Below are 55,114 nucleotides of genomic sequence, written 5' to 3' on the forward strand. Positions count from 1 at the left end.
CTGAGCAGGGTTAGCCGGCCCCTAAGGCGAGGCAGAAATGCGTAGTCGATGGGAACCACGTTAATATTCGTGGGCCTGGTGGTAGTGACGGATTGCTCAACTTGTTCAGACTTATTGGATTGTCTGGGCAGGGACGCGGTTCCAGGAAATAGCTCCACCGTATAGACCGTACCCGAAACCGACACAGGTGGTCAGGTAGAGTATACCAAGGCGCTTGAGAGAACTATGTTGAAGGAACTCGGCAAATTGCACGCGTAACTTCGGAAGAAGCGTGACCCCATGCTACGCAAGTATTGTGGGGTGGCACAGACCAGGGGGTAGCGACTGTTTATCAAAAACACAGGGCTCTGCGAAGTCGCAAGACGACGTATAGGGTCTGACGCCTGCCCGGTGCTGGAAGGTTAAGAGGAGAGGTGCAAGCTTTGAATCGAAGCCCCAGTAAACGGCGGCCGTAACTATAACGGTCCTAAGGTAGCGAAATTCCTTGTCGGGTAAGTTCCGACCTGCACGAATGGCGTAACGACTTCCCCGCTGTCTCCAACATAGACTCAGTGAAATTGAATTCCCCGTGAAGATGCGGGGTTCCTGCGGTCAGACGGAAAGACCCCGTGCACCTTTACTATAGCTTTACACTGGCATTCGTGTCGGCATGTGTAGGATAGGTGGTAGGCTTTGAAGCGGGGACGCCAGTTTCCGTGGAGCCATCCTTGAAATACCACCCTTATCGTCATGGATGTCTAACCGCGGTCCGTTATCCGGATCCGGGACAGTGTATGGTGGGTAGTTTGACTGGGGCGGTCGCCTCCGAAAGAGTAACGGAGGCGCGCGATGGTGGGCTCAGACCGGTCGGAAATCGGTCGTCGAGTGCAATGGCATAAGCCCGCCTGACTGCGAGACTGACAAGTCGAGCAGAGACGAAAGTCGGTCATAGTGATCCGGTGGTCCCGCGTGGAAGGGCCATCGCTCAACGGATAAAAGGTACGCCGGGGATAACAGGCTGATGACCCCCAAGAGTCCATATCGACGGGGTTGTTTGGCACCTCGATGTCGGCTCATCGCATCCTGGGGCTGGAGCAGGTCCCAAGGGTTTGGCTGTTCGCCAATTAAAGCGGTACGTGAGCTGGGTTCAGAACGTCGTGAGACAGTTCGGTCCCTATCTGCCGTGGGTGTAGGAATATTGACAGGATCTGTCCCTAGTACGAGAGGACCGGGATGGACATATCTCTGGTGGACCTGTTGTCCTGCCAAGGGCATAGCAGGGTAGCTACATATGGAATGGATAACCGCTGAAGGCATCTAAGCGGGAAACCAACCTGAAAACGAGTATTCCCTATCAGAGCCGTGGAAGACGACCACGTTGATAGGCCGGGTGTGGAAGCGCAGCAATGTGTGAAGCTTACCGGTACTAATAGCTCGATTGGCTTGATCGTTCTCATTGATCAATGCTCATGTCCGACACTTCAGTGTCGGGAGATGACGCCAAGACGTGTTCCCCCGGCGAAGGCAAAGCCTTCGTCCGGTAAAAACGAGACGGAAACGTCTCACCAGCTTCTCAAATGTTGCGCTTCGCTGACCTGGTGGTCATGGCGGGGCGGCTGCACCCGTTCCCATTCCGAACACGGCCGTGAAACGCCCCAGCGCCTATGGTACTTCGTCTTAAGACGCGGGAGAGTCGGTCGCTGCCAGGTCTGCAAAACGCAACAAACAATCTTCTCATCACGACCAACGGCCCAAGCCGAAAACAAAGGGCCGCCCAACGCGGTCCTTTCTGCTTTGAAGGACACAACGCAGAGCGTATACTTCCGGGGACAACGTCCCCTTGGCGCGGGGTGGAGCAGCCCGGTAGCTCGTCAGGCTCATAACCTGAAGGCCGCAGGTTCAAATCCTGCCCCCGCAACCAAAACTTTCCGACAGAGACCAGAGCGATATCGCTGGCGCGAAGACTTCATCTTCGCTGGCGATGGTAGCTCCTCGTCCTGCGGACCATAACCTGAAGGCCGCAGGTTCAAATCCTGCCCCCGCAACCAAAACTTTCCGACAGAGACCAGAGCGATATCGCTGGCGCGAAGACTTCATCTTCGCTGGCGATGGTAGCTCCTCGTCCTGCGGACCATAACCTGAAGGCCGCAGGTTCAAATCCTGCCCCCGCAACCAAAACTTTCCGACAGAGACCAGAGCGATATCGCTGGCGCGAAGACTTCATCTTCGCTGGCGATGGTAGCTCCTCGTCCTGCGGACCATAACCTGAAGGCCGCAGGTTCAAATCCTGCCCCCGCAACCAAATTCTACAAGTGACATCATCAACAAAGCCCTCCCTCGTCGGAGGGCTTTGTTGCGTTCTACGCCCGCCACACGCACTCCTGTAAGCATTCATCCAGTGAACCATCCCGTGCACTTGGGATGGTGTGATAGATTGCGCTCGGGGTAGGAAATCGCCTCTCAAGGAGAGGCATGATGACCTGATGACCCGATTTCTGGCATTTCTAGCGGCTGGCTGATCGGGCTTTCTACCATCTTTTCGGCCTGTGCAACGCCTACAAGCCGGGGTAGTCAGGGTTTTACTGCAGCATATCAACATGGCAGAGATTATCCGCTAAACCCAGGCTGCGCGGATGGATTCAGACCCGGTAACGGCCGCTCCTGCAGCTATTGAGGGCGGCACTCACCGAGAATTCGGCACGTCAGCGTTCAAGCCGATTTTGGTAACCTCGGACTTTCGGACAGAACTCGTGCTTGGGCTATGGAAACGCCATAAGATGCTATCAGCCATAGGCTGAGCGCGACCGCACGGGGTACCGGGTGTTCACCCGACGCCCACCGGCGGCTCGTGAGTTCATCGACGCCAAAAAGCTCTGCGGCGACGCTTGCCGTCAAACCAGTGACAGCCAGCGCCGCCCTGTATTCGGACGGAGTCATTTGATGCGTTCCCGGCGCGATTTGCGCGCGTTTTATTTCGTTACGCCGCACTTTAACTTTCATTTAATTTCGTGATATCTAATGTACGACATTTATTTGTCGTTTTACGACGCGCCGCCTTTAGCTCTGGTTCGCGCGTCGAGACCTGTAAGACGCAAGAGAAACGAGCCCGGTCGCTAGACACCGATTGCCGCGCGGTTTGAAGAAGACAACCTTCCGCTTCGACATTGACAGTAAGTCATACATGGATGGCCGAAGTGTAATCGACAGGCTACTTTACACAAGTTGGATCGGAAACGAATTTTAGGGGCGTGCCATGCGCGCCGGCCCGATAGGCGACCTTTATCACTGTCACCACCACGGCGCGCCCGTCGGCCTCAACGGACGGCGATTTTTGCCATAAGGCGACCCTGCATTAGGATATTCTTAATCGTTGCGACGCAGGCTAATCGTGTCGCAGAAGTAATAGGTCGCGACAGGCAACATCGACTAGGCTGAGATTGGTCCGTCTCTTTGGAGGCGGACCTTTTGCTGTGACAAGAGGCAACCAAAAAAGCCACAAGAGCATGTCGGGCTCTGCCCGACGTTTCAAACCTATCCGCGCAGGCATAAGCCGCGCTTCCTGGCGGTCTGGGGCAAGTTTCCGCAGGAAGCCGGCGTTGCCCTATGGCGCGCTGGAAGAGATCGCTGCTCTCATAGCCTTCCTGGTCTCGCCGGCAGCCCGGTGGATGACCGGCCGGCGCTACGCACGGATGGCGGTGAGGTTAAGTCGATCTGACAAAGGTGACGGCCAGCGACATCATCCCCGATCGCGCTGCCGGGCTCCGCTCTGCAGCGGCGGAGTCCCCAAAGCCAACGATGCTTGCGACCAAATGCGCTACTTTAGAGGGCCGTAGTGCGGCGAGGCGGCCCCATCCTGGAAGCGAGATCTTGCTGCAAGTATGATTTGAGCGAAACGCGGCAGTGATCGCAAGCTGTCCAAGTCGTTGTCGTTTTCCATCCACACCAGCAATTCAGGGCTCATCTTCGGTGCAATGCGCTCGAGTGCGTCCAGCGCCGATGCGGCATCACCGCTTATTGCCCATGCACAAACAAGATTTGACTGGAGCTGAATGTTGTCGGGCTCCAGCAGGCTGGCGCGTGACGCCCATTCGCGGGCTCGCTCGCGATCACCGAGGAGCGCAAGGATACCGGCCCCATGCCCGATTGCGCCGCTATGGTCGGGTTCGGCAGTGACGATGCGCTCGATCCGCACTAGCGCACGGCGACAGGCGTCAAGCGCCGCCGGCTCGTCACCCTTGCCCTGGTAGCATTGGATCACCATCGCGGCGGCGTTGTAGTCTGCGGGCGCCAGCGCTGCAGCCCGCTCAAAATAGCGAATGGCGTCGTTGAACCGGCGCTGCATGACAAAGGTCCGCCCAGCGGCCAGATTGGCGGCATAGTCGTCCGGCTCAAGTTGCAGGGCGATCGCACATCGGCGCTCTGCCTCCTCAAATTGTCCCCTGTATAGAAACAGCAGCGCCTTTCCAGCGTGGGCGCTGGCGAGGCCGGCATCGAGTTCGAGGGCGCGGTCGATTTCCGCTTCGCCCGTCTCGGTGCCACCGATGCTGCGCCTGAGGCGATTGAGTGTTTCGCCAAGAAGTGCCCAGGCACGCGCGTTGCCAGGTTCCAAGTCGGTCACGCGGCGGCAGAGCCGGATGATCAGCGGCAAGTGCCGCTCTGATCCCGTGATGTTGTATTGCCGCGCCAGAAGAAACAGCTTGTACGCCTCGGGGTCGGTCGGTGCATAGCGCTCGAGCGCCTGGCGCTCTGCGGGCAGCAGGCGAAGCCGGAGCGCCTCAACGACAGCCTTTGCGAGGTCTGACTGCAGCGCCAGGACGTCCTTGATATCCCGGTCGAAGCGCTCGGCCCAGACGGTCGCATCGTTTGTCCCGTCGACCAACTGCGCGGAAAGGCGGATTCGTTCACCTGCCTTGCGTACGTTGCCTTCGAGCACATAGGCTACATTGAGCTGCTGCGCGATCGCTCGCGCGCTCTGGGCCTTCATGCTGAAGGACGTCGCGCGGGAGATGACCGTGAGAGACGAGAGCTTGCTCAGATCGACGATGATGTCCTCGGTGACGCCCGCGCTGAAGTAGTCCTGCTCCGGATCGCCGCTGATATTGGCGAACGGCAAGACGCAGATCCCGATCCGCTCGCGGCTGGATCTGGCCTCCGCCGGCGAGCCACCCTGGATGGCGAAGACACGGATGGGCCGCTCAATGTTCTTCAGCGACATTGGCCCGAGATCTTCAAGGGCAACGTTCAACTTTCCGCCTACGTGCTCGCGCACCGTCTCCGAGAGTATGATACCACCCGGCTCGGCGAGGGCCTGCAACCGCGCTGCGATGTTGACCCCTTCGCCATAGAGATCGCCGTCCTCGACGATCACATCTCCCAGATTGAGGCCCATGCGGAAGCGAAGGGTTGGGTCGGTTGCCGAAGCCACGCTTTGCAGCGCGATAGCGCCCGCTGTCGCATCAACGGCGCTTGCGAACTCAATCAGGGCGCCGTCGCCCATGAGTTTGACGATGCGACCATGGTGTCGTTCTAGCACAGGATCGAATGCCGCAAACGCCGCCTTGACGCGGGCAAGCGTGCCAGCCTCGTCGCGCCCCATCAGCTTGCTGTAACTGGCGATATCGATGCAGAGAACAGCAGCCAGTTTGCGCATGCAACCATTCCTGTGAGGGTGAACGCTTGCGACGAAAGCTCGGATTTGCGTCTGGCCAGTCCATCACATTCTGACATCGGAAACAAGCGAGTGAACCTGATTGTCGGCCTGGCCTAGTGCGTGATGAATCCGGCGCTCATCGGCACCTATGATAAGCGAGATCGACCGACTGCAGGTCAACCGATTGAGATCGGGCACGGAGATTTATAAACGGTCAAGTAGTAGATTTCACTAATCTACAGTGCTAGGTTCCTGTATTCCAGGGGCCGCTGGTTCGGAGGGATGCCATGTTCCGATTGGGCAAGAAGTGTCGGCACCTTGTTCATGGCGCCGGTTGCGGCTGCGCGCATCCTTTTCTCCAGCGACGATCTGGTCAGCTCATCAAGGATGGACGGATTTTCAAGAATACACCCTAGGCGACGAGGAAACGATGCTGGCAAGGAGAACGGTTCCTGCAACCCCGGTTCTGATTGCGGTGCTTCTTCTCGTTGCCATGCTCTCGATGGCAAATACCGTTCTTGCTCCGTTGACATTTGCCCTCCTGGTGATTGCTCTTCTGTGGCCTATGCAGCGGAGCATGCAGAGGATTGTTCCGCGATATGTCGCGCTCCTCGTTAGTCTGCTCGTCGTCGTGTTGGCCTTCGTGGTTTTCGCATGGATCGTGGCCTGGTCCTTCGGGCAGGTGGGGCGGTGGGTCATAGCCGACGCGTCGCGCTTCCAGCAGCATTATGAGGAAATCCGTCTGTGGCTGGAGGACCACGGCATCGTCGTTGCGGTGCTCTCGGCCGACAGCTTCTCAGCGGCTTCCATCCTGCGTGCCGTTCAGACCGTCAGCAGCCGCGTCAACAGCGCCTTCAGTTTCTGGTTGATCGCGCTGACATACGTTCTGCTTGGAATAATGGAGGTCGAGGATTTCGAGCGCAGGATTGCCGGAATGCGAAGTCAGGTCGCGAGAAAACTCCTCCTGGACGGCAGCCGCCAAACGGCGCAGAAACTTCGACGCTATATGGCTATCAGGACGGTGATGAGCATCGCAACCGGGCTGCTTGTATGGCTTTTCGCACGCGCGGTTGGTCTGCCCCTCGCCGAAGAATGGGGTGCCATAGCATTCGCCCTGAACTATATCCCGTTTATTGGACCGCTGGTAGCAACGCTGTTCCCCACCATGTTTGCCCTCATTCAGTTCGACAGCTGGCAGTCGGTACTGGCGATCTTCCTGGGACTGAATCTCATTCAATTCACCGTCGGCAGCTACATCGAGCCACGTGTCTCGGGCAACGCGCTGTCCCTTTCGCCCGTCATCGTGCTGTTTTCCGTATTCGCCTGGGGTTACCTTTGGGGAATATTCGGTGCATTCATCGGCGTCCCGATCTCGATCGCCTTGCTGACGTTTTGTCGTCATCATCCATCCAGCCAATGGGTCGTTGAGCTGTTTGGAGCCGGTGGCGAGGGCGACGCGGCACCACCACCGCCCTAGATCTGCGGCGCGATCGGGCAGCCACGACTGCCTTCAGCCTTCCGGAATTTCCCCGGGCTGACGGTTGGGAAGCCGACCGGCCGGCATTGCCAAGAGAGCGAGACCAGCCACGGATCAGCAATCCGATCTTCAACGCCAACAGCCTCTATTGCGTGTTGATATGTAGCGCCTCTGCCCTCTGCTTGGGGTGGCATTTGTGTTCCCGATTATCGTCGCAAGTCGATCATTGCTGACAAAGGTAATGCTATCGAGACTGGACCTCGATCGGCAATGTAGGGTTTTCCGCGAATTTGCGCATGACTGGCGAACTGAGGAGGCCCACCAGCAACGCCCTGCAACGGCGGTGCCGACACATAGGAATTTTGCAGTCATGAAAGGGTCTGGAAGTTCCATACACACTTCTTCCTTACATGCTGGGCAAGCCTGACAGCATTCAATCAATGTTTCTTGTCTTGGTTGTGGGACGATAGTCTCTTAGAGTAGAGTATCCTTTACAATAGGCAGGCGAACTGCCGGCAGGCGGTTGCTCGGTGTGGGCAAGCAATCCTGTCTGGGAATGTCGGGATCGTCACATGTTGATCCGGAAGATTAAACCAGGTCGCTTCGCCGATAAGATGCGGACGCACATTCCGACCCGGGACGAGTAGAGTGGTTCTGCCCTCAACGGAGCTCGACCGATGCCAAACCTGATTGACAATCACCTGTCCCTTTTGCCGACATCACCCGGCAGGGGTAGTGCGACAAGGCAGCCGCGCCTTTTCCACTACACAACGCTTCAAGGGCTTCTCGGTATTGTCAGCTCGAAAGTGATTTGGGCGACAAATATCCATTATCTGAATGATTCAGAGGAGTTCGCCTACGGCCTCGGCTATCTAAGGACAGAAGCGGAAGCCCGCGCAAAAAACGCATCCTCAGGACATCAGGCCATATTGCTTCGGGTTGCCTCTCTCGTTGATTACTTCAAGCAGGGATATGTCTACACCGCGTCCTTTGCGGAGGACGATGACCTCCTGAGCCAGTGGAGGGGCTATGGTGCCGGAGGGGGAGTATGCCTGGGGTTTGTTGTTGGTGACCTGCAAAAGATTGCGAAAAGGTCGGGTTTCCGCCTGATTAAGTGCATCTATGAGCAAAGCCAGAAAGCAGCACTCGCTAAGGAATTCATAGTACATTCTTTGACGACGATCGATGCCGCCACCACGTTGGACGACGAGCGGGTCGAGGAGTTCGCAAACCAGATCGTCACCCGCTACCAGCAACTGGCATGTGCCTTTAAGGATCCTTCCTTTCGCGAGGAGTGCGAATGGCGCATCATTTCGAAGTTTGTGCCGCTTGACCATCAGTCTGTGAAAGTCCGTGGGACGGCAACGATGCTGGTGCCGTACTTTGAGGTCGACCTCGATCTGGGTCAAGATAGCCATGGACGGACGAACATTGGGATTGATACCCTGGTCGTCGGCCCCAGCCTGCAGAAGGAGCGAATTCTCCAGGCAGCTTCGATCGCCACTAAGCACTTGACCATTGAAGCTTCAAGGCCATCCGAGATCCCATACCGATCGCTATAGGAGCGCCTTCCGGGCGGGCGCGAAGCGTGGCGACGAACTGCCGACTTAATAGCCGCCGCACAGCAGCGGATGGTTTCCTAGGAGGCTGCGCTCAAAAACACCCGCTGAACCTCCCCTTTTTATGACGGCGGCGTCAGGTGAGAAAGAGCAGGTTGAGTTCGCTGACTGGAGCGGAGCATGCGGCGGTTCTCGCTCTTCGGCATGCGCCCGTTCGCATGGCGTACATGATCTCCCCGCGGCTGACGCCGATATCGGCAAGCGCCCGGTCGTCCAATTCCAATCGCTTGGTGTCCTGTCGAATCTGGTGCCGGTGCGCCACGTACCCAAATAGCTGACGAATTGTCGTCGACACCGCCCGCACCGGAGCCGCCCTGAAAGGTAGCGGAGCATGGGATTCCAAAGACCAATTGCTCATTGTCTACCTCTTCGTTCAACGCCGACAGGCTGATACCCACATCAGGCTCGTTGAGGTTCGCGGTGTGGGAGGGCGCGGTTTCGCGATGATTTCAGTAGAGGGGAAACTGGTTACACCTGGCGCGCCGGGCAAGCAGTATCGCCGGCTGAGTCGGCCTCAGGATCGTGCGCTCTGGTATCGGGCTTGCAACAGCTGTGCCACCTTCAGTGGGAGGCGGAGGTGTGTTCTTGCCGCAGCGGACGGCCGTGAAGGCCTACCCGGCAAGGCGGCGATTGGGTGATCCATCGGACCCGTCGACGAGGGTAATGTTTCTGCCCTCCGATTTCGCCCGAAGCAGGGCAGCGTCTGCTCTTTGCAACAGAGTGGCGGCCGGCTTGCCATCTTCCGTCGACGCAATCCCGATTGACACCGTTACAGTCCCCAGCGGCCGCCCCTGATAGGTGACGGGCGCGGCCTCAACTGCGCTACGAAGCTTCTCTGCAACATCGATGGCAGACTCCCCCGTTGCCTCGGGCAGAACGATCGTGAATTCCTCGCCGCCGAAGCGGTAGACCGAACCGGACTTGCCGGCCGTGTCGGCCATGAGTGTCGCCACCTGCCGCATCACATGATCGCCGGCATCGTGTCCGAACTCGTCATTGAAGCGCTTGAAATGATCGATGTCGACCATCAAGCAGGCCGTCGGGCGATCCACGGTGTCTCGGCGTAGCCGGTTCATTTCGTCGTCCAGCGAGCGGCGGTTCAGAAGACCTGTGAGGGGATCTCTTATGGCAAGATGTGTCAGTCGGTCTCTAAGCTGCAGATTGGCGATCGCCAGTCCGATATTCTCCGCGATGATTTCGATGTAGAGCCTTGCAGTCTCCATGGCCTTGCCGCCATCCGTTCCCTCGAAATAGAGGAGGCCGACCGTATCGCCGTGGGCGGACAGCGGTATGCAGATGCAAGCATCGTCCCCCTCCTCCAGATGCTGGCAGGGCACATCGTCGCGCGAATGGTCGCTGACATGGGGTCTGCCGCGTCTCAATCCCCAGCATTCCGCCGGCGCCAGCAAGTCGTGCGACCGCTTTGGCTGAAGCCAACGGCTGGCGGAGGTCAGCGCCGACCGGCCGCCGTTCATGAGGTACAAGTGTCCGGCGAGGTGCGGAAAGATCTGGGGCGCGAAAAGCGAAACGACCTCGGCAAGTTCTTCCTGCTGCTGGCAGGCCTGAAGCCGATGCATCATGTGAAGGATGTGATCCTTCGTCTTCTGGTCACGGCGCCGCTCCGCATCCAGGCGCTCTCGTTCCAGGCCATTGTCTCGGAAGATCTGGATCGCCTCGTTCATCTCGCCGATTTCGTCGCGGCGAGTGTCAGGAAGCACCTCGACGTCGTAATCCTGTTTCGCCAGTCGATTGACGATCCCGGTCATTCGGAGCAGCGGCGTTGCCACCCGACGCTTCAAGACAAAATACAGAACGCCGATGAAGACGGCGGCGGTCAGCCCTAACATGGACTTGGCTATGGTATCCCAGAGATCGGTTCGCGCTCTTGCGCCAGTGAACTCGTCGTCGGCGCGGGTCGCGACAAGATCGATAAAATGCTGAACACTGGCGAGGAGGTCGGTCTGCAAGCGTTCGTGCTCCGGTCCAAAAAGGGTTTGCCGCGCACCGTCGCGATTGCCGTTTCCGTAGTCAGCAATCGCTTTTTCCTCGATCTGGTCCAGTGCTTCCGCATCACTTTCCAGCCGGCGTAGCGCAACGAGTTCCTGTGGCGACAGGTCGGTCGACTTCAAGCCCTTGATTGCGTGTTCGCGAGCGCGTTCCTCTTCTTCAGCGTTGCGAAATGCCTGAAGATGGCGCTCCTCTCCTCGCATCACGAACAAACGAGCGTCCTCGGTGGTCTGTTCGGCTGCTATGGCCAGCTGATCAACAAGCTCGTCGAGCTGCTGGCGGGTCTCGACCGCGGTTCGTTCGCGAACGGCGCTATGGGCGGACAAAATGAACGCCCCGCCTGAGAGAATGGTGAGCACAACCGTGACGGCGTATGCCCAGTTGGTGATCGTACTGATCCGCATCCTGTCTCGTACTCCGCGACACTTGGTTCGCCTGAGTGGGCGTCCTGCGATGCTAAACTAGAGCGATAAATGAGCACTTAATTCAGACTATCCAGCCGAAACGCAAGGCTGGCGCCAACGGAAGCGTCGCTGGCAGTCTATCACGTTGTCAATGGCAGCCGCCGCCCCTTTTGTCTATTTCCCGTGACGTCGTGCCCATTCACTCGCCGGGGTTGCCGGCGCTATTGATCCCGAGCGCCAGAAAAAGTATTCCTTTTGTCGACAACAGGATTTTAGGATGACTGATACCGACACGAATTCCACTCCCGAACGCAAGCGCGGCTCCGGCGTCAAGATGGTCTACGACCTCTTACGTGATGAGATCCTTGATTTGGTTTTGCCGCCCGGCAGCCCGATCGATGAGGTGCAACTGGCCGAGCGGTTCAAGATGTCGCGCACTCCGATCCGTGAGGCGCTGGTGCGACTGGCGGGCGAAGGGCTGATCGACACGCTGCCCAATCGTTCGACCATGGTCTCGAACATTGATTTCCTCAACATGCACACCTTCTTCGATGCCTTGGTACTAATGTATCGCGTGACCACGCGTCTGGCCGCCCAGTATCACCGCGCTGAGGATTTGCAGGTGATCCGCGCGCATCAGGCCGACTTTGCCGCCGCCGTGGCGGCGCAGGATGCTTTGGCGATGATTGCCACCAACGCCGCTTTCCATTCGGCCATCGCCGAGGCCGGACGCAACGCCTATTTTACCGGCCTCTTCAATCGCCTTCTCGATGAGGGGCGGCGCATCCTGCGGCTCTACTACCAATCCTATGAGGATCGCCTGCCGCAGCGTTTTGTTGATGAGCATGAGGACATTATCGCCGTCATCGCCGCGCGCGACAGCGAGGCCGCCGATCGCTTGGCAACGATCCATGCCGAGCAGATCGTGCAGCAAATACAGAGGCTTTTCGCACGCGGCGGAAAGCTGGATATCACCCTTTGATCGACTGCATAATTTTTGTCGACAAATAATATGCAAGTGCTATAACTGCTCTCGAAGACGCGGGGACCGGCGCCAGTGGTGGCGCGTCGATCCCTGTCCGTCCGCCAGGCAACAGGAGTTTCGCAATGAAGGCCAAGATTTTCTCCGGTGTGATTCCGGCTCTGATGACCCCCTGCAAGGAAGATCGTACCCCCGACTTCGATGCCCTCGTTCGCAAGGGCCAAGAGCTGATCGCGCAGGGCATGTCGGCCGTCGTTTACTGTGGCTCCATGGGTGACTGGCCGCTCCTGAGCGACGCGCAGCGCATGGAAGGCGTCGAGCGCCTGGTTAAGGCCGGCATCCCGGTCATCGTTGGTACCGGCGCCGTCAACAGCGCCTCTGCTGTTGCGCACGCGGCCCATGCTCAGAAGGTTGGGGCGCAGGGCCTGATGGTCATCCCACGCGTCCTGTCGCGTGGCCCGGTGATTGCGGCCCAGAAGGCGCACTTCAAGGCAATCCTTTCGGCTGCTCCGGATCTTCCGGCGGTCATCTACAACAGCCCTTACTATGGCTTCGCCACGCGCGCAGATCTGTTTTTCGCGCTGCGTGCCGAGCATCCGAACCTTGTCGGCTTCAAGGAATTCGGCGGCGCCGCTGACATGCGTTATGCCGCAGAAAACATCACCAGCCGAGATGATGGCGTTTCGTTGATGATCGGCGTCGACACGGCAGTCTTCCACGGCTTCGTAAACTGCGGTGCGACGGGTGCCATCACCGGCATCGGCAACGTCCTGCCGAAGGAAGTACTGCATCTCTGCAACCTCGCCCAAGCCGCCGCTGCCGGCAATGCCGATGCCCGCCAGCGGGCGCTGGAGCTCGAGCAAGCGCTTGCCGTTCTCTCCTCGTTCGACGAAGGTCCGGACCTCGTCCTCTTCTTCAAGCACATGATGGTGTTGAAGGGAGACAAGGAATACACACTGCACTTCAACGAAACCGACGTCCTGACGGACAGCCAGCGCGGCTATGTCGAGTCTCAGTTCAAGCTCTTCAACACCTGGTATGCTGAATGGAGCAAGCTTTCCGGTGCTGTTGAGAAATACAAGGCCTGATTTCAAAGGCTCTCAACTGAAAGGCCCTCCGTTTGCAGGGCCTTTTTGCATTTTCGGCATATGAAGCCGTGGCTCAGGCCACCGCCTCCAAGCCGAGTGCGAACAACCGAGCGAGCTGCTTGATTTCGGTGTCGGTGAGCGTGATGCCATCGGCTTCGGATTTTGCGCGCGCCACATAGCGGCGCTGCGAGGGCAGGCGGGCGCCCTGGCCGACGATCGCCTCGAACAGTGTCTCTGCCCGCGCAAATGGATTGCCTGGCCGGCCGGCGGCGAAGGCTTCGGGGGAGAAGGCGATGATCAACTCGCCGTGGAAAGGGGCAAGTGTCGTCGTGCCGAGATAGTCGAGCACCTCGGGGCTCGTCAGGTCGCCGATCATGATGCCGGCCAGCAGCTCGATCATCGTGCCGATGGCTGACCCCTTGTGTCCGCCGAAGGGGAGCATGGCGCCGGCGAGTGCGGCTTCCGGATCGGTCGTCGGATTGCCGTCGGCATCGATCGCCCAGCCCTCAGGCAACGGCTTGCCGGCCCGCCGGTGCAGCTCGATTTCCCCGCGTGCGGCGACCGAGGTTGCAAAATCGAAGACATAGGGCGGCTGGCCGACGCGCGGCCAGGCAAAGGCGAAGGGGTTGGTGCCAAGCAGCGGTTTGTTGCCGCCGGTCGGCGCAACGGTTGCATAGCTCGGGCACATGACCAGGCCGGCAAGTCCCTGTTCGGTCAGTCCTTCAGCTTCCGACCACAGCGCGGAGAAATGCGTGCAGTCGTTGATGACGAGTGCTGCAAGTCCGCAGGAACGGGCACGCTCCACGAGTGCCGGCAGGCCGAGTTCGAAGGCCGGATTGGCAAAGCCGCCCTTAGCATTGACCTTCACAATCGCCGAGCCTTCCTGCAGCAGCAGTTCCGGCACCGCATCCGGCTTCACCTTGCCCGCCTTCACGGTGCGCAGCGCACCCTCGATCCGGTAGATGCCATGCGATTTGCAGGCATCCCGTTCGCCAGCCACGATCACGCGAGCGAGTGCGCCGGCTTGGATCTCGTTGAGGCCGGCCTTGCGGAAGATCGCATCGACCCGCTCCTGCAGTGCCGGGACGGTCAGGGTGGTGTTATCGCTCATCTTGTGTCTCTCATGGATGTCCCGGCCGCCAATGGCGATCGAGTGTTGATGTTGTAAATACATAGAGTATACAAAGATCCGACGCGTGCAATTCGCCTGCGGATGGATTTTCGCGTAAAGCACTCCGGGCTCTCAAGAAAGGAATCGCAGATGGTCTTCACTCCCAATGGAAAACACCTCGTCGCTGGCGAATGGCTCGACGGAGTTGGTACTTTTGCATCCGCGCCGGCGCATGGTCCAGTGCATCAGTTCGCCGTCGGCACGGTAGACCTGGTGAATCGCGCATGTGAAGCTGCCGAAGATGCATTCTGGAGCTACGGCTACTCCACTCGCGCGCAGCGAGCGGCGTTCCTGCGTGCCATTGCTGACGAGATCGAGGCTCGCGCCGAGGCGATCACAGAGATCGGTAGCCAGGAAACCGGTCTGCCGGAAGCGCGCCTGCAGGGCGAACGGGGTCGCACGACCGGCCAGTTGCGGCTTTTCGCCGATCATATTGAGAAGGGCGAATATCTCGACCGCCGTCTCGATGCCGCGCTGCCCGACCGACAACCAGCGCCGCGGCCGGAGATCCGGCTCATCCAGCGCCCGATCGGCCCGGTTGGCGTCTTCGGCGCCTCGAACTTCCCGCTGGCTTTCTCAACTGCTGGTGGCGATACCGCGGCCGCGCTGGCGGCAGGTTGCCCTGTCGTTGTCAAGGGCCATTCGGCGCATCCAGGGACCGGTGAGATTGTCGCGCAGGCCATCGAGGCGGCCATCCGCAAGACGGGTGTCCATCCGGGGGTATTCTCGCTGATCCAGGGCGGCAGCCGCGAAGTTGGCCATGCGCTGGTGCAGCACCCACGGATCAAGGCGGTCGGCTTCACCGGCTCACTCGCCGGCGGCCGCGCACTCTTCAATCTCTGCGCCGCGCGACCGGAACCGATCCCGTTCTTTGGCGAGCTCGGTTCTGTCAACCCAATGTTTCTGCTGCCCGAAGCGTTGAAGGCGCGTGCCGAGACGCTCGGCCAGGGCTGGGCGGGGTCGCTGACGATGGGCGCCGGTCAGTTCTGCACCAACCCTGGGATCGCTGTAGTGACCGAGAGTGCCGACGCCGATCGCTTCGTAGCCGCGACGGTCGAGGCACTCGGCAAGGTGGCGCCGCAGACGATGCTGACAGATGGGATCGCGAAGGCCTATCAGGATGGGCAGGCGCGCTTTGCAACCCGCAATACCGTTAAGCCGCTGTTCGTCGGCGAAACCTCCAACCGTTCTGCCGCCCCGAACCTATTCGAGACGACGGGCGCGCAGTTCCTCGCCGATCACGCACTGGGCGAAGAGGTCTTCGGACCGCTCGGTCTCGTGGTGCGCGTGGAGACAATCGATGAGATGGAGCAGCTTGCGCGCGGCTTCGAAGGCCAGTTGACGGCCACGATCCATATGGATGCGGGGGATCTTGCTGACGCGCGCCGCCTGCGTCCCGTGCTGGAGCGCAAGGCTGGACGCGTGCTGGTTAACGGGTTCCCCACTGGGGTCGAGGTGGTCGATTCCATGGTCCATGGCGGGCCCTATCCGGCGTCGACCAACTTCGGGGCCACCAGCGTCGGCACGATGTCGATCCGGCGTTTCCTGCGTCCGGTCTCGTACCAGAACATGTCCGAAGAGCTTCTGCCGGAAGATTTTCTCGGCTGATCCCTACTGCCGATAGAAAAAGCAAGGGCGGCCACGACTTGGCCGCCCTTTTTTGTCGACATGAATATCGATAATCTTATACTTTTTGTATACTGGATGTATTTTTACATTGATTTGCGCGCGCTGACAGGGAATAGTGCGCCTCATCCGTCAATGGACAATCCAACTCTGGGAGAGAGAAAAGATGAAATCCTCGGTCCTCGCCTTCGGCCTTCTGGCCGCCGCCACCCTCCTGACCAGCCCGGCCAAGGCCGACAAGCTGGACGACATCATCGGTTCGGGCACGCTGCGTTGCGCTGTCGTGTTGGACTTCCCGCCGATGGGTTCGCGCGACGAAAACAACAATCCGATTGGCTTCGACGTGGACTACTGCAACGATCTGGCCAAGGCGCTGGGCGTCACTGCCGAAATCGTTGAGACCCCGTTCCCTGAACGTATTCCGGCGTTGATGTCGGGCCGCGTCGACGTGGGCGTTGCCTCTACGTCCGACACACTCGAACGCGCCAAGACCGTCGGCATGACGGTTCCCTACTTTGCTTTCGAGATGGCTGTTACCGCCAACGAGAAGTCGGGCGTGAAGTCCTTCGAAGACATGAAGGGCAAGGTCGTCGGCGCCACGGCCGGCACCTATGAAGCGATCGCGCTCGAGCAGCAAGTCAAGGCGTGGGGTACCGGCGAGTTCCGTCCTTACCAGACGCAGGCCGACGTATTCCTGGCGCTGAGCCAGGGTCAGCTCGATGCCACCGTTTCCACCTCGACCGTGGCGATGGCGAACGTCAAGACCGGCAAGTTCGCGGGCATCTCAGTGGTCGGCAAGGCGCCCTTCGACATCGACTACGTCGCGCTCTTCACCAACCGTGAGGAATACGGCCTCATCAACTACCTGAACCTGTTCATCAACCAGCAGGTTCGCACCGGCCGCTACGACGAACTCTACAAGAAGTGGGTCGGCGGCGAGGTACCGTCTCTCGCGGTCAATGGCGTATACCGCTGATCTGACCGTTTCTCCCGCGGCGCGAGGCGATCCCCCGCGCCGCAGCTTTACAACAAGGTGAGACGGTCATGTTCAACTACACCTTCCACTGGAACCAAGCCCTCAAAGCATTGCCGCAGATGCTTGATGGTGCGCTGGTCACCCTGCAGATTGCGCTCTTGTCCATGGTCATCGGACTGGCTTGCGCGATCGCGCTGACCTTGTTCCGGCTATCTGGCAACCGCATCCTTGGCGGCTTCACAATGGCCTGGGTCGAGATCGCCCGAAATACGCCTGCGCTGTTCCAGATTTACATGGCCCATTTTGGCCTTGGCAATTTCGGCATTCACCTCACTCCATTTACCGCGCTCTTGGTGGGCATTGCCTTCAACAACGGCGGCTACCTGGCTGAAAATTTCCGCGGCGCGCTGAAGGCGATCCCGGACACGCAGACACGGGCCGGGCGCTCGCTTGGCATGACGTCGATGCAGACCTTTCGCCTGATCGTCTTGCCACAGATGCTGCGCGTGGCCTTTCTGCCGGCGACCAACCAAATGGTCTGGGCAGTTCTAATGACCTCGCTTGGCGTGACCGTCGGCATGAACACCGATCTTGCCGGCGTGACCCAGGAACTGAATGCACGCTCCTTCCGCACCTTTGAATTCTTCGCCTTGGCTGCCGTGATCTACTACGTCATCGCCAAGGTTCTGACCCTTGCTGCCCGGGCGCTCGCCTGGCGTATGTTTCGCTACTAAGAGAGGTGAGAGATGTTCAATGCTACCCTCACCTGGGGTGATCTGGCCTTCCTGGCGCAAGGCGCGGGGATGACGCTTGCTGTCACTGCCGTTTCGGTCGCTGCCGGCACCCTCCTCGGAATCCTTTTCGGAATGATCCGCGTCGAACTCGGGCCCTACTGGTCCGCACCGCTGACCTTCGCGCTCGACGTCTTCCGCTCGGTGCCTTTGTTGATCCAGCTTGTGCTTGGCAATGCACTCCAGTCGATCATGCGGCTTGGCTGGCCTCCGTTCACGACCTCCTGTGTGGTGCTGTCGCTCTACACCGCCGCCTATTGCACGGAGATCGTGCGCGGCGGCATTTCCTCGGTGCCACCAACCACGCGTCGTGCGGCCCGCTCGCTCGGCATGACCTGGTTGCAGGATATGCGCTATATTGTTGCGCCTCTTGCCACCCGCGTTTCGCTGCCGTCCTGGATTGGTCTGACGCTCGGCGTCATGAAGGATTCCGCGCTGGTGCTCTGGCTTGGCCTTATCGAGTTGCTGCGCGCCTCGCAGATTCTCGTTACCCGGCTGCAGGAGCCGCTGTTCATCTTGATGATCTGCGGCGCCGTCTACTTCATCATCAGCTTCCCCATCGCCCGGATTGGCGGGTATCTCGAAAAACGGTGGTCCCCCAATGATTGAGATTGAAAACGTTCGCAAATCCTTTGGTCCACTGGAGGTTCTAAAAGGCATCGACCTCACCGTCCAAAAAGGCGAAGTGGTCACCGTCATCGGCGGTTCCGGTTCGGGCAAGTCGACGCTGCTCACCTGCATCAACGGGCTGGAGCCTGTCGATTCGGGGCGCGTTGTCATCGACGGCACCGAGGTTCATGCCAAGAGCACCGACCTCAACAAGCTTCGTCGCAAGGTCGGGATCGTCTTCCAGCAGTGGAATGCCTTCCCGCATCTGACCGTACTGGAAAACGTCATGCTGGCGCCCCGCAAGGTTCTCGGCCTGTCGAAGGACAAAGCCGAGGAGATTGCCGTCAAGCAGTTGACGCATGTTGGCCTCGGCGAGAAGCTGGAGGTCTATCCGAACCGCATGTCGGGCGGCCAGCAGCAGCGCATGGCGATTGCCCGTGCGCTTGCCATGTCGCCGGAATACATGCTGTTCGACGAGGTGACATCGGCGCTGGATCCCATGCTCGTTGGCGAAGTGCTGGACACACTGAAGATGCTTGCCGAAGAAGGAATGACGATGATCTGTGTCACCCACGAGATGGCCTTTGCTCGGGACGTGTCCAAGCGTGTTGCCTTCTTCCATCAGGGCATCATGGCCGAGATCGGTACGCCCGATCAGATTTTCGGCGCGCCGCAACATCCTGAAACGCAGAAGTTCCTGGCGAGCGTGCGCTGATGGCCGGACCTGATGTCATCGTGATCGGCGCGGGGGTCGTTGGGCTATCTGCGGCGATCGCAGCACAGGCAAGAGGGCTTTCGGTGGTCGTACTCGACCGAGAGGGTCCCGCTGCTGGAGCATCGGCAGGCAATGCCGGCGCCTTCGCCTTCACCGACATCTTGCCGCTTGCCTCGCCTGGCATTCTGAAGAAAGCACCGAAGTGGCTTCTCGATCCGCTCGGTCCACTGTCGGTCCCGCCTGCCTATGCCTTGCAGATCGCACCCTGGATGTTCCGGTTCTGGCGTGCCTGTGCGCCGGGCCGTGTCGCACATTCCACAGCGGCGCAAACAGCGCTGATGGATCTTTCGAAGGCAGAGCTCGAGCCGTTTCTGCAGCAGACCGGCACGGCAGCCATGCTGCGCAAGGACGGCAATCTGCAGGTCTACGAGGGCGAAGCGGAGCTGAACGCCTCGCTTCCCGGCTGGAAGGCGCGGGAAGCGCACGGCGTTGAGTTCCATCACCTCGATGCGGTCGGCATGGCTGAGATCCAGCCCGGCCTCGCGCCGCGCTTTACCCATGGCACCTTCACGCCGGGCTGGTACTCCATCGCTGATCCCAAGCTCTATACCCTTGCCTTGGCGGGCCATCTCCGCGCCATGGGCGGCACAATCGAGCGCGCGGAGGTAACGGCGTTGCATCCCGTAGAGGGAGGCGTCGATGTTGTAAGCACCGGCGGCGGTTCGCGATGCGCCGCGCGCGTGGTCCTGTCGGCAGGCGCCTTTTCCCATCAAGTGGCCCGCACCATCGGCGAGAACATTCCGCTGGAAACGGAGAGGGGCTACAACACCACGCTTCCTCCCGAGGCTTTCGACTTGCGCACCCAGGTTACCTTCGGCGGTCACGGTTTTGTCGTTACCCGGCTATCGACGGGTATCCGTATCGGCGGTGCCGTCGAGCTCGGGGGGCTCAAGCTCCCGCCGAACTTCCGTCGCTCGGAGGCGATGCTGGAGAAGGTCGGGAGTTTCCTTCCCGGCCTGAAGCCGCAAGGTGGCGTTCAGTGGATGGGCTTCCGCCCATCCTTGCCCGACAGCTTGCCCGCCATCGGTCATGCCCGCGACAGTCAGCGGGTTGTCTATGCTTTCGGTCACGGCCATCTCGGCCTGACTCAGTCGGCAGGGACCGCGCGGATCGTCGCGGATCTGCTGACAGGCAAGAAGCCCGCCATCGACATCGCGTTCTTCTCGCCGCAAAGATTCTGACGGAGGCCAACAGCGTGCCAACCGCGATGTTGGTTCGCAACGCCCCGTTGGTGACCGTCATCTCTCCGCTCAAGGCTCGCGTGACATGAAACAATCCGCACTCGATCGCAGCATTCTCGCAGGCTCCGCCAAAGGTCCCGTCATCGCCACCAAGGAGGCGTTGAGCTTCTGGGGTGGGGTCGATCCGGCGACCGGCAGCGTGATCGACGTGCACCACCCGCTTCACGGGACCTGCCTGACAGACGGCATCCTGATGATGCCGTCGAGCCGCGGGTCCTGCACGGGTTCCGGCGTGCTCCTTGATCTTGTCCTGACAGGGCGTGCACCGGCCGCCTTGGTTTTTTCCGAGGCTGAGGATGTGCTGACGCTCGGCGCGCTCATCGCATCCGAAATGTTCGGCAAGCCGCTGCCGGTCCTGAGGCTTGGGCCGGAAGCCTTTGCGGCGCTCTCCCGCGCAAAGACGGCTGAGATCGGCGATACGGCGGTTGTGGCGGACGGGTTGGAGATTTCGATCGCTCCTCCGGCGACCGCTACGCTCGACCTCACCGACGCCGATCGCGCCATGCTTGACGGACGGCAAGGTGTCGCCGTGCAGCAGGCCATGCGCATCATCTGCGCCATGGCGGCGCAGCAAGGTGCACATGGGCTCGTGGATGTCACGCAGGGCCATATTGACGGCTGTATCTACGCCAGCCCGGCAAATCTCACCTTTGCGGAGAAGATGGCGGATATGGGGGCGCAGGTTCGCGTGCCGACGACCATGAACGCCATTTCCGTGGATCGCGCCAATTGGCAAGCGCAAGGCGTACCGTCGACCTTCGGCGACCCGGCATCGCGGCTTGCCGACGCCTATGTCCGCATGGGCTGTCGGCCGACTTTCACCTGCTCTCCCTACCTGCTCGACAGCGCGCCAAAGGCAGGCGAATCCATTGCATGGGCGGAATCCAATGCGGTGATCTTCGCCAACACGGTCCTCGGGGCCAGGACTGCAAAGCACCCCGACTTCCTCGATCTCTGCATAGCGCTGACGGCCCGCGCGCCGCTATCCGGTGTCTATCTCGACGAGCACCGCAAGGCGCGGCTAATCGTCGATGTCGAACTGCCTGAGCACGTCGATGACGCTTTCTGGCCGCTGATCGGCTATCTCGCCGGTCGCGCAGCACCGGACCGCATTCCGCTTCTGCGCGGTCTCAGTCCCGCGCAGCCTTCGCAGGACGATCTCAAGGCCCTTTGCGCCGCTTTTGGTACCACGTCCGCAGCACCCATGTTGCATGTGGAGGGCGTCACTCCTGAGGCCGCCGACGCGGCACCCGATGGCGCCGATCGCGCCTTCATCTTGCGCGCCGACATGGCCGCGGCCTGGACGGCTCTCAATGAAGGGCCGGAGGAAGTAGAACTCGTCGCCATCGGCAGCCCTCATGCCTCCCTCAGCGAATGCCGTGCCTTGGCAGATATGCTTGCCGAGGGCATCCGACACCCGGATGTTACGGTGATCGTCACCGCCGGACGGCAGGTCATCAGCGAGGCGCGCAACGAAGGCCTACTAAGCAGATTGGAGGACGCCGGCGTACAGGTGTTGCCCGATCTCTGCTGGTGTTCGATTTCCGAGCCTGTGTTCCCGACGCGGACCCGCGCCCTGATGACGAATTCGGGCAAGTATGCCCACTACGGCCCCGGGCTTTCCGGTCGTGCCGTTCGCTTCGGCAGTCTTTCCGATTGCGTTACCGCGGCTCTGACTGGGCGTGTTCCGGCGCAGTTGCCAGATTGGCTTTCCTGAGGAGGTATCATGCGCAGTACCAAGACCATCCATGTGATTTCCGCCCATGCCGAAGGTGAGGTGGGAGATGTCATCGTTGGCGGCGTGACGCCGCCGCCCGGCGAAACGATCTGGGAGCAAAGCCGCTGGATCGCCCGTGACCAGACGCTGCGCAATTTCGTGCTGAACGAACCGCGCGGCGGCGTCTTCCGTCACGTCAACCTGCTGGTGCCCCCGAAGCATCCCGATGCCGATGCCGCCTTCATCATCATGGAGCCGGAAGACACGCCACCCATGTCCGGCTCGAATTCGATCTGCGTGTCCACGGTGTTGCTGGACAGCGGCATCCTGCCGATGCAGGAGCCGGTCACTGAAATCACTCTGGAGGCTCCCGGTGGCCTGGTTCGTGTGCGCGCCGAGTGCCGCAACGGCAAGGCCGAGCGCATCTTCGTCCAGAACCTGCCGAGCTTCGCAGAACGGCTGGATGCAAAACTGGAGGTCGAGGGACTGGGCACATTGACCGTCGATACGGCCTATGGCGGCGACAGTTTCGTTATCGTCGACGCCGCAGCCATGGGCTTCCGCCTGTCACCGGACGAGGCGCATGACATTGCGCGGCTCGGTGTACGGATTACCAACGCGGCCAATGCCGCGTTCGGATTCCATCACCCCGAGAATCCGGATTGGAAGCACTTCTCCTTCTGCCTCTTCGCCGGCCCCTTGGAGCTCACAACGGACGGCCTCCGTGCCGGCGCTGCTGTCGCGATCCAGCCCGGCAAGGTCGACCGCTCGCCCACCGGCACGGCGCTGTCAGCCCGCATGGCGGTGCTGCACGCCCGTGGGCAAATGACCTTCGAGGACAGACTGACCGCCGTTTCGCTGATCGGTTCCACTTTCACCGGCCGCATTCTCGGCACCACCGAAGTCGGCGGTCATCCGGCGATCCTGCCGGAAATCTCCGGTCGCGCCTGGATCACCGGCACGCACCAGCACATGCTTGACCCCTCCGACCCCTGGCCGGAAGGCTACCGTCTCACCGACACCTGGGGCGCCCGCTGATTGCCCAATCAGCTTTGAGCGGTGCGGATAGGATCTTCTCAAGGTTCCTTCGAGCACCTTTGCTTGTGCGCTATAAAAGCCGAACGGCCCGCTGGACAATCAGCGGGCCGTTCGGGATTTTCGTTGGAACCGGCTTAGCGGTCCATGTGGTAGCAAGCGGCGGACTGTCCTGGCCGAACCTGTTCGGTCGGCGGCATTTCCGTGCGGCAAATATCCGTGGCCTTCCAGCAGCGCGGAGAAAACACGCAGCCTGGCGGCGGATTGAGCGGCGAGGGTGGGTCGCCCTGCAGCCGGATGCGCTGCCGGTTGCGGGCGAGCTTCGGATCGGGTACCGGCGCGGCCGAAAAAAGAGCCTGCGTGTAGGGATGCGCCGGGCGGTCGAACACGGTGGCGCAATCGCCGGCCTCGACCACCTTGCCGAGATAGAGCACCAGAACGTCGTCAGAGATCAGCCGGACAACTGAAAGATCGTGGCTGATGAAGATCAGTGTCAGCCCGAACTCCTTCCGGAGCTTGCGCAAGAGCGTGATCACCTGCCCCTGGATCGACACGTCGAGCGCCGAGACGGGCTCGTCGCAGATGATCAGCTTCGGTCGCGTCACGACCGCGCGGGCGATGCCGATGCGCTGTGCCTGGCCGCCCGAGAATTCGTGCGGATAGCGGTTGATCATTTCGGGCACCAGGCCGACGGCCGCCATGATCTCCCGGACGCGCGTCTGTCGCTCCGCTTTCGTAAGCTTCGGCTCGAAGACGGTGAGGGGTTCGGAAATGATGTCGCCTACGGTCATGCGCGGGTCAAGAGAGGCGATCGGATCCTGGAAGATGATCTGCATGTCGCGGCGGGCCGCACGCATTTCCTCGTCCGATAGGTCGAGCAGATTCCGCCCCTGCCAAAGGATGCGGCCCTTCTGCGACTTGAGGAGACGTAAAATCGAACGGCCGAGCGTCGACTTGCCGCAACCGGACTCGCCGACGATGCCAAGCGTCCGGCCTTCTCTCAGGTCGAAGCTGACATTGTTGACAGCAGTCAACAGCATCGGCGGCTTGAAGAAGCTCTTCGACGGCAGCTCGAACTGGGTGGTGAGGTTCTCGACTCTCAAAAGGGATCGGTCAGCCATGGTTCAAAACCTCCTCACGGCGCGGGAAGGGATGGAAGCAGGCCGCGGAATGACGGTCCGCCAGAATCTCGAGCTTCGGCGACACGTCGATGCAATCGTTCTGGACCATGGGACAGCGCGGCGAGAAGCTACAGCCCTTTGGCAGGTGTTGCAGATTGGGTGGGCGACCGGGGATGACGGCGAGCTGGTCGACGTCCTGGTCGGGCCGCGGGATGGAGGCGTGCAGCGCCGCTGTATAGGGATGCGCCGGCACCTCGAAGAGTTCGTCGACCGGTGCTTCCTCGACAATCCGCCCGGCATACATGACGGCGACGCGGTCCGCGAGGCCCGCGACGACACCCAAATCATGGGTGATCATGACAAGCGCCGTGTTCATTTCCGCCGTCAGGTCGTTGAAGAGATCAAGGATTTGCGCCTGGATCGTCACGTCGAGCGCCGTCGTCGGCTCGTCGGCGATGAGCAGCTTCGGTTTGGTCAGCAGCGCCATGGCGATAACGATGCGCTGGCGCATGCCGCCCGAAAGCTCGTGCGGGTAGAGGTTGAAGCGTCGCGACGGGTCGGGGATGCCGACACGTTTGAGCATGTCCAGGGCCTCGGCAGAGGCTGCCCGCGCCGTAAAGCCTCGGTGGACTTCCAGCTGTTCCGTCAGTTGTCGGGAAATCCGCAGCGACGGATTGAGGGCCGTCATGGGGTCCTGGAACACCATAGCCATGTCCTTTCCGCGGACACGGTCGAGTTCGCGCGACTTCAGCGCCAACACGTCCTTTCCCTCAAGTAGTGCCTGGCCGCTGGTGCGGCCGTTCTTGGCAAGCAGACCCATAACACCGAGGAAGGTCTGACTCTTGCCGGATCCGGATTCACCGACGATCGCGACGCGCTCGCCGCGCCGGACCGAAAGGTTCATGTTGGAGACGGCCTTCACCTCGCCATCCGGCGTCGCAAAGGTGATCGAATAGTCTCTCAGTTCGAGAAGTGCATCGTTTTTTGTTTCTGGGTGCATTCTATCGATCCTTCGGGTCGAACGCGTCGCGCAGGCCATCGCCGATGAAAAGCAGGCTCATCAGCAGGGCAACGAGGAAGCAGGCCGGGAAGATCAGCAGCCACGGCATGCTTTCCATGGCGTCGGTGCCCTCGGCAATCAGCGTGCCGAGCGAGGTGAGCGGTTCCTGAACGCCGAAGCCAAGGTAGGACAGAAAGCTCTCGGTCGCGATGATTTCCGGGACGGTCAGCGCAGCAAAGATCACCACCGGCCCGACGAGGTTCGGGATAATGTGCTTGAGGATGATCTTGAACGGCTTCTGGCCGGACGCGCGTGCCGCTTCGATGAACTCGCGTTGCTTGATCGAGAGCGTTTGTCCCCGCACAATTCGGGCCATCGTCAGCCATTCCAGCGCACCGATTGCTGCAAACAGCAGGTAGACGTTGCGGCCGAACACCACCATCAGCAGGATCACGAAGAGAATGTAGGGCAGCGCATACATGATATCGACGAAGCGCATCATGATCGCATCGAGCCTGCCGCCAATGTAGCCGGAAATCGCGCCATATAGGACGCCGATTACCACGGACACGATGGTCGCCGTCGCGGCGACGGCGAGCGAGACGCGGGTGCCGTAAAGAACACGCGCAAGCAGGTCGCGGCCATTCGGATCGGTTCCGAAATAGTGGCCGCTCTCCATGTCAGGGGGCATCCGGAACGCCGCCCAATCCGGTTCCTCATAGTCGAACGGAATGAGGTACGGGCCGAGGAATGCGGCCAGGATCAGGAGGAGGATCACAACGATGGCAACAACGGCTGCCTTGTTGCGGGAAAGACGACGCAGAGCATCGCCGGTCAGCGAGCGGCTCTTGTGCGAGAGCCCTTCAGCCGCCAGCAGTTCAGCCGCGAGCAGCTCTCTCTTTGCGGGATTGAGGATCATCGGTTTCTTACTTTCGGATCGAGCCACGCATAGGCAATGTCGACGAGAAGGTTCAGAAAGACGATCAGGACCATGTAGAAGATGACCGTGCCGAGAACCATGCCGTAGTCGCGGTTCAGCGCCGCGTTGACAAAATAGCGGCCGATGCCGGGCAATCCGAAGATGCTCTCGACAACGAGCGAGCCGGTGAGAAGGTAGCTCGCCGCCGGGCCGAGATAGGAAACGACCGGCATCATGGCAGGCTTCAGCGCGTGGCGCATGACGGTCAGCCGCGGACCGATGCCCTTGGCCTTGGCGGTGCGGATGTAATTCTGGTTCATCACCTCGATCATCGAGCCGCGTGTCATGCGTGAGATGCGGCCCGCATGCGGCAATGCCAGCACGACGATCGGGATGACGAGATACTTGAACGAGCCGTCACCCCATCCCCCGACAGGCAGCCAGCCGAGATGGATGCCGAAAATCAGCTGTAGGATGGGCGCGATCAGAAAGTTCGGAAGAACCAGGCCGACGAGAATGAGCAAGCCGAGGAGATAGTCAGGCGCCTTATTCTGATAAAGCGCCCCAAGACAGCCAACCGTCACACCGATGAGGATGGCAAGGATGAAGGCGAGGCCGCCAATCGTGAAGGTGTAGGGCAGGCCGATCATGATCTGCTGGCTGACGGTAAAGTCTTCATTGGCGAAGGAAGGACCAAGGTCGCCCTTCAACACGTCGTAGATGTAGATCAGGTATTGGTCGATAAGCGGCTTGTCGAGATTGTAGTGAGCCGCGAGGTTCTTCAGGATCACCGGCGGCAATGGCCGCTCGCCATCGAATGGGCCGCCGGGAGCAAGGCGCAAGACAAAAAAGCTGAGTGTCACGGCGATCCACATGACGGGGATCGTCGACAGCAGGCGACGGAGTGCATATTTGATCATGGTCGTGGATCGGCCCTTCCTGCAGTAGGCAGGAAGGGCCGGTGTTCCTTATTCTTTGACCGACAGCCAGCGCGTACGGTGGATGTCCTGAATATTGTCTTCGAAGCCCTGGACCTTCGGCGAGACGACGTTCTTCGAGACATAATAGTACAGCGGAATGGCGGCACTGTCGTCGAGCGCGAGCTGTTCAGCCTTCTTGAAGATTTCCGCGCGCGTCTTCAGGTCGGTCTGGGCGTTCGCTTCCTTGACCAGCTTGTCGTAATCGGCGTTGCTCCAACGGCCGTAGTTCATCGAAACACCGGAAACGAGCAGGCCGAGGAAGTTGTCAGGATCGTTGTAGTCGGCGATCCAGCCGGCGCGGCCGATTTCGACCTGACCATGCTGCATTTCGTCGTAATGCACCTTGGTTTCGGTGTTGTAGAGCTCGATCTGGACACCGAGCGGCTTCCACATCGAGGCGATGGCGACTGCCACGCGCTTGTGGTTGTCGTTGGTGTTGTAGCGAAGCTGTGCCTTCAGTGGGTGGTCGGGTCCGAAACCTGCTTCCTTGAGCAGCTTCTTCGCCTCTTCCACCTTCTCCTTGTAGGGCATGTTCTTCCAGCTGACATAGGCCGGATCGCTGTAGTTGGCGGTGCCCGGCGGAACCCACGAATAGGCTGGCAGTTCGCCGGTGCCGAGGATCTTCGGGCCGATCACTTCGCGGTTGACGGCCATCGACAGCGCCTGGCGGACGCGCTTGTCGTTGAACGGCGGCTTCTGGGCGTTGAGGACGTAGTAGTAGCTGGCCAGGAACGGCGTCACGTGCGCCTGACCCGGCAGGTTCTTCTTCATCCACTCGTATTGATCGGTCGGGAAGTCGGTCATGATGTCGAACTCGCCGGCGCGATAACGCTTCAGAGCCGCTTCCTGGTCTTCGAGCGTGAAGAACTTGACGCCGTCGATCTTCAGGTCCTTCTCGCCGTAGTACTGGTCGTTCTTGACGGTCGTGACGGACGCGCCTGGGATCCATTCGGTCGGCTTGTACGGGCCGTTGGTGACGATGTTGCCGATCTTGACCCAGTCAGTGCCCTTCGCCTCAACCACATGCTTCGGCAGTGGGTAGGCAGTGTAATGCATCAGCGAGTTGATGAAGTAGGGGGTTGGGTTCTCCAGCGTGATCTCGAGCGTCTTGTCGTCGATCGCCTTGACGCCGAGCTGGCTGAAATCGGTGATCTCGCCCTTGTTGATCTTCTCCGCGTTCTTGATGGTGAACTGCAGATAGGCGTATTCGGCGGCATTCTTCGGATCGAGAAGGCGTTGGAAGGCGAAAACGAAATCCCCTGCGGTCACCGGCTGGCCGTCCGACCATTTGATGCCGTCGCGCAGCTTGAAGGTATAGACCTTGCCATCAGGCGAGACGGTCCAGCTTTCGGCCTGCCCCGGGATCGGATCGTCCTTCGGGTCTTCCGTTACGAGGCCCTCGAAGATGTCGCCTGCAATGCGGTTCTCATAGTCGCTCGACAGCTTCTGTGGGTCGAGCGACTGCGGGTCGCCGCCATTGTGGATGTTGAGCGTCGCTGCGTGCGCCGACATGGCCAGCAGCGAGCCAAACACTGCTGAAGCCAGGAATTTTTTCGTAAGAAAGCTCATATGGGGGCCACCTTTCTAGGCTTTGCGCCTTTTATTAGTCGTTTGTTCCCGTGACCAGTTACGTTCAGGTCAACGCGCAACCTATCGTAAAGGTCTGGCGTTGCAAGCCCCCAAATGAAACGGCGAGCGACGCTTCCTGAGGCCATGACTTTTGGCCTCCATTCCATCACCTGGCTACAGAATGGGCGATTTTTCGCAGCTGCGAGGGCGTTTCGCTCAAATGGGCATGCCGCACCACAGTCAATCAATGGTTGAATAAACTGACTCTAGCCGGCTTAGTTTTCGACGCGTTTGCGGTGAATTGCGCTGATAAATCAATGGCCACTGCGTCTATTTGCTGTCTGTTTGCGACATGTGGTCGCCATCGATTTTTGAAATGTTGCGTTGTCTCCGGAGGTCTCGTGAAAGACCGGGCCAGATCACGCAAAGGGACCCAGAGAAGCGCGAAAGGCAGACTGTGGGAGCGCATCATGATCCGAACAAGGCACCGCTTGTCTGTAAAACGGGCGCCGCCCGAACGATATCCACACCTGAACTCCACGAGTCCACGACCTCCACGTCGCTGACGGCAGGTTTACCAAGCGCCTTCGTAGGACAGGCGTACGAGCCCGGAAAGGCGGAGCGATGCCAACCAGCACTGCTCTGCCTCATCAATCTCAAAGAATCCGTAGCGTCGGGATCGCCACGACGAAACGTCCGTCCCATGCCCGGATATAATCGTTCGATCTGACGATCTCTTCTGTCAGATTCCACGGCAGGATGACGAGATAGTCCGGCTTCGCGATTTCGATGTGGCTCGGTGCATAGACAGGAATATGGCTTCCCGGCAGCAACTTGCCTTGCTTGATGTCGCTGCGGTCGACGACGAAGACGATGTCGTCGGCGTTGACGCCGCAGACGTTCAGGAAGGTGTTGCCCTTGGCTGCGGCGCCATAGGCGGCGACCGTTTTTCCTGCGACCTTGGCTTGACGAAGGAAGGTCTTGAACTCTTCGCATACGCCTTCGATCCGCGTCCCGAACCGTTCGTAGGTCGCCATCTCCTTGAGGCCGAAGGCCTCTTCCTTTGCGCGGAGCGCAAGCAGCCTGTCTGTCACGGCGCGTGCGCCTTCCGCCTTCTGTGCAAAGACGCGCAACGATCCGCCATGCGTCGGAATCTCCTCCACATCGAAGACCTTCAGCCCACAAGCGCCGAAAATGCGCTCGACCGCGAGCAGCGACATGTACGAGTAGTGTTCGTGATAGATCGTGTCGAACTGGATGCCATCGATCATCGTCAGAAGATGCGGGAATTCGAATGTCGAGACGCCGTCCGGCTTTAGCAGGGTGGCAAAGCCACTGACGAAATCGGCGATATCTGGCACATGCGCTAGGACGTTGTTGGCGGCCGTCACGTCGGCGCGCACGCCGCCCTCGACCAGCGCCTGGGCGGTCTTCCTGCCGAAGAACGCCACCTTGGTCGCCACGCCGCGGCTTTCCGCGATCTTGGCTGCATTCGCGGCCGGTTCCACGCCGAGCACCTGAATGCCCTTGGCTGCAAAATATTGCAGGAGATAGCCGTCATTCGAGGCGACTTCGACCACTGTCGAAGCTGCCGAAAGTTCGAAGCGCTCGGTCATCATCTCGGCGTAGCGCTTGGCATGTTCGAGCCAGCTGGTCGAGAACGATGAGAGGTAGGCATAGTCGGCGTTGAAAATTTCGTCCGCCGGCACGTTCTCGGTCGTTTGAACCAGGAAACACTGCGCGCAAACCATGACGTTCAACGGAAAGGAGCGCTCCTTGGCGATCGCGGCTGCATCTGGCAGAAAGGAGTTCGACCACGGTGTCGATCCAAGATCCGCGACAACGGTCGTCAACGGCGCTGAGCAGAAACGGCATTGGTGAGACATGTGGTTAGGAGCCTTTCGTGAAAGCATCAATCTGGCCAGCGACGAGCGAGAGCGCATCTTCGCCCCGGCGCCATTGATCGTACCAGCGTGCAGCCCAGTCTATCGCTTCGGCTTGGCTCAGCCTTGCCCGCCAGGAGAGGCAACGATAGGCTTCGGCAGGATCGAGACCAAGCGCGTGCATCTCGCGCGGCTTGTCTGACGCCGAGGTATCCTGCCAGGTGTGCCCGAGCCCCATGGCTGCCTGCACCGATGAGGCGACAACGCCGACGGGAATTTGCGCTTCGTCAGGGGATGGCCCAAAGTTCAGCGCTTCCACCGACGCAGTCCCGCTATACAGCGCCTCGCAGAACAGGAAATAACCGTTCAGGCAGTCGAGGACATGTTGCCACGGCCGCGTTGCAAGCGGGCTGCGGATATCAAGAATCTGCCCGGCTATGGCAGCGCGGACGATGTCGGGAACCAGCCGGTCCTCCGAGAAGTCGCCGCCACCGAGCACGTTTCCGCCGCGCGCGGTGCCGACATGCACGCCCTTCGGACGGAAAAAGGAGTCCCTGTAGGTCGCCGTTGCGATCTCGGCCGCGGCCTTAGAGCCGGAGTAGGGGTCATGTCCGCCAAGCCGATCGGTTTCGACGAAATGCCGCCCGCTTTCGTCGTTGCTGTAAACCTTGTCGGTCGTCACGACGAGAATGGCCTTCAGTACTTGCAGCGGACGTGCCGCCTCTAGCAGGCGCACTGTCCCCATGACGTTGACGTCGAACGTGTCGACCGGCTCGAGATAGCTGCGTCGCACCAGCGGCTGCGCCGCCATATGCAGGATGATGTCGGGGTTGCAGGCGCTGAGAGCATCCGTGAGTCTCGCCCCGTCGCGGATATCGGCGATCGTCTCAGCAGCCATCCCGCAGGTGTCGGCCAGCGCATGCAGCGACGGCGTCGTCGCCGGCGAAAGCGCATAGCCGGTCACCTCAGCGCCAAGCCGTGAAAGCCATATCCGCGCCCACGTCCCCTTGAAGCCGGTATGGCCCGTCAGGAAGACGCGTTTGCCTGACCAGAAACGCTGATCCGGCAGCCGGCTCATGACCAGACTTTCCACGGCGCATGGCCGCTCTGCCAGAGTTCTTCGAGCTGGTTTTTGTCGCGCAGCGTGTCCATCGGGCGCCAGAAGCCGTCATGCGGGAAGGCCATCAGCTGGCCGTCGCTGGCAAGTCCTTCGAGCGGCGCACCCTCGAATGGCGTGGAGTCCCCCTCGATACGATCAAGCACCGACCGGCTGAGCACGAAGAAGCCGCCGTTGATGCGTCCGTTGTCGCCCGCCGGCTTTTCGGTGAAGCTCGTCACCTGCCCGTCCTCGGTCAGCAACGCGCCATAGCGTCCGGGCGGCACCACGCTGGTCACCGTCGCCTCGCGTCCGTGGCTTTGGTGAAATTCGGTCAACGCCTTGATGTCGACATCGGCAACGCCGTCGCCGTAGGTGAGGCAAAACGTGTCGTCGAGATAGTTCGCGACGCGTTTCAGGCGCCCGCCGGTCATCGAACCTTCACCCGTTTCGACAAGCGTCACGCGCCAAGGCTCGGCCTTGGTCGCATGGTATGTCGTCTCGCCGCGCTCCATGTCGAAGGTAACATCCGCTGAGTGCAGGATGTAGTTGGCGAAATATTCCTTGATCATGTAGCCACGATAGCCGAGGCAGATCACGAAGTCGTTGAAGCCGAAATGGCTGTAGATCTTCATGATGTGCCAGAGAATCGGACGACCCCCGATCTCGATCATCGGCTTTGGCCGCAGGTGGCTTTCTTCGGAGATGCGGGTACCGTATCCACCCGCGAGAATGACGATTTTCATATGGTATTTCCCGGGCTACGAACTCCGATTCCAGAGAGTTCTATCTGTGTCGCTTCAGAAAGCCGTCTGGTGCCACGGTGATCATAAGCTTTTGGTCGATCGATCGGTCGATCTCGAATTCGGGATGCGTTTCGAGATACTTCCACACAGCCGTTTTGGGGTTGTCACCCGGTCCCCACGACCGGTCAGGATAAGCGTCCGCGGGCATATCTTCGATCAGGGTGTCGAAAACGACGCAATAGCTGCCGACCGAAGTCAGCGGCGCGTAGGCTTCAAGCTCGGCCAGTACATGATCGTGCGTGTGGTTGCTGTCCAGGCACACCAGAACGCGTTTGAACGGCTTGGCGATCTGATGGACTTGATCGACGACGCCCCGATCTATGCTCGACCCTTGAATCATCTGAATGCGCGACGCCATCGGGTGCGCTTCGATTGCGGCCCTGTTATGCGCCCGGATATCGATATCGATGCCGAGAACACGCCGGTTCGAGCTGCGGGGGTCCAAGGTGGCGCCAGTTTCCATCGCGTCTGCCATATCAAGGAGAGCAAGCATGGACGCGCTCAGGATCAGTGAGCCGCCATGCGCGATCCCTGTCTCAATGATCAGGTCGGGACGTGTCTCCCAGATGATCTCCTGCATGGCGACCATGTCCTGGGGGTACTGGATAATCGGGCGACCCATCCAGAAGTAGTTGTAGGAGTACTTCGGTTCGACGGACTTGCGCAGGAAATCGGAAGCGCTTCTTTTGAAGTCTTCGTTGCCCTGGATCGCGACAATGCGGTCGGCGACTTCGCTCTTGAAATCAACCACGGTCAACCTCGACATAGTTGTAGGCGTTGTTCGACATTTTCTTGATCTCTTCAGAATAATTGCGGTTCATCACGTAGATATCGGAGCCTGGCGGCAGTTCCGGCAGAACCTCGCTCGGGGATTGAACTTTCAATCCAGTCAAAGGCAGGAACTTGCCTTGCTTTGAAGGATTGATGTCAATCACGGCCGTGACGGGACGGCCCTTTCGCTGTCTCAGAAGCGAAAATATGACGCCCTTCGAGGCACCACCCCAGACCACCGCCGTGTGCGTTTCGCCAGGGCTGATGCTTTCCAGCTTCGCGACGAAATCCTCGGGGACTTTTACGCGGTCGTTTTGGTCAATCGTCGGATCACGCAATGTCGCCAGATCGGCGACAACGTAGAGATACTGACCGCCGAAGATCCGACCGCTCGCGACAACCGTCCCGAACATTCGGTGGAAATCCGAAAGCCTGAAATAGTTGACGTGTTCGTAGAAGACGTCAAACCATGCCCGCTGCTCGCAGATCCAATCGAAACAGGGAACTTCGATATAGATGTGTCCACGCCCGCCGTTGGCTTCCTTCAGTTGCCCAAGGAATGCGACCGGGTCCGGAATGTGTTCCAGAACATGCCGGAGGATTAGGCCATCGCTTTCAATCCCGCTGCCAGGTTGGAAATACTCTTGGCGAATTCGGCGGTTTGTTCCCTCATAGGCAGGGTCGAAACCGGTGATTTCGACACCGCGCTCTTCCAGCATCTCCAGGAAAAGCCCCTTGCCACAGCCAACCTCGACAAGGTTATTCCGCCCCATGTTCGTCGTGATGATCGCAGCGACCTCTTCCAGATGGCGACGAAACATCGGACTCAGGCCCTGCTCGTTCTGGTAGGATGTATCATAGATCATCAAATCGGGCTGAAACGCCGCGTTGCGCACGAGACCCGTGCGGAGATCTTCCACCAAACATATGTCACCTCGCGGCGAGGCCAGCGCGTCCTCCAAGGTGTCATACATTCGATTTTGAAAGATCGGCAGGCCCCGCTGCTCGTAAAGCACGCGGACATCCGTTGGTGCTGTATCCAAGACTATGGCACTCCCAAGACGAAGGGCGGATCGACAAGATTATCGGGCCGCGCTCCAAAGTTTAAAAGATCTCGTCGACCATACTGATCGGCGATTCGCTCCGCGAGCTCCCGCACGGTCACAGGAACACCGGAGCAAACGTTGATAGCGCCCGTGGCTTTTCCGAAGGTGACCTCGCATATGCGAGCGGCTGCATCGCGGACGTCCATGAAGTCACGAACCTGCCTTCCTTCGGTGAGATCGGCCCGTTGCCCCGCTTCCAGCGATTTCCGAAGATACGGCACGAAGCGACGCTCATCTTCGCCTTCGCCATAGAGATAGAAAAGTCGGCACCACGCAAACTCCACGCTTTGCGCCGGCAACCACTGCGACAGCGCCATGAAAGCCGCCGCTTTGGCCGCTGCGTAGGGGGTAAGGGGCTTCAATGGGGTTTCTATTGAGAGCTTTCCGAAGCTGACGTCGTATTCGAAGCACGTGCCGACCCCGACAAAGCGGCGTACGCTTGCCTTTGCTGCAGCCTTCGCCATCGTCAGCGTGCCGGTGAGGCAGTCCAGATTTTCCGGTGCCGTCAGATATTTTCCAGGTTCCGCGTACCACGCCAGGTGAACGATTGTATCGATCCCGCCAAGAGCATCAGCCCACCAGGTTTCGCTCTCGGAAAAAGGCGAAGGGCTCTCTACAACCTCAATTGCTGCGATGGTCTGCACCTTTTCGACGGCATTCGGCCGAAGGACGGCGCGCACATCGGCTCCCTGTGCTACAAGTGTGCGCAGGAGGTGTCGGCCTACAAATCCGGAGGCCCCGGTGATAAGTACTTTGCCCAAATCAGTGCTCTCGAACAGTGGTTGCTAATGAGCCCTTTTTCAGTGTCAGGTCAAGTTTGCGTCGACCGGAACAAGTCGATAGAGCGTTTCGCCGGGCTATCCTGAAAACATTCCGATCGAGTTGCATGTCCCGTTTCACCCGCATCCCCACTGCCCTCAGCAACCTCCTCGTCATCGAGCGTCACAGGCTTGGCGATGAGCGCGGCTTCTTCTCACGCTTCTTCTGCACCGAGGAGCTTGCCGATTTCGGCATCGGCCGCATCGCGCAGATCAATCACACGATGACACAGGCAAAGGGGGCCATTCGCGGCATGCATTTCCAACGGCCCCCGGATGACGAAGCGAAGTTCGTTTCCTGCCTCTCCGGAGCCGTCTTCGACGTCGCCGTCGATCTCAGGCCGCAGTCGTCAACCTATCTCAGGTGGCATGGTGAGGTTCTTTCCGCCGAGAATGCGCGTTCGATGATGATCCCACCAGGCTTCGCCCATGGCTTCCAGACGCTGACGGAAAACTGCGAATTGATCTATCTGCACGACAAGCCTTACGCGCCCGGAGCCGAAGGCGGAGTCAACGCGCTCGATCCCAGGATCTCGATCGCCTGGCCGCTGCCCGTCGCGCAGATGTCAGAGCGAGATCGTCACTTCCCGATGCTCTAAAAGGCCACGCCGCCGTCGGCTTGTCTGTGGTCGGAAGCTGGCTGATTTGACGCCGCGCCGCCCGCCACTAGATTGAGCATGACGAAAAGGAGGCCGTGATGACCGAAGTAGATCTGCCTTGGGAGGGTGGCTGCCGATGCGGGCGTGTGCGATTGAAGATCAGCGCCAAGCCGCTGCTGACCATGGCCTGCCATTGCACGGGCTGCCAGAAAATGTCGTCGAGCGCCTATTCGCTGAGTGCCGCCATTCCAGCGGAAGGCTTCGAGATCACCGAGGGGGAGCCGGTGATCGGCGGTCTGCACGGTGCTGAGGCGCACCACTATTTTTGCGACCACTGCATGACCTGGATGTTCACACGGTCGGAGGGGATGGACTGGTTCGTCAATTTGCGTCCGACGATGTTGGACGATCCGCGCTGGTTCCGGCCATTCATCGAGACCTGGACGCGCGAGAAGCTGCCCTTCGCAGTGACCGGCGCAGCCCGCAGCTATGAGGCGCTGCCGGAGATGGACGCCTATGAAGGGCTGGTGAAGGAATATATGGCCTGCAGCTGAAGCAGAGCGGTATCCAGATAGCAGCCCGGCCATGCGTCGTGTGCCGGCCGGGCTAAAATGCTGCTTTACTCGTCGCCCATCTTGAGTGCGGCGATGAAGGCTTCCTGCGGAATCTCCACCTTGCCGAACTGGCGCATGCGCTTCTTGCCTTCCTTCTGCTTGTCCAGAAGTTTGCGCTTTCGGGTGGCGTCGCCGCCGTAGCACTTCGCCGTCACGTCCTTGCGCAGCGCCGAGATGGTCTCGCGGGCAATGACGTTGCCGCCGATCGCGGCCTGGATCGGGATCTTGAACATGTGCTTCGGGATTAGTTCCTTCAGCCGCTCGCACATGTCGCGGCCACGCTTCTCGGCGGCGGCGCGGTGTACCAGCATCGACAGCGCATCGACCGGCTCGCCATTGACGAGGATCGACATCTTCACGAGGTTGCCGGCGCGGTAGCCTTCGAGGTGATAGTCGAAGGAGGCGTAACCCTTCGAAATCGACTTCAGCCGGTCATAGAAATCGAAGACGACTTCGTTCAGCGGCAGTTCGTAGGTCACCATCGCGCGGGTACCGACATAGGTGAGTTCGGTCTGGATGCCGCGACGGTCCTGGCAGAGCTTGAGGATGCCGCCGAGATAGTCGTCCGGCGTCATGATCGTCGCCTTGATCCAGGGCTCGCGGATCTCGTCGATCTTGACGACATCGGGCATGTCGGCCGGGTTGTGCAGTTCGCGCTCGCTACCATCAGTCATCGTCAGCTGGTAGACGACCGAAGGCGCCGTCGCGATCAGATCGAGGTTGAATTCGCGCTCCAGACGCTCCTGAATGATCTCGAGATGCAGCAGCCCGAGGAAGCCGCAGCGGAAACCGAAGCCGAGGGCGGCTGACGATTCCATCTCAAAGGAGAACGAGGCGTCATTTAGGCGCAGCTTGCCCATCGCAGCGCGCAGATCTTCAAAATCGGCCGCGTCGACCGGGAAGAGGCCGCAGAAAACCACCGGCTGCGCCGGCTTGAAGCCGGGCAGGGCCTGCGCCGTCGGGCGCTTGTCCTCGGTGATCGTATCGCCGACGCGGGTATCGGCGACTTCCTTGATCGAAGCTGTGATGAAGCCGATCTCGCCGGGGCCGAGGCTGTCGGCATTGACCATCTTCGGCGTCAGCACGCCAACGCGCTCCACCTGGTACTTGGCGTCCGTACCCATCATGCGGATCGTCTGACCCTTGGTCAGCACGCCGTCGATGACGCGCACAAGAACCATGACGCCAAGATAGGTGTCGTACCAGCTATCGACGAGCAATGCCTTCAGCGGTGCCTTTTCGCCGCCCGGGCTCTTCGGCGCCGGCAGCTTCTTCACGATCGCTTCCAGAACATCGGGAATGCCGAGGCCGGTCTTCGCCGAAATCAGCACCGCTTCGGACGCATCGATGCCGATCACTTCCTCGATCTGCTCCTTGATGCGGTCGGGCTCGGCCGCCGGTAGGTCGATCTTGTTGAGAACGGTGACCAGCTCGTGGTTGTTGTCGATCGCCTGGTAGACATTGGCAAGCGTCTGAGCCTCGACGCCTTGGCTGGCGTCAACGACGAGCAGCGAACCTTCGCAGGCCGAGAGCGAGCGTGAGACTTCATAGGCGAAGTCGACGTGCCCGGGCGTGTCGATCAGGTTCAGGATATAGGTCTCGCCGTCCTTGGCCACGTAGTGCAGGCGCACAGTCTGGGCCTTGATGGTGATGCCGCGCTCGCGCTCGATATCCATGTTGTCAAGCACCTGCTCGGACATCTCGCGCTCGGCCAGCCCGCCGGTCGATTGGATCAGGCGGTCAGCAAGCGTCGATTTGCCGTGGTCGATGTGGGCCACGATCGAGAAGTTGCGGATATGGGAAAGCGGAGTCGTTGGATTGGTGCTCATGGGCGCCATATAGCAGTGCCGCCCCTTGCCGCAAAGCGGAAAAGCAGGGGTTCGTTTACGATAAATCGCTGTTTCGTAGGTCTAAACATAGCGCTTGATTCCATCACCAGAGTGTGCATTTTCTATTATAGTGGAATTGTTGGATCGGATGATGGAACAGGAACTGGAAACGGCGATTGGCCTTCGCATCCGCAAGCTCCGGATCGAGAAGAATTTGACGCTGGATGATCTTGCCAACGCCTCCGGCGTCAGCCGGGCTATGATTTCGCGGATCGAACGTGGCGAAGCGAGCCCGACGGCGTCGCTGCTTGCCAGGGTTTGTGCAGCGCTCGGCCTGTCGCTCTCGGCCTTCTTTGCCGAGGAGGGCGAGGTCTCGCCGCTGTCGCGCCGGAAGGACCAGCAGATCTGGCGGGATCCGGAGACGGGTTACATGCGCCGCTCCGTCTCACCGCCTGGAACCACCTCGGATGTCGATATCGTCGACGTCGAATTCCCGGCCGGTGCCCGCGTCAGTTTCCCTCCGCATGCGGCAAGCAACGGCATGACCCAGCATATCTGGCTTTTCGACGGCGAGATGGAGATGACGACGGGCGACACGGTCCACCGACTCCTGCCCGGTGACTGCCTGTTCATGCCCGTCAGCGAGGGTCACGTTTTTCACAACCCCGGCAACATACCCGCTCGCTACTGCGTCGTGCTCGACCGTCGCGGGCGCTAATTCATTTCAGGAGAGAATGATGATAGCCACGATCCGCCTTCTCGACGCGGCAGAAGCCCGCGCGGCAATTCCCGACCTTTGCGAGGTGCTGACCGATTGCGTGAATGGCGGCGCATCGGTCGGCTTCATGCAGCCCTATGGCAATGCCGATGCCGCGCCTTACTGGCAGGTCGTCGCCGATGCCGTCGCATCGGGCGCAACGCTGCTTCTCGTGGCCGAGATCGACGGTCGGGCCGTGGGCACTGTGCAGGTCGGTGCGGCGCAGATGCCGAACCAGCCGCATCGCGGCGATCTGAAGAAGTTGCTGGTACATCGCTCGGCTCGCGGCAAGGGGCTAGCACGGTTGCTGATGGATGCAGCCGAACGCGAAGCTGCCGCCCGCGGCAAGACGATCCTGGTGCTCGACACGGCAACCGGCAGCGACGCCGAGGCGATCTATCCGCGGCTTGGATGGGAGCGGGTCGGAGTGATCCCGGATTACGCGCTGTGGCCGGAAGGCGGCCTCTGCGCCACCACGCTTTTCTACAAGCGGGTTGCTTGAAATAGCTTAGGCCGGCTTGCGCATCGGATCGTCGAGCGCCGGATTGTAGAAGAGCGACAGCGTCAGGCTCTTGGCAATGCGCTCGGCGGTCGCCATGAACCAGGCCTTGGCTTCCCGGTTCGGGGCGATGTCACTGAGCGTCTCCGAAAACAGCGCCAGCCATTGCGGGAAGAGATCGGGTGACATGTTCGCGACGCCTGTATGCGCCTGTACCGGCTTTCCGCCATAGGCGCCGCTGCGAAAGGCGACTGATGACCAAAAGCTCTTCATCTTCTGCATATGCTCGGGCCAGCGGCCGGTGAGCCGGGCGTCGAACACCGGTCCAAGCGCCGGATGCTGGAGCACGCGACCGTAGAACGTCTCGACCAGTCGATCGATGAACGCCTCGTCGATCCCCATCGCCTTCATTTCGGCTTCGGCGCGCTCGCGAATGGCGGCCACATGCACCGCGCGGCCCCGTATTTCCGTATCCATCGTCAACTCCGGCACGTCGCAATCCGCGACCGTTGTCATATAGGCCGTCAACGCCGCAAGATGAAGCGGCTGCGACACAAGGCAGCATTGCGCCTCAATAATCGCTTCTGTTTTCGCTTCTGGCGTTATCGACCATCTTCTCGCGATAGATGTCACCCTGTCGCGCCTTCAGTCGCCACGGCCGGGCCTTCTGCAGCGGAATGTCATAGACTGGGTCGTCGCGATCTAGCACCGCGGTTGCCAGGCTTGGTTCGGGAGCCGCCCGACATTGCGTCACCCAGTTTCCATCCGGGCCGATAATGCCGGCCGGCCCCTTTGCGGCCTTCTGCACCGGCGTTGCAGCGCCGATCCAGATGCAGTTCAGTCCCGCATGCGCGCGCAGCGCAATCTGGAAATAGTCGGGAGTGCCGTATGAGGAGAAGAGCACGGCATCGACGCCAAGCCTCTCATATTCCCCGAAGATCTCCGGAAACTGCGATTCGATGCAGATCGCGCAGCCGAAACGATAGCCGTCGACGTCGAAGGTGATCGGCGCGGTGCCGGGCGAGTACCAGCCGCCAAGCTCGCTGTTCGACAGAAACCTCTTGTCGTAACGGGTCAGCAGCGCCCCGGTGTCGGAAAACACATAGAGGCTGTTGTGCGGCGGGCAACCCTTGGATAGCCGGTGTGCTCCGCCGATCACCGCGAAGATGCGAAGCTCGCCGCAGAGATCGGCGATTGCACGAAGCTCGGCCTCCTGCTGCTGCCAATCGAAACCGGCCCAATCATCGGGATGCATCATCTGCAATTTCGAATATCCCGAAAGTGCGCCTTCGCAGAAGTTGACGACCCGCGCGCCATTGGCGGCCGCGGCCGCAATCATACGCCGGATTGCGCTGCCGTTCGCGGCAATGTCAGGCGAAACGATGGTCTGTGCTGCGGCTATCTTCAACGGCGCACCTCTCGTGATTCGGTCCGTATCTTTCACCGATTCGACGCGGTGTGGAACCGCAAATCGGGAACGATGAAGATACGTGAAGCGAAGCCGGCGTTAAGGAGCGGCGCGGTCGCGCAGCACGCCGATCATTGCTTTCCCATCGGTGAAATAGGGATCGCCGCCCCCATTGCGGCCGGTCTTCGTGGCGCCGATGCCGGGGATCTCGTAAGTCGACGACAGTTGCCCGGCCTTCTGAAGATCACCGATGATCAGATCCCGATCAGCATCGACATCGGGCGCGATGTGATGGGTGATTTGGCCGGTGTCGTGGCTGAAGCCGACACCACGATCAAAACTCGCCGAGCCGAGCCACAACGGATGCCCGTCCGCACCGGTGCTCCTAGTGAGCCAAAAACGGACATGGTGGCGCTCGTCGGCGCTCTTGCCCACTGCCCGTTCAAACGCCAGATCCTGCTTGCGCCCCTCGAACAGCAAGGCGCTCACCGGAGCGTCGAGGTCGGGTCGATCGAGCACGACGCTCAAGCCGATTTCCGCCGATGTACGCAGCGTAATCTTGTCAGCTGGATCCCATCCGGCCGATGCGAATGCCCGCAGCACGTCCTCCTTCGGGCCAACAAGCCCAACATTGATCGGGTCGCCAGGAATGTCCTGTTCGGTGGTTGTGACCATTGGGCCAAATTCCCCAATGCGGCCGGCGTCGCGGTGAATCCATATTTCCGGAATGAAGAAATAAGCGACAAGCAGATACGCAACCAACATGGCCGCCACACCGCCTATCGCTGTCCGTGTTTTCGTCAAGCGTCGCATCCTACTCGCCCCCCATCTCGGCCGTATCATACGATCCTCCCGCGATCGGTGCCAGCTTCCGCCGTTTCTATCGCGTCGATGGCAAGTCCAGGTGTAGGCCCATGCGCGGCCTTGGTGTCCGTATCGCGCCTCTTACCCTTGCCATCCGCCCTCGTTGCGCTTAGCTCTCGGGCACCACGAACCGGATATCGAATGCCGCACAAGGTCTCCCTGTCCCGTCTAAAGCTGACCGACTTTCGCAACTACGCGTCAGTCTCGCTGTCGCTCGACGGTCGGCATGTGGTGCTGACAGGAGACAACGGTGCCGGCAAGACCAATCTGATGGAAGCCGTTTCCCTGCTGTCGCCGGGCCGCGGTTTGCGTCGCGCCACCTATGGCGATATCACTCGCGTCGGTGCGAGCGGCGGGTTTGCGATCTTTGCTGAACTCGACGGCATTCAGGGCGAGGTGGAGATCGGCACCGGCGTCGACACCACCGATGACAGTGCCTCTCGGCGTTTGCGCATCAATGCCACGCCGGCGAAATCGGCCGATGAACTGACCGATCATCTGCGCCTCCTGTGGCTGACGCCGTCGATGGATGGCCTCTTCACCGGTGGCTCGTCCGAGCGCCGTCGTTTTCTCGACCGGCTCGTGCTCTCGCTTGATCCGGCTCATGGTCGCCGCGCCAGCGATTTCGAGCGCGCCATGCGCAGCCGCAACAAGCTGCTCGACGAGCGCCGCTTCGATCCCGCTTGGCTTTCCGGAATCGAGCAGCAGATGGCGAGCCTTGGCATTGCCATGGCAATGGCGCGCCAGGAAATGCTCGGCCTCCTCGCCCGGCTCATAGAGCAAACGCACGATACGTCGCCATTTCCGGCTGCGGCGCTCGAACTCGCTGGCTTTATGGACGGCCAGTTCTCGCGCCCCGCTGTCGATCTCGAGGACGAGTACGCCGCCATGCTTGCCGAAAGCCGTTATCGCGATGCCGCAGCCGGCCGTACGCTCGTCGGTCCGCATCGCGCCGATCTCATCGTCCGCCACCGGCAAAAGCAGATGGAAGCAGCGCGCTGTTCGACGGGCGAGCAGAAGGCGTTGCTGGTCGGACTGATCCTTGCTCATGCCCGGCTGGTCGCCAATCTCACCGGCCACGCGCCGATCCTACTGCTCGATGAAATCGCAGCGCATCTTGACGAAGGCAGGCGTGCCGCCCTTTTCGACCTCATCGACGCGCTGGGTGGTCAGGCCTTCATGACGGGTACGGACCGCGCCATGTTCTCCGCGCTCGGTGAGCGCGCGCAATTCTTCACCGTTGCCGACGGGAAGGTTTTCGAATGACCGATGCCGCTTCCCCCACATCCAAAGGCCGTGGTAGCATCGCGCCCATGGAACCCCTGAGCCCGGAAGAAATCGCGCGATATCAGCGTCATATCCTGCTTCCCGAGATCGGCGGTGCAGGCCAGCAGAAGCTGAAGGCCGCGCGCGTGCTGGTGATCGGCGCCGGCGGGCTGGGGGCGCCGGTCCTGCAATATCTCGCGGCCGCGGGCGTCGGCACGCTCGGCATTGCCGATGACGACCGCGTTTCGCTTTCCAACCTGCAGCGGCAGGTGATTCACGATTCCGGCACGATCGGCGAGCTGAAGACGGAAAGTGCAGCCTTTGCAATCGCCAGATTGAACCCGCACGTCAATGTGATTCGCTTCGAGGAGCGCTTTTCGACGGACTCGGCCCGCCGTCATCTCTCGGGTTTCGATCTCCTGATTGACGGCTCCGACAATTTCGATACCCGCTATACCGCAGCCGATGCCGCCGAGACGGCGCAAATCCCGTTGGTGACGGGCGCCGTCGGCCGCTTCGATGGCTCCGTCACAGTGCTGAAGCCCTACGACACGGCGGAGGATGGCGCACCGAACCCGACCTATCGCGATCTCTTTCCCGAGAAGCCACCGGCTGGCCTGATCCCGGCCTGTGCGGAAACCGGCATCATTGGTGCGCTGACCGGCGTGATCGGCACGCTGATGGCGATGGAAGCGATCAAACTGATCACCGGCACCGGTGAGCCGCTAATCGGCCGACTGCTGCTCTACGATGCGCTTGCCGCCCGCTTCGATACGATTCGCTACAAGCGACGGCGCCAAAGGCAAAGCCACGCGTCATGAAGATCGTTCGCATCGACGAAGGTTTTCAGCGGTGGGACGAGCTGCTGGCGCTGATCCTGTCGTCCTTCGCCTATATGAACGACCGCATCGATCCACCATCTTCGGCCCTGAAACTGACGCTCCCGAGCCTTGCCGACAAGGCGCGTTTAGAAATCGTCTATGCGGCTACGGAAGGCGAAGTCCTGCGCGGCTGCATCTTCCTGCGGCCGGAGGATGATTGCCTTTATATCGGCAAGCTGGCGATTTCCCCGGATGCTCAAGGCCGGGGGATCGGCCGCCGGCTCCTGGCGGTTGCGGAAGAGGTGGCGCGGTCTCGCGCGCTAGCCTCGCTGAGGCTCGAGACGCGCATCGAGCTCGTCGAGAACCATCGCGTCTTCGTGCGCTGGGGATTTGAGAAGACCGCCGAAAACGCGCATCCGGGCTTCACACGCACGACGTCGATCGAGATGCGCAAGCCGGTCTCGGTTTAGCGGCCGGGCAGCACGCGGTTCGGCGGGCGATGTCCGTCGATGAAGGTGCGGATGTTGATGATCACCTTGTCGCCCATGTCGATACGGCCTTCGATCGTCGCCGAACTCATGTGCGGCAGAAGTACGACCTTACCATCGTTGGCGAGCTTGACGAGCTTCGGATTGACCGCCGGCTCATTCTCGAAGACGTCGAGACCAGCCCCCGCCAGCTTGCCCTCCCGCAGGCTCTTGATCAGCGCGGCCTCGTCGACCACGTCGCCGCGGGCAGTGTTGACGAGGTAGGCGGTCGGCTGCAGCAGCGCCAGACGGCGGGCCGAAAGCAGATGGAAGGTCGCAGGCGTCGACGGGCAGTTGACCGAAACGATGTCGACACGAGCGAGCATCTGGTCGAGGCTCTCCCAATAGGTCGCCTCCAGTTCGTCTTCGGTTGCCGGGTTCACCCGCTTGCGGTTGTGGTAGTGGATCGAGAGGCCAAATGCCTTGGCGCGGCGGGCGACGGCGGTGCCGATCCGGCCCATACCGACGATACCGATGCGTTTGCCGTGAATGCGCCGCCCGAGCATCCAGGTCGGTGACCATCCGGCCCATTCACCCGGCTGATCGGTCAGCACGCGCGCACCTTCCCCCAGCCGGCGCGGCACGGCGAGGATCAGCGCCATGGTCATGTCAGCAGTGTCCTCGGTCAGCACATTCGGCGTGTTCGTGACGGTGATGCCCTTGCGGGCCGCAGCCTCCACGTCGATGTGGTCGGTGCCGTTCGAGAAGCTGGCGATCAGCTTCAGCTGCGGCCCGGCCTCCTCGATCAGGGCTGCGTCGATCCGGTCGGTGACCGTCGGAACCAACACGTCGGCGCTTTTGACGGCGGCAATCAGCTCGGCCTTGGAGCGCGGCATATCGTCGATATTCAGTTCCGCATCGAAGAGTTCGCGCATGCGCGTCTCGACCGCGTCGGGCAGCTTCCGCGTGATGTAGACCTTCGGTTTTTTCTTCGTCGTCATGTGCGCCGGCGCTAACTTGTTCAGAGGTCCTTAACCAAGACGCGGGATAATTTTCCCGTTCCGGGCAATTTCTACCAGACCCGCACGCGAAGACAAACAAAACTCGTCCAGCGTGCGCAGGAATGTCAAATTCCCGGAATCAGGCAGCAGTCCTGCCCTCATCTGAGCAAACGGAAGTCCCATGCATAGCAAAGTCCTGAAATCTTGCCTCGCCCTTGCGATCGGTTTCGTGCTTTCGGCGGGAACGGCCGAAATGGCCTCCGCGCAGGCGGCAAAGGGACCGAGCGGCCTGCCGCTGCCGCGTTTCGTTACGCTGAAGTCCAAGCGCGTCAACCTGCGCATCGGCCCTGGCACGGACTATGCGGCCTCTTGGATGTATCTGAAGGCCGGCCTGCCCGTCGAGATCATCCAGGAATACGACAACTGGCGCCAGATCCGCGATGCCGACGGCACCGAGGGCTGGGTCAACCAATCGTTGCTGTCAGGCTCGCGCGCGGCGATCGCTGCCCCATGGATGAAGGGCAAGGGCAAGTCCGTCTATGTCAACATGCGCCGTGATGCCCTGCCGTCGGCAAGCATTATTGCCAAGCTGGAGCCCGGCGTCATGATGAACATCGGTGAATGCAATGGCGATTGGTGCTTTGCCAAGAGCGACGGCGCCGAGGGTTGGGTGGCGCAGTCGGAAATCTGGGGCGCCTATCCAGGCGAGGCCTTTAAGTAAGCCCAGCCTGCTTGCCGGCTTCAGCAAGCGACTTCATCGGCCGCGGACCGATTTGCTGGATCACGATGCCGGCCGCGAGGCAGCCAAGCTTGCCGCAATCTTCCAATGTCCGGCCCTGCGTATAGCCGTAGAGGAAGCCGGATGCGAAGAGATCGCCGGCGCCCGTCGTATCGACCAGTTCCCTGATCTTGATGGCATCGACGTAGGAGCGTTCCGTGTCTTTCAGGATCACGGCGCCGTGCTCGCTCATCGTCACGGCCGCAATCTTGCAGTCCTTGGCAATGCTGTTGAGCGCCGCCTCGAAGTCGTCGGTTTCATAGAGCGCCAGCACTTCCTGGCGATTGGCGAAGACGATATCGACAGTGCCAGAGCGCATCAGATCGAGGAATTCGCCGCGGTAGCGGTCGACGCAGAAGCTGTCGGAGAGCGTCATCGACATCTCGCGGCCGTTCTCGTGGGCGATACGGGCGCATTCGCGGATCGCTTCCTTGGCGCGCGGCGGATCCCAGAGGTAGCCCTCGAAATAGGTGACTTTGGACTCGGCGACCACGTCGGCCTCGACGTCCTCAGGCCCGAGCTCGACGCAGGCGCCGAGATAAGTGTTCATCGAGCGTTCGCCGTCGTCGGTCACGAAGATCATTGAGCGCGCGGTCGGCGGGAACGTACCCTTCGGCTGCGTCTGATAGTGAACGCCCTGTGCGCGGATGTCATGGGCAAAGATCTCGCCGAGCTGATCTTCGGCGACCTTGCCGAAATAGGCGGCCTTGCCGCCGAAGCTCGCGACACCGGCTGCCGTATTGCCGGCGCTGCCGCCGGAGGCTTCCACCGCCGGCCCCATGTGTGCATAGAGAAGTTCGGCGCGCTCAGCATCGATGAGGTTCATCGCCGCCTTGGTGATCTTATTGTCAATGAGGAACTGGTCGTCGCAACGCGCGATGATATCGACGATAGCGTTGCCGACAGTCAGAACATCGAATTTGGTCATGAAAGGGAAGGTCCCGGTTTTGGTGATAGCCGGTGATCGGTCTTAGCGAATTTTCGCCGCATGGGAAGCGGAAATGCCGTTTGAGCCTATCTATGCCGTCGCAAAGTGCGCTGCTGCGGGTCAAAATGCCGCGAGGCGTTCGTCAAGACAGTGACGGTTCATCAAGCTGTGCTTCAAGCAACGGCCGCATAGATGAGGTCAGGTACGACAAGCCACTCGTTCTTGCGCAAGGCGGACACGTCGAGCCTGCCACGTCGATCGCGGCGGGCAACTCCGACGAAACGATAGCGGCTGCCTCGAATGTCGATCACGCGAGCAGGGATTGGTCTGCCATCGATATGGCCGATAACCGGCCCGTCGGAACGGGAGCCGTTGAGGAAAAAATATTCGTGGGGGAGGTTCCTGCTCACCATCCTTTTGCCTTTCGTCGTTTGGTCGTGCGCCCAGCGCAAGCTCATTGCGGACGCGCTTCTCATCGCGGTTGGCCTTCTCCAAAGGAACGTCGCTTTTTGATGGCAGCCTTGAAAAAAGACGGCGCGTTTTCTTGATCTCCACCACAAATGGCTTCCATTGGGGACGCATGTACGGTTCCCGATGGTTGGCGAGATGGTCAGCTGAAAATGCAATCAACCTGACCGAGCGGTCCGAAATCGGCCGCCAAATGTTGACCAGGGAGGACTTGAAGAATGGTCGTGCGGGAGCCCGTGGCTACGAAGTCGCTCGGCTTGAGTTGCTTTCCGCGCGCTGAGAGTTCGTTGGCAAGCCAAACGACGGCCTCCAAAGGGTGTCCAAGAATCGAGGTTGCCGAGCCGGCGAACAGGGTGTCACCGAAAAGGAAGACGCTCACCTCGATATCTGCCAGGCGATCAAGATCAATCGCGTCTGCGTAAGGGTCCGCAGAGCGTGGCGACATGCAGCCCAAAGTCGACAATGGCCGCATTGTTCCCGACAAAGCTCTGACGTGTGCGCCGGCCGAGGGTGCCGATGGCGGGATGACAGCCCAGCACGGCGCTCGCCACTGATGCCCGGTCAATCGCTTCGCCTGCTTCGGGGAAAGGTCGCAGTATTCTAAACACAAACTCGCATTGAGCACCGATGGCGCCCGGCGGCAGCCCGAATTGCTTTATTCCCATGATCCGGGCTGACGCCGGAATTTCGGAAAATACCGGCTTGGTCAAACCGAGGATGCGCCTGAAGGCTCGCTACTGCCGACAAGTGCATAGCCTTTGCGCTTGAAGCCGAGCAAATCCTCGGCAATCGCCTGAATGCCGTATGCCTCGTCCTGCGAGGAGATTGGATCGAGCGCAAGATCGCACAGTTGCTCGCGTCTGCGGCACCGGGCGAGAACGTCAGCTGTCTTATCCTTGAGTTCGAAGTACATTGCTGCTCTCCGTGCCTTCGTGCCGCGGCGCTCGTGGCGCCTCGTCACAAGGACGGGGGGAACGGTGATAGGCAGTCCATTCGGACGCCGCGCTTCCGGTATTAAAATCTCATAGTGCCTAAAAGGCGCGAGCCGACGGAGCGTGTCATTTCCCGCCTAGTGTTCGATCTGTTGCTCTGCCACGGCACTGACGATAATCTGATCGGAACCCTTTGCGTAGAGCGGAAGCGTCAGGGTGATCGCTTCGCTGCGCCCGTTGATACTGGCTGTATATCGCTTGTAGACGCGATCCTGCCCTTGCTCTTCACCTGCCGAGACTGCGTTCACCTTCTCGACCAATGCCTTTTCGAAGACGGCTGCGTCGACGTCGCCCAATGCCACGGTGCAGCCTTCGACGATCTTGCCTGCGACATTCGCCCGTGAGACCACCAGTGCTTGAAAGCTTTCGCTTTCGCCGCCACTGACAATCCACCCTTCCAGCGCTTCCGGGTTTTCCATCGGCGTGAAGGTCAGCGCCAGATCCTGTGCCATCGAAGGCCATTCGTCAGCTTTCGCACGCTCGGACGTGCGCTCGAAGTCTGGGCCGGAGGAAACGCAGCTGTCGTAGAAGAACGCAAGCTTGGAGCTCGCGTCATCGGCGAATGACGGCCCGGCGGCCGCAAGCAGGAAGAGCCAGACAGCAAAGCTACGCTTCATATTGTCTCCGAGCGGCAAAGTCAGTGCGGCCTTTCGGCCGCACGGATCATTTCAACCCTGCCGGACATTGTCGGCAGAGGTTCTGCCGGTTCTTCGGTCCTGTGCGACTTCGAACGCCACATCCATGCCTTCCTTCACGGTGTCGATTCCGCCTCTTTGAGCGGCCGTGATGTGCAGAAAGACATCGGTACCTCCGTCATCCGGCGTGATGAACCCAAAGCCCTTGTCCTGGTTGAACCACTTGACTTTACCTGTTGGCAAAATTCACCCCCATGTTGGTCTCCCCAGCCGAAATGGGACATCGCATGATTTTGGCGGCGGGCACAAGAGCCGTTGATGGCAGGGGCGGGGCGGTGGCGCTGACAGCGCGAATCGCCAGTCCGCATTTTCACGGGCCCAAATGCCGGTGGCGCTGGTGAGATCCGCAACCACATGCGCTACAATCGGCCGCTTGCGGGTTGCCTCGACTCTTCGCAAAAATGCCGTCCTGACGTCATCCCCGTGTCATTTTCCTCTCCTATAAACAACCTCAACGAGATTGGCATGAGCGGCTCGCGGGCTGCAGCCAATAGAGAAGGGAATGATACCCTTCGACGATACCGGAGCGACGCTGACCACGGATGGACTGGCAGCATCGCAAGCCGGCTATCCGGCAAGACCGGATGCGGAAAAGCGGGCGAGGCCCGCTTTTTTTGTTTTTGTGCCGCGCGTGTTTGTCATCCCGGCCGATTTGCTGCTACGCATGCTTATTCCCTCGCAAGGCAGCCGCACTGAATGTCAGCCATCATCTTCGACGTCCTTCCCATCTTCATCATGATCCTTATCGGCTGGCTGACCGTGAAACTGCGGGTGATGAAGGCGGAGATCGGCGATGCGCTGAGCGAATTCGTCTTCAAGATCGCCGTGCCGCTCTTGTTGTTCCGCACGATCGCGGCGGCAGACTTTCACGGGGCATCCCCGTTCAGGCTCTGGATCGCCTACTTCTCCGGTGTTGCGGTGACCTGGATCGCCGCCCATATCGCCGCGACGCGCTTCTTCGGGCGCGATGATCGCATCGGCGTGCTCGCCGGCGTGTCGTCAGCCTTCGCCAATACCATCTTCATCGGCCTGCCACTCGTGCAGCGAACGGTTGGCGACAAGGGACTCGTGCCGCTCTCGATCCTGATCGCGGTCCATCTGCCTGTCATGATGATTATCGGTACCATCATGATGGAGCGCGCCGAACACAAGATCTCTGGCAAGCAGGAGCGGAGCATCGCCAAAGTGGTCCGCCAGATTGCCCAGAACCTCGTGCGAAACCCGCTGGTGATCGGCTTGGCCGGAGGCTCTGCCATGCATCTTCTCGGCCTCACGATGCCCGGGCCGGTGGAATCCATCGTCGATCAGATTGCCGGCGTCGCCGGACCGGTTGCGTTGATCTCGCTCGGCATGGCGCTCGAGAAATACGGGATATCCGGCAATGCCGGCATCGCAAGCGTCACCTCGGCCTTCAAGCTCCTGCTGTTGCCGGCCTGCGTCTGGACGGCCAGCCATCTGGTGGGGCTCGCCAGCGACTGGACGGCGGCCCTCGTGCTGATTTCGTCGGTTCCGACGGGCGTCAACGCCTGGCTGATCGCCAATCGTTTCGGCGTCGGCCACAGCCTGGCGGCATCGACGATCACGCTAACGACGGCTCTCGGCGCCATCTCCGTGTCGTTCTGGGCCTTGCTGCTTGGCGTCTAGCGCAAAGAAAAAGCCCGGCGCAGGCCGGGCTTCGATTCTCTCAGCAACTGAGCACGCCTACTGCGTCGCGCTATCCGGTGCGTTCGGATCCGGAAGCGGAACCGGCGACTCGGCGAGGGTGTGAAGGTAGAGGATGACGTTGGCGCGATCCGTGTCCTTCGGAAGACCTGCAAAGCCCATCGCCGTGCCGGCAACATACTTCTTCGGCGCTGCCAGGAAGTGGTTCAGATGATCGAAGGTCCACTTCTCGCTGCCGCCCTTGGAGAAGTCCTTCATGGCCGACGAATAGGCAAAGCCCTCGTGCGTGCCGATCGGACGATCGACGAGACCATAGAGGTTCGGGCCAACTTTGTTCGGCCCCCCCTTGGTCGCGTCATGACAGGCTTGACACTTCTTGAAGACAGCTTCGCCAGCCTTGGCGTCTGCCTTCGAAAGCAGCTGCGCGATCGGAACGGCTGCAGCCGGTGCGGCCTCGCCGCCACCAGAGGCGGGTGCCTCTTCGGCTACGATCGCGAAACCTTCCTTCTCCGGCTTCTCCGAATGAAAGATCCCCTCCGACGCGATGGAGACGGACATCAGAACGAAAACCGTCCCGAGCAGTGCCCCCACAGCCGTATTCACGTATGAATTCATCTGCAATGCTCCCCTTGCAGCCGGCAGACATAAAACCGGACCATCTTGAAATCGCGCGGAACCTATGTCTTTTGGCTATTCGTTGCAACAGTCTAAATGGGCTGCTGCGTGAGACTTTTTGACACCTTTCCGCCCGGATTAGAAGGCCCGAACAATGACCAGTCCAAATTTAGATCACGTGCTCGTGCTGATCCCCGCCCGCATGGCATCGACCCGTCTTCCGGGTAAGCCGCTTGCCGATATTTGCGGTCTGCCGATGATCGTGCAGGTGGCGTTGCGGGCGAAGGAAGCCGAGATTGGCCGCGTCGTCGTCGCCGTCGATGACCAGCGGGTCTTTGATGTCGTTGCCGAGGCGGGCTTCGAGGTCATCATGACGAGCACGGATCATCAGTCCGGTTCGGACCGCATTTACGAAGCGCTCAGGAAGGTGGATCCGGAGAGGCAGGCCAAGTTTATCGTCAACGTGCAGGGCGATCTGCCGACGATTGAACCGGAGACGGTTCGCGCCGCACTGCGCCCTCTGGAGGATCCGAGCGTCGATATCGCCACACTAACGATCGCGATCGATAACGAGGCGGACAAGACTGCACCGCATATCGTCAAGGTCGTCGGTTCACCACTCTCCGAAAGCCGTCTGAAGGCTCTCTACTTCACGCGCGCGACGGCACCTTACGGCGATGGACCACTCTATCACCATATAGGCCTCTATGCTTACCGCCGGTCGGCCCTGGAGCGTTTCGTAACGCTTGGACCATCGGTCCTGGAAAAGCGCGAGTCGCTGGAGCAACTGCGTGCGCTGGAGGCCGGCATGCGTATCGATGTCGAGATCGTTGACACGGTTCCGCTCGGTGTCGATACTCCCGCCGACCTTGAGAAGGCGCGGCACATTCTCTCCGCTAGAACGAAGTGACGGATTTTCCATGAACATCAAGACCAACAGGATCGCCTTCCAGGGCGAGTTCGGCGCGAACTCCGACATGGCGTGCCGCGACATGTTTCCGACCATGGAACCGCTGCCATGCCAGACGTTCGAGGATGCCTTCGTGGCGGTCGAGAACGGCGATGCCGATATCGGGATGATCCCGATCGAGAACACGATCGCCGGTCGTGTCGCCGACATTCATCACCTGCTGCCGGAGTCCCGCCTGCACATCATCGGCGAGTATTTCATGCCGATCCGCTTCCAGCTGATGGTGCTTCCTGGCGTGACCAAGGATGAAATCCGCACGGTTCACAGCCATATCCATGCACTTGGCCAGTGCCGCAAGATCGTGCGCTCGCACGGCTGGAAGCCGGTGATCGCCGGCGACACGGCAGGTGCCGCAAAGCTCGTCCAGGAGACCGGGGATCGCTCGATGGCCGCGCTTGCGCCGCGTCTTGCTGCGGATCTCTATGGTCTCGACATCGTGGCGGAGAACGTCGAGGACACCGAGGACAACGTCACCCGCTTCGTCGTCCTCTCGCGCGACGAGGAATGGGCGCATCGCAGTTGCGCCGAGGAGAAGCTCGTTACGACGTTTGTCTTCAACGTCCGAAACATTCCAGCCGCGCTCTACAAGGCGCTCGGCGGTTTTGCGACGAACACCATCAACATGACAAAACTGGAGAGCTATCAGCTCGGCGGCAAGTTTGTCGCAACGCAGTTCTATGCCGATATCGAGGGACATCCGAACGATCCGAACGTCCGGCGGGCACTGGAGGAACTGCGGTTTTTTTCCGAGAAGGTCCGTATTCTCGGCGTCTACAAGGGCCACCCGATGCGGGGCCAGTTGCAGAAATGAGAAGGGCGCCTGCGGGCGGGCGCCCTTTTCCGATATAGCTTACTTATCCGGCTCACAGACACGCAAGCGATGGCCGTCCGGGTCGAGAACGACGAAGGTTGGACCGAAATCCATATCCGTCAGATCTTGCGCGATGGGTAGCTGGCGTTTGCGCCAGTCGTCGTAAAGCGTTGACACGCCGTTCTCGCCGGGAACCATGAAGGCGATCTCGGCGCGGCTACCGGTGGCAGAGGGCTGCGGCGCGACCTTGCTCAGCCGCCAGAGACCGAGCGTGAAGCCGCCGTCGAGCGCGAAAGCGACGAAGTTCGGAGCTTCGGCCACCGGCTCGCGGCCAAGCAGCGATCGGTAGAAACCGGCACTTTCGGCTGGGTCCTTGACGTAGAGAATGATGAGGTTCGGACTGTTCATCGGATGGTCCTCGTTGTGAGATGGTGGCAGGCGAAGAAACGCCGCTGCACCAATTGGCAGCGGCGGCGGTTGTTTAGGCGTCTTGGGAGTTGCGCTGTCGCGGTCTATCCTTCGTGGCAGGGGCGGCCCCAGTCCACGAAGCCGAGATCGCGTTTCATCGTCTCGGGCATGGCCTCCAGATCGAGGCGCGGATACTTGCTCCGTGCCATGTGGCGCGACGCGTTCAGCATCATCCGCAGGAGCGTGGATTGCGGGTATCCTGCATGAGCGGTGGTGTCCTCGACAGGATGATTGCCACGCGTCGATCGGGTGAGTTTCAGGCTCGTCATCATCGGTCCTCCTGTTGGATTGATACCGATAATAGCGCTAACCACTGTCAGTTTATGGCAGTAGCGTCGAGGTCAGGGCGCAATATCTTGCTGGTCCCGCCATTCCTTGAGGAGCACTGCGCGCCGGCGCGGATAGCGCCCGTCCTGGGGGGTCATTTCGACGATCCGATCCGTGCGGAAGTGACGGTAATCCTGACGCAATTCGCACCAGGCAACAACAACGCGCACATGCTCGAAATAGCTCAGTGCGAAAGGCCAGATATTGCGGACGGAGACGGTTCCGCTCTCATCCGAATAGGTCAGCTTGAGGATTCGTTCGCTGCGGATCGCCTTGCGAATGGCACTGAGATCGGCCTTGTCGGCAACGGGCGGTCGGAGATGCACGAGCAGTGGCGATGTCTCGATTTCGTCGCGCATTTCTTGCGGCAGGACATCCGCGATCTTCGCCAGCGCGTCGGCGCCGGCGGCGGCAAGTCGCGGATCGGCGGCGCGCGCCACCCAGCGCGAACCGAGAACGAGCGCCTCGATTTCGTCCAGGGAGAACATCATCGGCGGCAGCATGAAGCCCGGCTTCAGTACATAGCCGAGGCCAGGCTCTCCTTCGATCAAAGCCCCTTGTGCCTGCAGGCTGGCGATATCGCGGTAAAGCGTGCGGATGCTGACGCCGGTCTCCGTTGCCAGCACGGCGCCGCTGACCGGCCGGCGATAGCGCCGCAGGGTTTGCAGCAGCGTCAAAAGGCGTTCGGAGCGTGCCATATCAGGGGCCTCGTTCTGTCAGGCCTTATTGCTTTTTCCACTCTACCCAATCGCGCATTAGCCGATGGGCGATCGCGCCCTTGGGCGGCGGGGCTTTGCCGGTCGCGCCGGGGCGTTCGAGCATCTCAAGCGTTTCTGCACGCGTGAACCAGCGGCAGTCCTCCAGCTCCTGGCTGTCGAACTTCACGTGCTCGGACTTGGCTTCGGCGTAGCAGCCGATCATCAGTGAATGCGGCATCGGCCAGGGTTGCGAGGCGTGGTAGCGGATCCTTCCCGTACGGATTCCGGATTCCTCCAGCGTCTCGCGCCGCACGGCGTTCTCGATCGTCTCACCCGGCTCGACGAAACCGGCGAGACAGGA

54 protein-coding genes, 1 tRNA gene, 2 rRNA genes and 1 pseudogene (2 of these 58 running past the window's edge) are annotated in these 55,114 nt (G+C 60.4%); 28 read left to right on the forward strand and 30 right to left on the reverse strand.

All coding sequences use genetic code 11. The annotated features are described in order from the left end of the window. The 4 genes and pseudogenes from ACSQ9D_RS19115 to ACSQ9D_RS19130 all read left to right on the forward strand — a co-directional run. Positions 1-1,430 (forward strand): 23S ribosomal RNA (locus ACSQ9D_RS19115) (it extends 1,453 nt beyond the left edge of the window). 143 nt (positions 1,431-1,573) lie between these two features. Then, positions 1,574-1,688 (forward strand): 5S ribosomal RNA (rrf, locus tag ACSQ9D_RS19120). 135 nt (positions 1,689-1,823) lie between these two features. Further along, positions 1,824-1,900 (forward strand) — tRNA-Met (locus ACSQ9D_RS19125). Positions 1,901-3,553: 1,653 nt separating this feature from the next. Continuing rightward, a pseudogene (locus ACSQ9D_RS19130) lies at positions 3,554-3,694 on the forward strand (SDR family oxidoreductase); the annotation flags it as partial. A gap of 99 nt (positions 3,695-3,793) precedes the next feature. Here the strand turns inward: ACSQ9D_RS19130 and ACSQ9D_RS19135 are convergent. Next, positions 3,794-5,629, reverse strand: coding sequence for an adenylate/guanylate cyclase domain-containing protein (locus tag ACSQ9D_RS19135; protein ID WP_436283465.1), 1,836 nt, complete (start codon positions 5,627-5,629; stop codon positions 3,794-3,796). Positions 5,630-6,059: 430 nt separating this feature from the next. Here ACSQ9D_RS19135 and ACSQ9D_RS19140 point away from each other — a divergent pair, with 430 nt between their 5' ends. After that, a complete protein-coding gene (locus ACSQ9D_RS19140; protein ID WP_436283466.1) occupies positions 6,060-7,106 on the forward strand; it encodes an AI-2E family transporter in 1,047 nt (348 codons plus the stop codon). A 677-nt stretch (positions 7,107-7,783) separates the two neighbouring features. Next, positions 7,784-8,668: a DUF2971 domain-containing protein gene (locus tag ACSQ9D_RS19145; RefSeq protein WP_436283467.1), complete on the forward strand. Its 885-nt coding sequence runs from the start codon at positions 7,784-7,786 to the stop codon at positions 8,666-8,668. A 133-nt stretch (positions 8,669-8,801) separates the two neighbouring features. On the opposite strand, the gene ACSQ9D_RS19150 is transcribed toward ACSQ9D_RS19145, so the two are convergent. Both ACSQ9D_RS19150 and ACSQ9D_RS19155 read right to left on the reverse strand, forming a co-directional pair. Then, positions 8,802-9,083 (reverse strand): DUF1127 domain-containing protein, encoded by a 282-nt coding sequence (locus ACSQ9D_RS19150; protein WP_436283468.1) that lies wholly within the window; start codon positions 9,081-9,083, stop codon positions 8,802-8,804. Between the two features lie 253 nt (positions 9,084-9,336). Then, positions 9,337-11,136, reverse strand: coding sequence for a diguanylate cyclase (locus tag ACSQ9D_RS19155; protein WP_436283469.1), 1,800 nt, complete (start codon positions 11,134-11,136; stop codon positions 9,337-9,339). A 277-nt stretch (positions 11,137-11,413) separates the two neighbouring features. Here ACSQ9D_RS19155 and ACSQ9D_RS19160 point away from each other — a divergent pair, with 277 nt between their 5' ends. Both ACSQ9D_RS19160 and ACSQ9D_RS19165 read left to right on the forward strand, forming a co-directional pair. Beyond that, the gene (locus ACSQ9D_RS19160; protein WP_436283470.1) at positions 11,414-12,118 is read left to right on the forward strand and encodes a GntR family transcriptional regulator; all 705 of its coding nucleotides are present in this window, start codon (positions 11,414-11,416) and stop codon (positions 12,116-12,118) included. A 125-nt stretch (positions 12,119-12,243) separates the two neighbouring features. Continuing rightward, positions 12,244-13,206 carry a dihydrodipicolinate synthase family protein gene (locus ACSQ9D_RS19165; protein WP_436283471.1) on the forward strand — a complete coding sequence of 321 codons (963 nt, stop codon included), beginning with the start codon at positions 12,244-12,246 and terminating at the stop codon, positions 13,204-13,206. 73 nt (positions 13,207-13,279) lie between these two features. Here the strand turns inward: ACSQ9D_RS19165 and ACSQ9D_RS19170 are convergent, their stop codons facing one another. After that, positions 13,280-14,317 carry an Ldh family oxidoreductase gene (locus tag ACSQ9D_RS19170; protein WP_436283472.1) on the reverse strand — a complete coding sequence of 346 codons (1,038 nt, stop codon included), beginning with the start codon at positions 14,315-14,317 and terminating at the stop codon, positions 13,280-13,282. 150 nt (positions 14,318-14,467) lie between these two features. Between ACSQ9D_RS19170 and ACSQ9D_RS19175 the strand changes: the two genes are divergently transcribed. The 8 genes from ACSQ9D_RS19175 to ACSQ9D_RS19210 all read left to right on the forward strand — a co-directional run bounded on the left by ACSQ9D_RS19175 (position 14,468) and on the right by ACSQ9D_RS19210 (position 23,150). Continuing rightward, complete coding sequence (locus tag ACSQ9D_RS19175) at positions 14,468-15,985, forward strand: aldehyde dehydrogenase (NADP(+)) (RefSeq protein WP_436283473.1); 1,518 nt, start codon at positions 14,468-14,470, stop codon at positions 15,983-15,985. 184 nt (positions 15,986-16,169) lie between these two features. Beyond that, positions 16,170-16,979, forward strand: coding sequence for an ABC transporter substrate-binding protein (locus ACSQ9D_RS19180; RefSeq protein ID WP_436283474.1), 810 nt, complete (start codon positions 16,170-16,172; stop codon positions 16,977-16,979). 68 nt (positions 16,980-17,047) lie between these two features. After that, a complete protein-coding gene (locus ACSQ9D_RS19185; protein WP_436283475.1) occupies positions 17,048-17,713 on the forward strand; it encodes an amino acid ABC transporter permease in 666 nt (221 codons plus the stop codon). A gap of 12 nt (positions 17,714-17,725) precedes the next feature. Then, on the forward strand, positions 17,726-18,379 hold the full coding sequence (locus tag ACSQ9D_RS19190) for an amino acid ABC transporter permease (RefSeq protein ID WP_436283476.1): 654 nt from the start codon (positions 17,726-17,728) through the stop codon (positions 18,377-18,379). After that, a complete protein-coding gene (locus ACSQ9D_RS19195) occupies positions 18,372-19,094 on the forward strand; it encodes an amino acid ABC transporter ATP-binding protein (RefSeq protein ID WP_047522604.1) in 723 nt (240 codons plus the stop codon). Before ACSQ9D_RS19190 ends, ACSQ9D_RS19195 begins: the two co-directional genes overlap by 8 nt. Further along, complete coding sequence (locus ACSQ9D_RS19200) at positions 19,094-20,335, forward strand: NAD(P)/FAD-dependent oxidoreductase (RefSeq protein WP_436283477.1); 1,242 nt, start codon at positions 19,094-19,096, stop codon at positions 20,333-20,335. Before ACSQ9D_RS19195 ends, ACSQ9D_RS19200 begins: the two co-directional genes overlap by 1 nt. A gap of 85 nt (positions 20,336-20,420) precedes the next feature. Further along, positions 20,421-22,112 carry a cis-3-hydroxy-L-proline dehydratase gene (gene lhpI, locus ACSQ9D_RS19205; RefSeq protein ID WP_436283478.1) on the forward strand — a complete coding sequence of 564 codons (1,692 nt, stop codon included), beginning with the start codon at positions 20,421-20,423 and terminating at the stop codon, positions 22,110-22,112. A 9-nt stretch (positions 22,113-22,121) separates the two neighbouring features. After that, positions 22,122-23,150, forward strand: coding sequence for a trans-3-hydroxy-L-proline dehydratase (locus ACSQ9D_RS19210; RefSeq protein WP_436283479.1), 1,029 nt, complete (start codon positions 22,122-22,124; stop codon positions 23,148-23,150). Between the two features lie 134 nt (positions 23,151-23,284). On the opposite strand, the gene ACSQ9D_RS19215 is transcribed toward ACSQ9D_RS19210, so the two are convergent. The 11 genes from ACSQ9D_RS19215 to ACSQ9D_RS19265 all read right to left on the reverse strand — a co-directional run bounded on the left by ACSQ9D_RS19215 (position 23,285) and on the right by ACSQ9D_RS19265 (position 35,159). Beyond that, positions 23,285-24,268: an ABC transporter ATP-binding protein gene (locus ACSQ9D_RS19215; protein WP_436283480.1), complete on the reverse strand. Its 984-nt coding sequence runs from the start codon at positions 24,266-24,268 to the stop codon at positions 23,285-23,287. Next, the gene (locus tag ACSQ9D_RS19220) at positions 24,261-25,268 is read right to left on the reverse strand and encodes an ABC transporter ATP-binding protein (protein WP_436283481.1); all 1,008 of its coding nucleotides are present in this window, start codon (positions 25,266-25,268) and stop codon (positions 24,261-24,263) included. The genes ACSQ9D_RS19215 and ACSQ9D_RS19220 overlap by 8 nt, the downstream gene beginning before the upstream one ends. A 1-nt stretch (position 25,269) precedes the next feature. Then, positions 25,270-26,187 carry an ABC transporter permease gene (locus ACSQ9D_RS19225; RefSeq protein WP_436283482.1) on the reverse strand — a complete coding sequence of 306 codons (918 nt, stop codon included), beginning with the start codon at positions 26,185-26,187 and terminating at the stop codon, positions 25,270-25,272. After that, positions 26,184-27,107: an ABC transporter permease subunit gene (locus tag ACSQ9D_RS19230; protein ID WP_037125097.1), complete on the reverse strand. Its 924-nt coding sequence runs from the start codon at positions 27,105-27,107 to the stop codon at positions 26,184-26,186. The genes ACSQ9D_RS19225 and ACSQ9D_RS19230 overlap by 4 nt, the downstream gene beginning before the upstream one ends. A 48-nt stretch (positions 27,108-27,155) precedes the next feature. Then, entirely contained in the window at positions 27,156-28,736 is a 1,581-nt protein-coding gene (locus ACSQ9D_RS19235; RefSeq protein ID WP_436283483.1) for a peptide ABC transporter substrate-binding protein, read from the reverse strand. A gap of 656 nt (positions 28,737-29,392) precedes the next feature. Continuing rightward, the gene (locus tag ACSQ9D_RS19240) at positions 29,393-30,622 is read right to left on the reverse strand and encodes a methyltransferase domain-containing protein (RefSeq protein WP_436283484.1); all 1,230 of its coding nucleotides are present in this window, start codon (positions 30,620-30,622) and stop codon (positions 29,393-29,395) included. Positions 30,623-30,626: 4 nt separating this feature from the next. Beyond that, positions 30,627-31,697 carry a CDP-glucose 4,6-dehydratase gene (rfbG, locus tag ACSQ9D_RS19245; protein WP_436283485.1) on the reverse strand — a complete coding sequence of 357 codons (1,071 nt, stop codon included), beginning with the start codon at positions 31,695-31,697 and terminating at the stop codon, positions 30,627-30,629. Next, positions 31,694-32,461: a glucose-1-phosphate cytidylyltransferase gene (gene rfbF, locus ACSQ9D_RS19250; RefSeq protein WP_436283486.1), complete on the reverse strand. Its 768-nt coding sequence runs from the start codon at positions 32,459-32,461 to the stop codon at positions 31,694-31,696. Before rfbF ends, rfbG begins: the two co-directional genes overlap by 4 nt. A gap of 40 nt (positions 32,462-32,501) precedes the next feature. Next, a complete protein-coding gene (locus ACSQ9D_RS19255) occupies positions 32,502-33,287 on the reverse strand; it encodes a cephalosporin hydroxylase family protein (RefSeq protein WP_436283487.1) in 786 nt (261 codons plus the stop codon). After that, positions 33,265-34,335, reverse strand: a complete 1,071-nt coding sequence (locus tag ACSQ9D_RS19260) for a class I SAM-dependent methyltransferase (RefSeq protein ID WP_436283488.1) — start codon at positions 34,333-34,335, stop codon at positions 33,265-33,267. Before ACSQ9D_RS19260 ends, ACSQ9D_RS19255 begins: the two co-directional genes overlap by 23 nt. A 2-nt stretch (positions 34,336-34,337) precedes the next feature. Continuing rightward, entirely contained in the window at positions 34,338-35,159 is an 822-nt protein-coding gene (locus tag ACSQ9D_RS19265) for an NAD-dependent epimerase/dehydratase family protein (protein ID WP_436283489.1), read from the reverse strand. 125 nt (positions 35,160-35,284) lie between these two features. Here ACSQ9D_RS19265 and ACSQ9D_RS19270 point away from each other — a divergent pair, with 125 nt between their 5' ends. Continuing rightward, on the forward strand, positions 35,285-35,815 hold the full coding sequence (locus ACSQ9D_RS19270) for a dTDP-4-dehydrorhamnose 3,5-epimerase family protein (RefSeq protein WP_436283490.1): 531 nt from the start codon (positions 35,285-35,287) through the stop codon (positions 35,813-35,815). A 98-nt stretch (positions 35,816-35,913) separates the two neighbouring features. Next, on the forward strand, positions 35,914-36,369 hold the full coding sequence (locus tag ACSQ9D_RS19275) for a GFA family protein (RefSeq protein ID WP_436283491.1): 456 nt from the start codon (positions 35,914-35,916) through the stop codon (positions 36,367-36,369). Positions 36,370-36,434: 65 nt separating this feature from the next. Here ACSQ9D_RS19275 and lepA read toward each other — a convergent pair whose 3' ends face one another. Then, positions 36,435-38,267, reverse strand: coding sequence for a translation elongation factor 4 (lepA, locus tag ACSQ9D_RS19280; RefSeq protein WP_436283492.1), 1,833 nt, complete (start codon positions 38,265-38,267; stop codon positions 36,435-36,437). Positions 38,268-38,409: 142 nt separating this feature from the next. Between lepA and ACSQ9D_RS19285 the strand changes: the two genes are divergently transcribed. Beyond that, positions 38,410-38,976: a helix-turn-helix domain-containing protein gene (locus ACSQ9D_RS19285; RefSeq protein ID WP_436283493.1), complete on the forward strand. Its 567-nt coding sequence runs from the start codon at positions 38,410-38,412 to the stop codon at positions 38,974-38,976. Between the two features lie 22 nt (positions 38,977-38,998). Further along, the gene (locus ACSQ9D_RS19290) at positions 38,999-39,517 is read left to right on the forward strand and encodes a GNAT family N-acetyltransferase (RefSeq protein WP_436283880.1); all 519 of its coding nucleotides are present in this window, start codon (positions 38,999-39,001) and stop codon (positions 39,515-39,517) included. Between the two features lie 6 nt (positions 39,518-39,523). On the opposite strand, the gene ACSQ9D_RS19295 is transcribed toward ACSQ9D_RS19290, so the two are convergent. The 3 genes from ACSQ9D_RS19295 to ACSQ9D_RS19305 form a co-directional block, all read right to left on the reverse strand. Continuing rightward, positions 39,524-39,991 (reverse strand): group III truncated hemoglobin, encoded by a 468-nt coding sequence (locus ACSQ9D_RS19295; RefSeq protein WP_436283494.1) that lies wholly within the window; start codon positions 39,989-39,991, stop codon positions 39,524-39,526. 94 nt (positions 39,992-40,085) lie between these two features. Then, a complete protein-coding gene (locus tag ACSQ9D_RS19300; protein ID WP_436283495.1) occupies positions 40,086-40,922 on the reverse strand; it encodes a carbon-nitrogen hydrolase family protein in 837 nt (278 codons plus the stop codon). A gap of 99 nt (positions 40,923-41,021) precedes the next feature. After that, positions 41,022-41,735: an LssY C-terminal domain-containing protein gene (locus ACSQ9D_RS19305; protein ID WP_436283496.1), complete on the reverse strand. Its 714-nt coding sequence runs from the start codon at positions 41,733-41,735 to the stop codon at positions 41,022-41,024. Between the two features lie 192 nt (positions 41,736-41,927). Between ACSQ9D_RS19305 and recF the strand changes: the two genes are divergently transcribed. Genes recF through ACSQ9D_RS19320 form a run of 3 tightly spaced genes read left to right on the forward strand, consistent with a single transcriptional unit; the run spans position 41,928 to position 44,343 of the window. After that, entirely contained in the window at positions 41,928-43,052 is a 1,125-nt protein-coding gene (gene recF, locus ACSQ9D_RS19310; RefSeq protein WP_436283497.1) for a DNA replication/repair protein RecF, read from the forward strand. After that, a complete protein-coding gene (locus ACSQ9D_RS19315) occupies positions 43,049-43,873 on the forward strand; it encodes a molybdopterin-synthase adenylyltransferase MoeB (RefSeq protein WP_436283498.1) in 825 nt (274 codons plus the stop codon). The genes recF and ACSQ9D_RS19315 overlap by 4 nt, the downstream gene beginning before the upstream one ends. Then, a complete protein-coding gene (locus ACSQ9D_RS19320) occupies positions 43,870-44,343 on the forward strand; it encodes a GNAT family N-acetyltransferase (RefSeq protein WP_436283499.1) in 474 nt (157 codons plus the stop codon). Before ACSQ9D_RS19315 ends, ACSQ9D_RS19320 begins: the two co-directional genes overlap by 4 nt. On the opposite strand, the gene ACSQ9D_RS19325 is transcribed toward ACSQ9D_RS19320, so the two are convergent. After that, positions 44,340-45,341: a 2-hydroxyacid dehydrogenase gene (locus tag ACSQ9D_RS19325; protein WP_436283500.1), complete on the reverse strand. Its 1,002-nt coding sequence runs from the start codon at positions 45,339-45,341 to the stop codon at positions 44,340-44,342. The two genes, ACSQ9D_RS19320 and ACSQ9D_RS19325, sit on opposite strands and share 4 nt — an antisense overlap. A gap of 181 nt (positions 45,342-45,522) precedes the next feature. Between ACSQ9D_RS19325 and ACSQ9D_RS19330 the strand changes: the two genes are divergently transcribed. Continuing rightward, positions 45,523-46,062: an SH3 domain-containing protein gene (locus tag ACSQ9D_RS19330; protein WP_208249353.1), complete on the forward strand. Its 540-nt coding sequence runs from the start codon at positions 45,523-45,525 to the stop codon at positions 46,060-46,062. On the opposite strand, the gene ACSQ9D_RS19335 is transcribed toward ACSQ9D_RS19330, so the two are convergent. The 5 genes from ACSQ9D_RS19335 to ACSQ9D_RS19355 all read right to left on the reverse strand — a co-directional run bounded on the left by ACSQ9D_RS19335 (position 46,055) and on the right by ACSQ9D_RS19355 (position 49,385). Further along, entirely contained in the window at positions 46,055-47,047 is a 993-nt protein-coding gene (locus ACSQ9D_RS19335) for an adenosine kinase (RefSeq protein WP_436283501.1), read from the reverse strand. The genes ACSQ9D_RS19330 and ACSQ9D_RS19335 overlap by 8 nt on opposite strands. Positions 47,048-47,220: 173 nt before the next feature. Beyond that, a complete protein-coding gene (locus tag ACSQ9D_RS19340) occupies positions 47,221-47,460 on the reverse strand; it encodes a hypothetical protein (protein WP_037125148.1) in 240 nt (79 codons plus the stop codon). Between the two features lie 761 nt (positions 47,461-48,221). Beyond that, entirely contained in the window at positions 48,222-48,428 is a 207-nt protein-coding gene (locus ACSQ9D_RS19345) for a hypothetical protein (RefSeq protein WP_436283502.1), read from the reverse strand. A gap of 156 nt (positions 48,429-48,584) precedes the next feature. Next, positions 48,585-49,124, reverse strand: a complete 540-nt coding sequence (locus ACSQ9D_RS19350; protein WP_436283503.1) for a hypothetical protein — start codon at positions 49,122-49,124, stop codon at positions 48,585-48,587. 51 nt (positions 49,125-49,175) lie between these two features. Further along, positions 49,176-49,385, reverse strand: coding sequence for a cold-shock protein (locus ACSQ9D_RS19355; RefSeq protein ID WP_436283504.1), 210 nt, complete (start codon positions 49,383-49,385; stop codon positions 49,176-49,178). 319 nt (positions 49,386-49,704) lie between these two features. On the opposite strand from ACSQ9D_RS19355, the gene ACSQ9D_RS19360 reads away from it, so the two are divergent. Together ACSQ9D_RS19360 and ACSQ9D_RS19365 are read left to right on the forward strand one after the other, a co-directional pair. Next, a complete protein-coding gene (locus ACSQ9D_RS19360) occupies positions 49,705-49,941 on the forward strand; it encodes a hypothetical protein (protein ID WP_436283505.1) in 237 nt (78 codons plus the stop codon). After that, the gene (locus ACSQ9D_RS19365; RefSeq protein ID WP_436283506.1) at positions 49,899-50,846 is read left to right on the forward strand and encodes an AEC family transporter; all 948 of its coding nucleotides are present in this window, start codon (positions 49,899-49,901) and stop codon (positions 50,844-50,846) included. The genes ACSQ9D_RS19360 and ACSQ9D_RS19365 overlap by 43 nt, the downstream gene beginning before the upstream one ends. Positions 50,847-50,903: 57 nt before the next feature. Here the strand turns inward: ACSQ9D_RS19365 and ACSQ9D_RS19370 are convergent, their stop codons facing one another. After that, on the reverse strand, positions 50,904-51,479 hold the full coding sequence (locus ACSQ9D_RS19370) for a c-type cytochrome (RefSeq protein WP_024316257.1): 576 nt from the start codon (positions 51,477-51,479) through the stop codon (positions 50,904-50,906). A 154-nt stretch (positions 51,480-51,633) separates the two neighbouring features. Here ACSQ9D_RS19370 and ACSQ9D_RS19375 point away from each other — a divergent pair, with 154 nt between their 5' ends. Next, positions 51,634-52,389: a 3-deoxy-manno-octulosonate cytidylyltransferase gene (locus ACSQ9D_RS19375; RefSeq protein WP_436283507.1), complete on the forward strand. Its 756-nt coding sequence runs from the start codon at positions 51,634-51,636 to the stop codon at positions 52,387-52,389. A 10-nt stretch (positions 52,390-52,399) separates the two neighbouring features. Further along, positions 52,400-53,260, forward strand: a complete 861-nt coding sequence (locus tag ACSQ9D_RS19380) for a prephenate dehydratase (protein WP_037115263.1) — start codon at positions 52,400-52,402, stop codon at positions 53,258-53,260. 39 nt (positions 53,261-53,299) lie between these two features. On the opposite strand, the gene ACSQ9D_RS19385 is transcribed toward ACSQ9D_RS19380, so the two are convergent. The 4 genes from ACSQ9D_RS19385 to nudC all read right to left on the reverse strand — a co-directional run. After that, entirely contained in the window at positions 53,300-53,668 is a 369-nt protein-coding gene (locus ACSQ9D_RS19385) for a VOC family protein (protein WP_436283508.1), read from the reverse strand. A gap of 104 nt (positions 53,669-53,772) precedes the next feature. Beyond that, complete coding sequence (locus ACSQ9D_RS19390) at positions 53,773-54,000, reverse strand: hypothetical protein (protein ID WP_436283509.1); 228 nt, start codon at positions 53,998-54,000, stop codon at positions 53,773-53,775. A 69-nt stretch (positions 54,001-54,069) separates the two neighbouring features. After that, on the reverse strand, positions 54,070-54,753 hold the full coding sequence (locus ACSQ9D_RS19395; RefSeq protein ID WP_037115254.1) for a helix-turn-helix transcriptional regulator: 684 nt from the start codon (positions 54,751-54,753) through the stop codon (positions 54,070-54,072). Between the two features lie 25 nt (positions 54,754-54,778). Further along, positions 54,779-55,114, reverse strand: partial view of an NAD(+) diphosphatase gene (gene nudC / locus ACSQ9D_RS19400; protein ID WP_436283510.1) — the 3' end only. The gene runs 627 nt beyond the window's last position; 336 of the gene's 963 nt are visible here — the last part of the coding sequence; its start codon lies beyond the right edge, outside the window — the gene reads right to left on this strand; it ends in the stop codon at positions 54,779-54,781.

Origin of the sequence: Rhizobium sp. LjRoot258 (assembly GCF_964254185.1) — a bacterium.
In the GTDB taxonomy this organism is placed as follows: Bacteria; Pseudomonadota; Alphaproteobacteria; order Rhizobiales; family Rhizobiaceae; genus Rhizobium.

Coding starts and splice junctions, on each gene's coding strand:
- ACSQ9D_RS19210 (WP_436283479.1), top strand. CDS start 22,122: ATGCGCAGTACCAAGACCATCCATGTGATTTCCGCCCATGCCGAAGGT.
- ACSQ9D_RS19165 (WP_436283471.1), top strand. CDS start 12,244: ATGAAGGCCAAGATTTTCTCCGGTGTGATTCCGGCTCTGATGACCCCC.
- ACSQ9D_RS19160 (WP_436283470.1), top strand. CDS start 11,414: ATGACTGATACCGACACGAATTCCACTCCCGAACGCAAGCGCGGCTCC.
- ACSQ9D_RS19345 (WP_436283502.1), bottom strand. CDS start 48,428: ATGTACTTCGAACTCAAGGATAAGACAGCTGACGTTCTCGCCCGGTGC.
- ACSQ9D_RS19240 (WP_436283484.1), bottom strand. CDS start 30,622: ATGTCTCACCAATGCCGTTTCTGCTCAGCGCCGTTGACGACCGTTGTC.
- ACSQ9D_RS19255 (WP_436283487.1), bottom strand. CDS start 33,287: ATGTCGAGGTTGACCGTGGTTGATTTCAAGAGCGAAGTCGCCGACCGC.
- ACSQ9D_RS19350 (WP_436283503.1), bottom strand. CDS start 49,124: ATGAAGCGTAGCTTTGCTGTCTGGCTCTTCCTGCTTGCGGCCGCCGGG.
- ACSQ9D_RS19315 (WP_436283498.1), top strand. CDS start 43,049: ATGACCGATGCCGCTTCCCCCACATCCAAAGGCCGTGGTAGCATCGCG.
- ACSQ9D_RS19285 (WP_436283493.1), top strand. CDS start 38,410: ATGGAACAGGAACTGGAAACGGCGATTGGCCTTCGCATCCGCAAGCTC.
- ACSQ9D_RS19375 (WP_436283507.1), top strand. CDS start 51,634: ATGACCAGTCCAAATTTAGATCACGTGCTCGTGCTGATCCCCGCCCGC.
- ACSQ9D_RS19145 (WP_436283467.1), top strand. CDS start 7,784: ATGCCAAACCTGATTGACAATCACCTGTCCCTTTTGCCGACATCACCC.
- ACSQ9D_RS19180 (WP_436283474.1), top strand. CDS start 16,170: ATGAAATCCTCGGTCCTCGCCTTCGGCCTTCTGGCCGCCGCCACCCTC.
- ACSQ9D_RS19395 (WP_037115254.1), bottom strand. CDS start 54,753: ATGGCACGCTCCGAACGCCTTTTGACGCTGCTGCAAACCCTGCGGCGC.
- rfbG (WP_436283485.1), bottom strand. CDS start 31,697: ATGAGCCGGCTGCCGGATCAGCGTTTCTGGTCAGGCAAACGCGTCTTC.
- ACSQ9D_RS19295 (WP_436283494.1), bottom strand. CDS start 39,991: ATGGATACGGAAATACGGGGCCGCGCGGTGCATGTGGCCGCCATTCGC.
- ACSQ9D_RS19380 (WP_037115263.1), top strand. CDS start 52,400: ATGAACATCAAGACCAACAGGATCGCCTTCCAGGGCGAGTTCGGCGCG.
- ACSQ9D_RS19270 (WP_436283490.1), top strand. CDS start 35,285: ATGTCCCGTTTCACCCGCATCCCCACTGCCCTCAGCAACCTCCTCGTC.
- recF (WP_436283497.1), top strand. CDS start 41,928: ATGCCGCACAAGGTCTCCCTGTCCCGTCTAAAGCTGACCGACTTTCGC.
- ACSQ9D_RS19325 (WP_436283500.1), bottom strand. CDS start 45,341: ATGACGACGAAGAAAAAACCGAAGGTCTACATCACGCGGAAGCTGCCC.
- ACSQ9D_RS19390 (WP_436283509.1), bottom strand. CDS start 54,000: ATGATGACGAGCCTGAAACTCACCCGATCGACGCGTGGCAATCATCCT.
- ACSQ9D_RS19335 (WP_436283501.1), bottom strand. CDS start 47,047: ATGACCAAATTCGATGTTCTGACTGTCGGCAACGCTATCGTCGATATC.
- ACSQ9D_RS19360 (WP_436283505.1), top strand. CDS start 49,705: ATGATACCCTTCGACGATACCGGAGCGACGCTGACCACGGATGGACTG.
- ACSQ9D_RS19305 (WP_436283496.1), bottom strand. CDS start 41,735: ATGCGACGCTTGACGAAAACACGGACAGCGATAGGCGGTGTGGCGGCC.
- ACSQ9D_RS19140 (WP_436283466.1), top strand. CDS start 6,060: ATGCTGGCAAGGAGAACGGTTCCTGCAACCCCGGTTCTGATTGCGGTG.
- ACSQ9D_RS19190 (WP_436283476.1), top strand. CDS start 17,726: ATGTTCAATGCTACCCTCACCTGGGGTGATCTGGCCTTCCTGGCGCAA.
- ACSQ9D_RS19330 (WP_208249353.1), top strand. CDS start 45,523: ATGCATAGCAAAGTCCTGAAATCTTGCCTCGCCCTTGCGATCGGTTTC.
- ACSQ9D_RS19340 (WP_037125148.1), bottom strand. CDS start 47,460: ATGGTGAGCAGGAACCTCCCCCACGAATATTTTTTCCTCAACGGCTCC.
- ACSQ9D_RS19220 (WP_436283481.1), bottom strand. CDS start 25,268: ATGCACCCAGAAACAAAAAACGATGCACTTCTCGAACTGAGAGACTAT.
- ACSQ9D_RS19155 (WP_436283469.1), bottom strand. CDS start 11,136: ATGCGGATCAGTACGATCACCAACTGGGCATACGCCGTCACGGTTGTG.
- ACSQ9D_RS19235 (WP_436283483.1), bottom strand. CDS start 28,736: ATGAGCTTTCTTACGAAAAAATTCCTGGCTTCAGCAGTGTTTGGCTCG.
- ACSQ9D_RS19150 (WP_436283468.1), bottom strand. CDS start 9,083: ATGAGCAATTGGTCTTTGGAATCCCATGCTCCGCTACCTTTCAGGGCG.
- ACSQ9D_RS19225 (WP_436283482.1), bottom strand. CDS start 26,187: ATGATCCTCAATCCCGCAAAGAGAGAGCTGCTCGCGGCTGAACTGCTG.
- ACSQ9D_RS19365 (WP_436283506.1), top strand. CDS start 49,899: ATGTCAGCCATCATCTTCGACGTCCTTCCCATCTTCATCATGATCCTT.
- lhpI (WP_436283478.1), top strand. CDS start 20,421: ATGAAACAATCCGCACTCGATCGCAGCATTCTCGCAGGCTCCGCCAAA.
- ACSQ9D_RS19200 (WP_436283477.1), top strand. CDS start 19,094: ATGGCCGGACCTGATGTCATCGTGATCGGCGCGGGGGTCGTTGGGCTA.
- ACSQ9D_RS19195 (WP_047522604.1), top strand. CDS start 18,372: ATGATTGAGATTGAAAACGTTCGCAAATCCTTTGGTCCACTGGAGGTT.
- ACSQ9D_RS19215 (WP_436283480.1), bottom strand. CDS start 24,268: ATGGCTGACCGATCCCTTTTGAGAGTCGAGAACCTCACCACCCAGTTC.
- ACSQ9D_RS19385 (WP_436283508.1), bottom strand. CDS start 53,668: ATGAACAGTCCGAACCTCATCATTCTCTACGTCAAGGACCCAGCCGAA.
- ACSQ9D_RS19175 (WP_436283473.1), top strand. CDS start 14,468: ATGGTCTTCACTCCCAATGGAAAACACCTCGTCGCTGGCGAATGGCTC.
- ACSQ9D_RS19170 (WP_436283472.1), bottom strand. CDS start 14,317: ATGAGCGATAACACCACCCTGACCGTCCCGGCACTGCAGGAGCGGGTC.
- lepA (WP_436283492.1), bottom strand. CDS start 38,267: ATGGCGCCCATGAGCACCAATCCAACGACTCCGCTTTCCCATATCCGC.
- ACSQ9D_RS19135 (WP_436283465.1), bottom strand. CDS start 5,629: ATGCGCAAACTGGCTGCTGTTCTCTGCATCGATATCGCCAGTTACAGC.
- ACSQ9D_RS19230 (WP_037125097.1), bottom strand. CDS start 27,107: ATGATCAAATATGCACTCCGTCGCCTGCTGTCGACGATCCCCGTCATG.
- ACSQ9D_RS19185 (WP_436283475.1), top strand. CDS start 17,048: ATGTTCAACTACACCTTCCACTGGAACCAAGCCCTCAAAGCATTGCCG.
- ACSQ9D_RS19275 (WP_436283491.1), top strand. CDS start 35,914: ATGACCGAAGTAGATCTGCCTTGGGAGGGTGGCTGCCGATGCGGGCGT.
- ACSQ9D_RS19320 (WP_436283499.1), top strand. CDS start 43,870: ATGAAGATCGTTCGCATCGACGAAGGTTTTCAGCGGTGGGACGAGCTG.
- rfbF (WP_436283486.1), bottom strand. CDS start 32,461: ATGAAAATCGTCATTCTCGCGGGTGGATACGGTACCCGCATCTCCGAA.
- ACSQ9D_RS19370 (WP_024316257.1), bottom strand. CDS start 51,479: ATGAATTCATACGTGAATACGGCTGTGGGGGCACTGCTCGGGACGGTT.